A 57,671-nucleotide genomic window follows, 5' to 3' on the forward strand; every position below is an offset into this window, starting at 1 on the left:
CATGTTTTCATAGAATTCAGGATCTTCACGGTACAGCGACGGCAGCATGTTTTTCACGCGCAGGTTCAGATCGAACGCACGTTTGAAGTCGGTCAGCGCACGCAGCAGGCTCAGCGCTTTGGTTTTGTCGATACCGATGCTGAACAGGAACAGCAGGTTATACGGGCCGGTTTTCTCGACCACGATGCCATGTTCATCCAGATATTTCGCCACGATGCTGGCCGGAATACCGAAGTCGTCCATGGAGCCGTCTTTTTTCATCCCCGGCGTCAGAATGGTGACTTTAATCGGGTCGAGATACATGTGCTCGTTATCGATATTTTTGAAGCCGTGCCATGCGCTGTCTGAGCGCAGCGGCCAGCATTCTGGCGCATCGATATGCTCTGGCTGCCAGACGTCGAAGAACCAGCCTTCAGATTCGCCTTTCAGGCGTTTAATCTCTTTACGGAACTTGATGGAGCGTTCAATCGAACCGTTGATCAGACGTTTACCGGCATTGCCTTTCATCATCGCCGCGGCGGTTTCCGTGGAGGCCACGATACCGTAGTGCGGAGAAGTGGTGGTGTGCATCATGTAGGCTTCGTTGAAGGTTTCTTCGTTAACGTCACCTTTCACGTGGATCATGGAAGCCTGAGAGAACGCCGCCAGCAGTTTGTGCGTAGACTGGGTTTCATAAATCACTTTGCCTTCCACACGGTCACCGCTCATGCCGCACTTGCCTGCATAGATGGGTGAGAAGTTGGTGTAAGGCACCCACGCAGAGTCAAAGTGGATGGACTTCACATCCAGGGTTTTCTTGATGTAGTCGGTGTTATACAGCAGGCCATCGTAGGTGGAGTTGGTGATAACCGCGTGCACCGGCCAGGTGGCGTTTGGCGTTTCTTTGACGCGTTTAGCAATGGTCGCGTGCTGGAATTCGCTTTGTGGAATACCCCCGAGGATCCCGTAAGCGTTACGGGTTGGGCGGAAGTAGATTGGCGTAATGTCGCTCATCATCATCAGATGCGTCAGCGATTTGTGGCAGTTACGGTCAATCAGCACGGTGCTGCCGGCAGGCGCAGAATACATCCCGACAATCTTGTTGGCGGTTGACGTCCCGTTGGTCACCATGTAGCTGCGTTCAGCGTTGAACACGCGGGCAATGTACTCTTCCGCTTCTTTGTGCGGGCCGCTGTGGTCCAGCAGAGAACCCAGTTCAGACACGGAGATAGAGATATCGGACTTCATGGTATTTGGACCAAAGAAGTCATAGAAGATGCTGCCAACCGGGCTTTTCTGAAACGCGGTGCCGCCCATGTGGCCCGGCGTACAGAAGGTGTATTTGCCTTCACGCACGTATTTGAACAGCGATTTGGTCAGCGGCGGCAGAATGGTGTCGATGTACTCGTCGGTGTTCTGCTGAATTTTTGCTGCGATATCGTCGGCGGCCCCCAGCGCATATTCGAAGAAGCGAACCTGCATACGCAGATCGTTCAGGCTCACGTCGAGAGTGGAGTAAGTATTCGCAAATGCATACAGCGGCATGTATTCGTTGAGTTTACTTATCTCTTCGCACAGCTCGAGGTTGTATTTGTCCCAGTCGAAAATTACGCCGCACAGGCGGGCATTGTTCTCAATCAGCTTCAGCAGGTCTTCGCGATCGTTTGGGTAAACAATGCGGAAATCCAGGCGCTCCAGGGCGCGGTGCAGCTCACGAATAGGCTCTTCTTTGAAGTAGACACCCATGTGATTCATGATTGCGATAACGTTCATAGTCGTATCTCCAGGTGTAGAAGGCCCCTCCCGTCATGGTGTGACAGGTGAAGAGAGAGGCCTGAGAAAGGGGTTGGTCTTGCTTAGTGCACGCTGGCGGCGTTGTCGCCGCTGTGTTCGCGCTGGTTCATTTTGCGGCCGTAGAACATCAGGATGATCAGGCTCACGATGAAGGTGCCGGACAGCTCGAAGGAGCTTGCGCCCATCAGTGCGATAAAGCAGAACGCACAGCCGAGGATGGAACAAACCAGGCTCACCAGGTTGCGAACGTTGACGCCTTCGAAGCGGATCAGGTCAACGCAGGAGTAGAAGTAAGGCAGCATGGTCAGCAGCACGGCGATACCGGTCAGTTCACCGAACAGGTCAGAGGCTTTCCCGCCGCTGGAGTTCATGACGGTGATGAGGATCATCAGCACGGTCATTTTCACGGCTGCCAGCAGCAGGCCTTTTTTCGGAATGCCGTTGGCATCGACTTCACCGTAGATTTTCGGGAAGTTGCCGTCGTTGGCGGCACGTTGACCGGCCTGGCCAACCAGCATCATCCAGGACCCCAGTGACGTCAGGCAGGCAAACGCGGTGAAGGCGGAAACCATTGGCGCGGCCCAGCTACCCATAATGGTGGAAGCGCTGATAGCGAATGGCGCACCGGACGCGGCCATTTCAGAAGCCGGATACATACCGGAAATCACCTGTGTGGCGAGGATATAGATGACGCCTGCCAGCGCAGTACCCAGCATGGTTGCCAGCGGTACGGTACGTTTCGGGTTTTTCACCATCCCGGTGCTGACGGCGGCGGATTCGACGCCCACGAACGCCCACAGGCACAGCAGAATACTTTTGATTACCGCGTGATAATCCGTGGTCTGAGAGGTATTCCAGTTGGCGTGATAGGTGTTGATATCAAACCAGTGCCAGCCGACTACGGCGGTCACCACAACCGGGATCAGCACCAGCACCAGACCGATAGTGGTCAGGCGGCTGACCCAGGTCCCGCCGAGCATATTCACGAAGGTGAAAATCCACACGATGGCGATACAGGCGAGGCCCGCAGGCACCGGGTTATTTAACACCGGGAAGAAGGTGGAGAGATAAGAGACGGCGGTAATGCCGATGGCAAGGTTGCCAATCCAGTTTGCGTGGTAATAAAGCACGCCGGTCTGGAAACCGAACGCCGGAGATAATTCCCCCGCATAAGCAATAGGGCCACCCTGCTGCGGATTTTTGGTTGCCAGTCGGGCATATACATAAGCCAGGGACATTGCACCAATAATAGAGATAACCCAGCCCCAGATGGCAATGCCACCGATGCCGGCGAGGTTCGCAGGTAATAAAGCAATCCCGCTCCCCATCATATTACCGGCAACGACGCCGGTACAGGCAAATAGCCCGATCTTTTTGGCAGAACTCATGGTTTGTATTCTCCTGATGTTTATTTTGGAGGACCGAATCATGTTCCAGGATGACGCAATGACCCGACCGGTTGAGCTCAAGGTTAACGATCTCCACCAGAGAAGTCCTAAAGATAAAGTGAAGTAATCGCAAACATCAGACAAATGACAATATGACCTTTTCGCGTTAACACATCAGGATGACATGTTGAGGTCATGAAAAGATAAATATTACTGTTTTACAGTTATTTGCAGAGAATGTGGTGAGTTAACGATGTGTTGATTCAGGGTGTTATCATGTAAACGATAAATAACATCCATAACCTTCGTGATAAACATAATATTAACCTCATCATGCCGCCTTTTATTAGCATGATGAGGTTTGACTTAAGAATGGTTATTTTGCGGCGAGGAAATTGTCGAGATAAGGTACAACGCGAGTGACGGATGTCTGGAATACGCTGTTCTCAATCCAGTAAAGCGTATTGTCACCCGGACGTAAATTAAAGGCGGTAATATAGGCGTCGGCAGCCAGGCGGTTTTCACCCTGCATTTCGTAAACTTTACCGAGCAGCACATAATTGACCCACGACATCTCCAGCCCGATGCCGGTATTAATGGCGCTAAATGCGTCACTAATTTGTCCCTGGCTTAAATATTCGATGGTCTTAATTTGATAAAAGACCGCCATATTCTTCAGGACAGGAATATCCCCGACGCGATTAATTTCCGCCGACAGTGCGGAGAGTTGAGATTTATCCAGCGGCTGCTGGGAATGGCGCAGGATATCGACCAGCGCTTTCTCTGCCATCGCGTAGCTGAAATCCGGCGACTGTTTCAGAATATCATCCAGCAGGCCGCTGGCCTTGCTTAAGGAGTCCACATCGCCGTTCATCAGCAGCTGGTGAGCCTGGTAAAACTGCGCCAGCGACAGGCTTTGTGACGGCTGATACTGGCGCAGCATGGCCTGCATGCGTTCAGGCCAGGGCTGGGTCAGCGCCTGTGACAGGCTGCTCATCAGGTCGTTCTGAATCGTCACCTGGTTATCGCTGGTAATGAAATAGCGTTTATCGAGCATCACCGAGCTGTCGGCATTATCAACCAGCTGGACTGACATAAAACACTGCTGCGCGCGGTAGTGACGCTGGTTGACGAACTCGATGGTCAGCGTTTTCCCTGAGCTGCTCGGCTCATTCACGTTGTAGTTGGTTTTGTCGTGCACCATATAGGTGGAAAACGTGTTCAGCGAGGTGGTGATCAGGCTGCCAAGCCCTACGGCATAGGTTCTCTGCGATGCCTGGTTGTTGCAGGAATTACCATTAGCGAGGCGAACGTCGATATCGCGTGGGTTCAGCAGCAAACGGGTTTTGGTGACGGGTGGGTGCGAATTGATAGTCGACATCGCGACAAGCGCCACGCAGCTGAACAGCGCCAGCAGAAACAGGCCCCAGACCCACCAGGTTGTTACCTTGCGGCGCTTCTCCGGCAGCGACGGTGGTGGCATGGCGGGCCTGGATTCAGGCACTTGCGGCTCGGTGGTCGCAGAAAGCTGGGCTTCTCCTGACGCCGGGCGCGTTGTCGGAGGAACGGGCGCCAGCTCTTCGCCCTCTTCAGCGCACCATATTACGCTCGCGGTCAGCTTGTAGCCGCGTTTCGGCACCGTGACGATGTATTCGGGGCTGCTGTCATCGCCGTCTTTTAGCGACTTACGCAATTCGGAGATGCTCTGGGTGACGACATGGCTGGTGACGACGTTGCGCGTCCAGACGTGGTCGATAAGCTCATCCCGGCTAAGTACTTCATCGGGATGATGAGCAAAATAGATCAGAAGGTCGATAAGGCGTGGTTCAAGCGTAAGCTGACGACCCTGACGGCTAATCTGGTTAACGGCAGGCGTAACCAGCCACTCTCCAATGAGTACAACAGGTTGTTGCATAAAAAGGGGGCCCAAAAATGGCAGCGGGAAGCCGTTATCATAACACAAGACGGCGCGGCCTTTTTTGGCACGCCCTGCGGCGAGAGGGCGATTGGGCGGGAGAGGGCGTGAAAAAGTGCTTACAGAAGTGTATACGGGCCGGAAAGTTATCCGGCCCGGGAACCTTATAGCACCTTATGCGGGCCGAAGCATTCGTAGTGAATATTGTCGGCGTTGATGCCGAGCGCCACGAGCTGTTTTGCGGCGAACTGCATAAAGCCGACCGGACCACAGAGATAAAACTGCATTGCCGGATCGCTGAACTGGCCTTCCAGCGCGCTTAAATCCATCAGGCCCGCGCTGTCGTAAGCGTCCTGTTCCTGCGGCGCGTTGTACCAGACATGGGAAGCAAAGCGTGGCAGTTTTGCGCCCAGCGCCTTCACTTCATCAGCAAAGGCATGTACCGCGCCATTTTCCGCGGCGTGGAACCAGTTCACCTGCGCCGGGTGCGCACAGTTTGCCAGCGTGTCGAGCATTGCCAGCATTGGCGTCTGGCCGACGCCTGCGGAGATCAGCGTCACCGGGGTATTTGCTTCGACGGACATAAAGAAATCGCCCGCCGGGGCGGCGAGGTGCACGGTGTCACCCACGCTGGCTTCATCATGCAGCCATTCGGAGACCTGACCGCCGGCTTCGCGCTTCACGGCGATGCGATAGCTTTTGCCGTTTGGCTGACGGGTCAGCGAATACTGGCGAATTTCCTGATGAGGGAAGCCTTCCGGCTTCAGCCACACGCCGAGATACTGACCTGGCTGATAGTCGGCCACCTCGCCGTCGTCTGCCGGGACGAATTCAAAGGCGGTGATAAGCTTGCTTTGCGGCGCTTTGCTCACGATGCGGAACGCGCGGGTGCCTTTCCAGCCGCCGGTTTTAGCGGCGTTCTGCTGATAGATTTCCCCTTCGCGCTTAATGAACACGTCCGCCAGCACGCCATAGGCTTTGCCCCACGCGTCGAGGACTTCCTGGCCCGGGCTGAACATTTCATCGAGCGTTGCCAGCAAATGGCCGCCCACGATGGCGTACTGCTCAGGCTTAATCTGGAAGCTGGTGTGCTTCTGGGCAATCTTCTCCACCGCAGGCAGCAGGGCGGCAAGGTTCTCGATGTTACTGGCGTAGGCCGCAATGGCGTTGAACAGCGCTTCACGCTGGTCACCGTTGCGCTGGTTGCTCATATTGAAGATCTCTTTTAACTCAGGATTATGAGCAAACATGCGGTCGTAAAAGTGGGCGGTGAGTTTTGGGCCGGTTTCAACCAGCAGGGGAATGGTGGCTTTCACCGTAGCGATGGTTTGCGCGTCTAGCATGGGACTGTCCTTTTTCGGTTTCTTTGTCATGATTAGATATGATGCATTTTAAATGCATGTTATGAAAAAGCCCCTCACTTGTAAAGGATTCTGTGCAAGCTGAAAAATTTGCATCACAAACCTGAAAAGAAATCGCCTTACCCGGGCGGAATCTTTATTGCTCAAACCCTTGTGTGACGCCGAGGTAATCGTTTGCGTAAAAACGTTTGTCAAGACCTGTTATCGCAGAACTTATCAGTTATACTGTCCGCCGTTGTCCGAAAGGGCCCCCTTTTTTAGCGGTAAAACTACTGTTAGCTGAGTCAGGAGATGCGAATGTTAAAGCGTGAAATGAACATTGCCGATTATGATGCCGAACTGTGGCAGGCTATGGAGCAGGAAAAAGTCCGTCAGGAAGAGCACATCGAACTGATCGCCTCCGAAAACTACACCAGCCCGCGCGTGATGCAGGCTCAGGGTTCTCAGTTAACCAACAAGTACGCTGAAGGCTACCCGGGCAAACGCTATTACGGCGGCTGCGAATACGTTGACGTGGTTGAGCAGTTGGCTATCGATCGTGCTAAAGAACTGTTTGGCGCCGATTACGCTAACGTGCAGCCGCACTCTGGTTCCCAGGCGAACTTCGCGGTCTACACCGCACTGCTGCAGCCGGGCGACACCGTGCTGGGCATGAACCTGGCGCAGGGCGGTCACCTGACTCACGGCTCCCCGGTCAACTTCTCCGGCAAGCTGTACAACATCATCCCTTACGGCATCGATGAGTCTGGCAAAATTGACTACGAAGACATGGCGAAGCAGGCCAAAGAGCATAAGCCGAAGATGATCATCGGTGGCTTCTCTGCCTACTCAGGCGTGGTTGATTGGGCCAAAATGCGTGAAATCGCAGACAGCATCGGCGCGTACCTGTTTGTCGACATGGCGCACGTTGCGGGTCTGATTGCCGCAGGCGTTTACCCGAACCCGGTTCCGCACGCACACGTTGTGACCACCACCACTCACAAAACCCTGGCAGGTCCACGCGGTGGCCTGATCCTGGCGAAAGGCGGTGACGAAGAGCTGTATAAGAAGCTGAACTCCGCTGTCTTCCCAAGCGCGCAGGGCGGCCCGCTGATGCACGTTATCGCAGCGAAAGCCGTGGCGCTGAAGGAAGCTATGGAGCCTGAATTTAAGGTTTACCAGCAGCAGGTTGCTAAGAATGCGAAAGCGATGGTGGAAGTGTTCCTGAACCGCGGCTACAAAGTGGTGTCCGGCGGCACTGAAAACCACCTGTTTCTGCTGGATCTGGTCGACAAAAACCTGACCGGTAAAGAAGCCGATGCCGCGCTGGGCCGCGCCAACATTACCGTTAACAAAAACAGCGTACCGAACGATCCGAAGAGCCCGTTCGTGACCTCCGGCATCCGTATCGGTTCTCCGGCGATTACCCGTCGCGGTTTCAAAGAAGCCGAAGCGAAAGAGCTGGCGGGCTGGATGTGCGACGTGCTGGACAACATCAATGATGAAGCCAACATTGAGCGCATCAAAGGTAAAGTGCTGGATATCTGCGCCCGTTTCCCGGTTTACGCATAATTATCTGCACCCATGAAAAAGGCCGCTGATGCGGCCTTTTTTGTTGCCTGATGGCGGCGGTGCCTCATCAGCCCTACGGGTTTTGTAGGCCGGGTAAGCGTCAGCGACACCCGGCAATCCGCCATCCGGATCTCAACGCCTGTCGACCGAAATCGCCCCCGGCCCGGTAATCGCCAACAGCAAAAATGCCCCGGCAATGCTGACGTTTTTGTAGAAGTTAATCATGTTTGGCACCACCGCATCACCGCTCATATCCCAGTAATGGTGACCAATCACCGCCGTTCCCAGCGTGTAGAAAATGAAAAGCACCGCCAGCGGGCGGGTAAAGAAGCCGATGACGATAAGGATGGCGGCAGGGACTTCCATGATCACCGCAATGATGGCTGAAAGCGTTGGCACCGGCGCGCCGCTTGCCGCCATATACTGCACCGTACCGTTAAACCCCATCAGCTTCGGATAACCGAAAATAATAAACAGCGCGACAATGGCGATGCGGGAGACCAGCAGCAGAAACGAACGCGAGGAGCCAAAATCGAAATAACGCAGAGAGTTCATAGCCTTTCCGTTGTGCAGGTGGGTGTCCTTAAACCCTAATACACAATCTTTACTGCCGCCACGTTGCCGCCATTCATAATTGTTCCAGCATTTCTTCAACGTACAGATAGCCGATGCCTAACAGCTGCTGCGAACGGGTCAGCTGCCCAAAGCTGATTTGCGTTGCCATGGCCTGCGGGCTATCGCGGTGGTCGAAAGGGTTAAACCCGGTTTGCTGGACGATGGCGCTGAGCCAGCTTTCGCCAAAGGCGCAGCTGCGCCCATACAACCAGATCTGATTGATATTGAGGATATTCAGGAAATTGTAGAGGCTCAGGCCTATGGCGCTGGCCGCGTTTTCCACCCAGGTGTGAATGCGCTGGTCACCCTGCTGCCAGCCCGCAATCAGGTGCGCTGTTGTCAGTTTTTCGGGATCGGGACCGTCGCTGGTGGGCTGTGATTTGAGCCAGATACGCGCCTGCTTTTTCAGCGCGCTTAATGAGGCCACTGTTTCCAGACAGCCGTAGCGGCCGCAGTCGCAAATCGCGCCATCAGGGTTGACGATGGTGTGGCCAATCTGCCCGCTGCCGTACAGGCTGCCGCGCCAGATTTGGCCATCAATCACAAACGAAGAGCCGATGCCGTAATCCACGTTGATCACGCAAAAGTTGTGCTGCGCCGTATGATTTTGCCACTTCTCGGCCAGCGCCAGCATCACGCAGTCGTTGTCGAGACGAACCTGAACGCCAAGCTCCTCCTCCAGCAGATACTTCATCTCCAGCGGCGTTTTCCAGGGCGCCTGGGGCATGGTCTGCGACACGCCGGTTACCGGGTCGACCTGGCCGTGTACGCCAAGCGCCAGGCGAAGCGTCTGCTGAGGATAATTCCGCCGATATGCCCGGCAGTGGGCGGCAATGGCGGCAATCAGTTCCAGCGGCTGGCGAACCGCCATTTCAACCTGCTGCGCCTTGCCAACCGGCAGCAGACGGCTGTCGGCGAGCTGGCTTTCAATTCGCGTGGGGGTGATATTCATGCACAGCGTCCATGCGCCATCTGAGGGGAGGTGATAGCTGCCACTGTTCAGGCCGCGCTGGCTCAGCTTTTCGTGCGAATGTGCAATCCGCCCTTCCTGCTGAAGTTCGTCGAGGATATTGCTTACCGCCGGAATCGACAGGCCCGTCAGCTGCGCCAGGCGGGATTTGCTGAGCTGCTTCTCCCGCCACAGATGACGTAAAAAGATCTGCTTGTTGATCATCCGGACGCGGCTGTTGTTTAAGCCCTGGTCGCGCATTTCTACTTAACTCCCTTAACTGTATTGCGTGAGCATTGCGCATTTTAAGCGCAAAGCGGCGCTATAAACTTCGGTGCATCCCTCGTTTACTGCAATTCATTTAGTGGAGAGCCGAATGTACAGTGCCGTGAAAGTCTGGCAGGACACCCTCACATTGCCGACCTGGACCACCGGGGCGGAAGATCCTAATCCGATGTTTCTCGAAAACCGCGTCTATCAGGGTTCCTCCGGAGCGGTTTATCCGTATGGCGTAATCGACACGCTGACCGGCGTGAAGGAGATGCGCGAGTACCAGGCCGTATGGATGGAAAATGACTTTATCCGCATCCTGCTGCTGCCCGAGCTTGGTGGGCGTATTCATCGCGCGTATGACAAAGTGAACCAGCGTGATTTCGTCTACTACAACGAAGTGGTGAAACCGGCGCTGGTTGGGCTGCTGGGGCCGTGGATCTCCGGCGGTATTGAATTTAACTGGCCACAGCATCACCGTCCGACCACCTTTATGCCGGTAGACGTGACGATTCGGCTTGGCGAAAACGGTGAGCAAACCGTGTGGCTCGGTGAAGTCGAACCGATGCGCGGGCTGCAGGTGATGGCTGGATTTACGCTCCGTCCGGACCGCGCGCTGATCGAAATCACGGGTAAAGTGTTTAACGGCAACGCCACGCCGCGCCACTTCCTGTGGTGGGCCAACCCGGCGGTGAAGGGCGGTGACGATCATCAGAGCATTTTCCCACCGGACGTGACGGCGGTGTTTGACCACGGCAAGCGCGCCGTGTCTGCTTTCCCGATTGCGACCGGCACCTATTACAAAGTGGATTACTCGGCGGGCGTGGACATTGCGCGCTATAAAAATGTGCCGGTGCCAACCTCCTACATGGCTGAAAAGTCAGATTATGACTTCGTCGGGGCATACCACCACGGCGAACAGGGCGGGCTGCTGCACGTTGCCGATCATCACGTGTCGCCGGGGAAAAAGCAGTGGAGCTGGGGCTACGGCGATTTTGGCCAGGCCTGGGACCGCAACCTGACGGACGACAACGGCCCGTACATCGAACTGATGACCGGCGTGTTTACTGACAACCAGCCGGATTTCACCTGGCTTGCGCCGTATGAAGAAAAAGTCTTTGTACAAAACTTCCTGCCTTACAGCGGGTTAGGTCGTGTTCATAACGCCAGCGCAACGCTTGCCATCAAGCTGGAGCGAGCCGACGGAGAGCTGAATCCTGGCGTATATGCGGTTGCACCGCTGAAGGACGTCAGCGTGGTGCTGAGCGCGGAAGGTGCGCCATTGTGGGAAAAGATCATCTCACTCGAGCCAGGACGAAGCTGGCAGCAGACTTTGCCGGATATGGGCTCGCAGCGTCTGATGCTGACGGTCACCACGGCCGACGGTGTTCAGCTTCTGAGTTACGACGAACACATTGCCGGGGAAACGCCTCTGCCGGATGCTGCCACCGCGCCGTTGCAGCCGGAGGAGCTGAACAACGCCGATGAGCTCTACTACATCGGCCAGCATCTCGAACAGTACAACCACGCCAGCCGTCAGGCCGAAGATTACTACCGCCGCGCGCTCGAACTGGATCCGCAGGATACCCGCAACAACGTCGCGCTCGGGAATTTGCTGCTCAACGCTGCCGACTGGCAGGGCGCGCAACGGTGCGCAGAAGCCGCGCTGGCTCGTGCGCACAAGCTCAATAAAAATCCTCGCGATGGTGAAGCCAGCATGCTGCTTGCCACGGCGCTGGAGCGCCAGGGCGATGACAGCGGTGCCTGGGATGCGTATTACAAAGCCAGCTGGAGCGGCAACTGTCGTGATGCCGCCTTCTGGGCGCTCTCCCGTCTGGCAATGAAAAAAGGTGACTACGCCGACGCGCTGGCAAAAGTGGAACAAAGCCTGCGGTTTAACGGCAGCAACAACCTGGCAATGGGGATGAAGGCGCTGGCGCTGGCGAAGCTTGACCGAAGCGAAGAGGCGCTGGCGTGGATTGACGACCAGCTTAAGTCATACCCGCTAAGTTACCCGCTGTACTACGCCCGTTGGGCCGTTCGCCGTGAAGACATGGATGCGCAAACTTTGTGCCAGGTGACCGGGCTGCGTGGAATTAACGCCAGCTATCTGGCGGGTTGGCTGCTGTCGCTGGGGCAAAAAACGCAGGCCGCGGAGCTGCTGGTGCTGATCGACAGCCAGGAGACGATCCCGATGCTCTGGCGTGCGGCGCTGGGCGGCGATCGTGAACGCTGCCTGAAGCTCGCCCGCGACTGCTTTGCCCGTCGGGTGCGCTTCCCCAATACCCTCGATGAAGTGCAGATGCTGCAACAGCTTCAGGATGACGCCTTTGCCAGCTATCTGCTCGGCTGCTTCTGGTACAGCAAGCGCCGCTACGAGCAGGCGATTGCCTGCTGGCAGCAGACGTTACGTCAGGAGCCTGACTTCGCACCCACGCACCGCCTGCTCGGCATTTACCACTGGAATAAACAGCACGATGCCGCGGCGGCAAAACGCTGCCTGGCGCAGGCCGTGGCGCTGGAGCCGGAAAACGCCCGCTTCCTGTTTGAGCTCGATTGCCTGGCGAAGATGAATGCGGCCTCCGTTGACGATCGTCTTGCTGAGCTGGAGCCACGCCAGATCGTCGTCGCCCGGCGCGATGACCTGACGGCAGAGCTGCTGAGCCTGTGGAACAGCAGCGGAAAATGGCAGCAGGCGGCGAATATTCTGCACGACAGGGTTTTCCATCCGTGGGAAGGCGGCGAAGGCAAAGTCACCGGACAGTATCTGCTCAACCAGATGCACCGGGCGCTGGTGGCGCTTGAAGGCAATCAAAACGAGCAAGCGGCGGCGCTGTTGCAGCAGGCACTTTGCTACCCGCCTAACCTCGGCGAAGGGCGTTTACCGGGGCAAACCGATAACGACATCTGGTATCTGCTTGGCGTTTGCGCGCTGAAGCAGGGTGACAAGACCAGGGCGCAGCATTGCTTCATTCAGGCCACGCTTGGTGATTCCGATCTTGATGCCGGGCGCTACTACAACGACCAGCCGGTGGATTATCTCTTCTGGCAAGGGATGGCGATGCGTGCTCTCGGCGATGATGCGCGGGCAGCGGCGCATTTCCGCCGCTTCCATGAATGGGTCGCAGCGCAGCGCGATGCCGTACCGGAGATGGACTTCTTCGCCGTTTCCCTGCCCGATCTGCTGGCGCTGGACGGTAACCCGCAGCAGCGTCACCAGCAGCACTGCCTGTTTATTGAGGCTCTCGGCTGCTTCGGCTCGGGCGACATCCCGGCCGGCAGCAAGGTGCTGGACGCGCTGCTCGCCGTTAACCCGGCACATGACAAGGCGCATCTGCTGCGTCATGTGCTGGTGGCGGGTGTTCTGAAGTAAAACACTGACCCGGCGGGAACCGACCGCCGGGCATCTCTGACCCTGTTTTCCCGTGTGAGGAAATCAACATGCAAAATTCAGCGTTAAAAATGGGCTACGTCTGGACTATCTGTCTGGTCGCCGCCTGCGGCGGACTGTTGTTTGGCTATGACTGGGTGGTGATTGGCGGGGCGAAGCCCTTTTATGAGGCATATTTCCACATCACCGACCCGGCAGAGTCGGGCTGGGCGATGAGCTCCGCGCTGGTGGGCTGCATCTTTGGGGCGCTGATCTCCGGCTGGTGTGCGGATAAATTTGGTCGCAAGCGGCCACTGATTCTCTCGGCTCTGTTGTTCAGCATCTCGGCGTGGGGTGCCGCAATGGCGAGCAACTTTGAGGTATTCGTCATCTATCGCATCATCGGCGGCATCGGGATTGGCCTCGCCTCGGCGCTGAGCCCGCTGTATATCGCGGAAGTCAGCCCGGCAGAAAAGCGCGGTCGCTTTGTCGCCATCAACCAGCTCACCATTGTGGTGGGCGTGCTCGCGGCGCAACTGGTGAATCTGATGATTGCCGAGCCGGTTGCGGCAGGGGCGACGCAGGAGGCCATTCTGCACAGCTGGAACGGACAGACGGGCTGGCGCTGGATGTTTGGCGCAGGGCTGGTGCCTGCGGTTGCTTTCCTGGTGCTGCTGTTTGTGGTGCCGGAATCCCCTCGCTGGCTGATGAAGGCCGGAAAAGAAGCGCGTGCGCGACAAACGCTGGAGCGAATCGGTTCTTCTGATTATGCCACCCGAACCCTGAAAGAGATTGCTCAAACGCTGGTGAAAGATGCGCAGCAGGTGTCGTTCTCAACGCTGCTTCAGCCGCAGGTTCGCCCGGTGGTCATCATGGGGATGATTCTCGCGATCTTCCAGCAGTGGTGCGGGATTAACGTTATTTTCAACTATGCGCAGGAGATTTTTGCTTCTGCCGGGTTTGACATCAACGGCACGCTGAAGTCGATTGTGGCCACCGGCATAATCAACCTTGTCTTTACCCTTGCCGCGCTGCCGCTGGTGGACAAAATTGGCCGCCGCAAGCTGATGCTGCTGGGGGCAAGCGGCCTGACGCTTATCTACGTGCTGATTGCCGGAGCTTATGCGCTGGGCATTATGGGCTGGCCGGTGTTGCTGCTGGTGCTGGCGGCGATCGCCATTTATGCTCTGACGCTCGCGCCGGTGACCTGGGTGCTACTCTCTGAAATCTTCCCCAACCGCGTACGCGGGCTGGCTATGTCCGTTGGCACACTGGCGCTGTGGATCGCCTGCTTCCTGCTGACCTATACCTTCCCACTGCTGAACGCCGGGCTGGGCGCAGCGGGCAGCTTCTTGCTGTACGGCGTCATTTGCGCAATGGGCTGGATTTACATTCAGCGAGTCGTGCCGGAAACCAAAGGCGTCACTCTGGAAGCGCTCGAGGAACAGCTGGCGGCACGGCACCAGAAACATGCATCAGCCGTGAAAGAGGCGCACTGACGTGGAAACGCTGGTGCTGGAAAACGCGCATCTGCGGATGCGCGTCTCACCGCAGGGGGCTGAGGTTTTGAGCCTCGACTCATTAGTTCATTTACATCCCGTCCTACGGGCAGGTGAGGGCAATGCGCCCGGTGACTGCGGCCTGTTCCCCATGCTGCCGCTGGCGAACCGGGTGGAGCGCAACCGTTTTATGCTGCGCGGGCGCGAAATCGGGCTGCCGCAAAGCCCGGTGGATGCGCAGTTTTTTCTGCATGGCGACGGCTGGCTGGCGTTATGGGATGTGGCAGAACACGGTCGTGAACGGTGCGTACTCCGGCTGCGAAAGCGCCATGCCTGCGGCTTCGATTATCTGGCGGAAGTGGTGTACCAGCTCAGTGAAAACGCGCTTCACGTCTCGCTCGCGGTAGAACATAAAGGTGATGAGCCGATGCTTTACGGCGGTGGCGTACATCCGTTTTTTCACCTCACGCCGCAAAGCCGGGTGCAGTTTTGCGCCAGCGGATTCTGGCCGGAAGGGGAATCGCATCTGCCAGAGGCCTGGACAGATAGCCTGCCGGCGGAAGCGGATTTTGGTACGGCGTCTTATGGTACAAACGAATGGCTCAACGTTGGCTACTCCGGCTGGAACGGCAGGGCCATCGTTGAGCATCCGGAGATGACGGTGACGTTGTTGGCCAGGACAAACTGGCTGATGCTGTTTCGCATGCCGGGCGAGCCGTTTATCTGCCTTGAGCCGCAGTCGCACCCGGTTAATGCCCATAATTTACCCGGCCAGCCGGGGCTGGTGATGCTGAACAAAGAAGAAAGTTGGCGATTTTCTACGAGCATCCTCGTAAATCCACCCATTAAATGTTAGCGGGTTGTTAAAGTGACTTGCCAGCCGCGCCGTTTGTCGCCAGACTGTCGCCACCATTTGGGAGGGAATCATGGTCTTGCACTCCACGCGCTGGCTGGCGCTCAGTTACTTCACCTACTTTTTTAGCTACGGCATCTTCTTACCTTTCTGGAGCGTATGGCTGGCCGGCACGGGCCTGACGCCGGAAACCATCGGCGTGCTGCTCGGCGCGGGCCTGGTGGCGCGTTTCCTCGGTAGCCTGCTGATTGCCCCGCGCGTCAGCGATCCGTCGCGCTTAATCAGCGCCTTGCGCATTCTCGCCTTGCTCACCCTGCTGTTTATTCTCGCCTTCTGGGCGGGAACAAACGTTGCGTGGCTGATGGCGATGATGGTGGGATTCAACCTGTTCTTCTCACCGCTGGTGCCGCTCACGGATGCGCTGGCAAACACCTGGCAGAAGCAGATCACCATGGATTACGGGCGGGTCCGTCTGTGGGGATCGATTGCCTTCGTGATCGGTTCGGCGCTCACGGGCAAGCTGGTCAGCCTGTTTGACTATCACGCCATTCTGGCGCTGCTCAGCATCGGTATTGCTTCCATGCTGATCGGCATGATGATCAAGCCGTCGGTGATGCCGCAGGGCGAAGCGCGTCAACATGAGCACGCGGGCTGGCCCGCCTGGAAGCAGCTTGTGATGCAGAGCTGGCGGTTCCTGGCCTGCGTTTGCCTGCTACAGGGCGCGCATGCGGCATACTACGGCTTCAGCGCCATTTACTGGCAGGAGGCGGGCTACTCGGCTTCGGCGGTGGGGTATCTGTGGTCGCTGGGCGTGGTGGCGGAAGTGGTGATCTTTGCGGTGAGCAAGAAAGTGTTCCGCCGCTTTGGCGCGCGTGACCTGTTGCTGCTTTCCGCCTTCTGCGGGCTGCTGCGCTGGGGCATCATGGGCTGGACCACCGAACTGCCGTGGCTTATCGTCGCGCAAATTCTGCATTGCGGCACCTTCACCGTCTGCCATCTGGCGGCAATGCGCTACATCTCAGCCCGTCAGGGCAGCGAAGTGATTCGGCTGCAGGCGGTCTATTCCGCGGTAGCGATGGGCGGCAGCATCGCCATCATGACCGTCTTCGCCGGGTTCCTGTATCAGCATTTACACCAGGGCGTGTTCTGGGTGATGGCGGTTTTGGCTATTCCGGCGATGTTCGTGCGTCCGAAGGTCAGCCCTCAGCCGGGCGCTTCCAGCATCTGACAAATGTGCTGCCGCTGCCGCTCGCTGAGCGGTTCTCCGGCGTGAATCAGCGGCGGGGAAAACAGCGGCAGGGCAATGGAATAAGGTGTGATCACCAGCGCCACGCCCTTCGGTGCCCCGTCGCTCTGGAAGGCGCTTAGCGTCTGATATTTGATGTTCAGCGGCAGCAGCGTCAGTTCCCGCAGCTGCTGCTCGATTTCCTGCTCCAGCTGCGGATTGTCGCCGGTGAGCAGGACCACCTGTTTCTCCTGTAAGTCACTTTCCTGCATCAGCCAGGCGCCAAAAATTACCGCAATCAGCCCCATCTCTTCGTCAGAAATGCGTAGCCCGTAGCTGTTCTCAAACGGCACCAGCGCCTGCTGAGTGGTGCGCATCAGGCGCGGATAGAGGCGTTGTACCTCTTCGGGCAGGCTATTATCAATGCCGATGCCGTACAGGCTGCGGTTGATGGCCTGCGCGAGATGCACATAAAGCTGATCGCGCAGGCCGCGCCTGTCGTTAAAACGATGGTCAGCCAGCTGCTGGAAATGGTCGATTAGCTGATTAATGCTGCGATAGAGCCGCACCTCTTGCGTGTGGTGATCGCGCTTCGGATCCGGCACCTTCAGCAACATAAACAGCAGCGTGAGGAACAGGTGTTCATCCGGGTGGGCGTCCTGGTGAGTGCGGCGCTGCCAGTGGCGGGCAATCTCTGCCGCCACCTGATACTCTGCGCTCGACTGCGCCCATCTGCGCTGCCCATCGTTAAACTCCGGTGGCCGCTGCGGATGCTGTTGCAGCAGGCAATATTGCAGGTAGAGGCTTAAAAAGGCCGCATCGCGGGCGTCGAGGGGGCGCTGCAGGCTTCGCCCGCAGCGGTTGACCAGCGCCCGCAGGTTGGTATCGTCGTACAGAATGCGCGAGATGCCGGATTGTTTAAGCTGCATTTTAAGCAATGGGGTAAACTGCTCGCGGATAAAACCGGGGCAAAGCCGCAGCGCCCGGCGCAGCCAGTGGATCAGGCATAAGCGCTGGTCAAGTGTGGTGCCCTCAATCCGATAGCTGCCGTCTGCAAGCGTCACGATGTTCAGTCGGTGATAGCGCTGGATGACGTGATGGATGTCGGCGACGTCCTGGCGGGCCGCCTCATCATCCACGTTATTCACCCGGCTTATGGCCTCTGGCGTCACGGTCTGCCCTGGCAGATACAGCATCAGCAGGATCTGGCAGCGGCGCTGTGGACTGGAAAGCACAGATGGCGGTTCTTGAACGGTCATCATCTGTCAGGTTCCAGTAAGTTTTTTTGATAAGAATAGCTAAAGGATCGGGGCATGAAAGCCAGACGGCGCGCCTTTGCGCAAGGATTGCGGGAGTCGGTCACAGAATTTTTCACGGAGTTTGCGATGACAAGAGTGAAACAGAGCATGATTCTGGCCGTTGGCGCGCTTTTATCGTGGCAAGTGGCGGCACATCCGCACAGTTTTATCAGCATGCAAAGCCAGCTGGTCACGAAAGAGGGGAAGCTCACCGCCATTAACATGCGCTGGACGATGGACGAAATCACCTCCGCCGATCTGCTGTACGACGCAGGTAACGCAAAGCCGGGCAGCGAGGTCTGGAAAAAACTGGCGGCGGAAGTGATGGCCAACGTGCTGGGGCAGCATTACTTCACCGAGTTTTGGCACGGCAAGCAAAAGGTGAAGTTTGAGAACCTCCCGACGGCGTACGGCCTTGCCCGCGAAGGGCACAAAGCGGTGCTGACCTTTACGCTGCCGCTGGCCGAGCCTCAGCCGCTTGCCGGACAGACCTACCAGTTTTCCACTTTCGACCCGACCTATTTTGTCGACATGCATTACGACAAAGATGCTTACGTTTCGCTCCCGGCGGATGCGCCAAAAGGCTGTAAGCTCAATGTGCATACGCCAAAGCCAAACGAGGATTTGACCGCCTATGCGCTCTCTCTCGATAAGGCCGATGCCCCGCCCGAGGATATGGATCTCGGTAAACAGTTTGCACAACAGGTCACGATCTCATGTCCGTAATTTCCACAGGTTCTGCTCGTTCACGCCGCCGCTGGCTCCAGCTTTGGCCGCTTGCCGCGTTTCTGCTGCTGGCGCTGGCGGGTGGCGTATGGCTGTGGCATGCCTGGCCGCAGATATTACTGAAAAGCGTTATCTGGCAGCGGGAGCTGAATCAGCAGATGAGTGGCTTGCTACAGGCGGTGGCGGAAAATCCCCGCAAAGCGGGCGGTTCGCTGCTGGCTTTCAGCTTCGTCTACGGCGTGCTGCATGCGCTGGGCCCGGGCCACGGCAAAGTGGTGATTACCACCTGGCTGGCGACGCATCCATCGAAGCTGAAATCGAGCATTGCCCTGACGCTTGCGGCCTCACTGCTACAGGGGCTGGTGGCGATTGGTCTGGTGACGATCGTGCTTTCGCTGCTGGCGCTGCCCGCCCGGCAACTGCATCTCAGCAGCTTCTGGCTGGAAAAGGGCAGCTATGCGCTGGTCGGTGTTCTGGGCCTGCTGCTCTGCTGGCGGGCGCTGAAAAAAATGCGCCAGATTTTACGTAAACCCAAATTCACCGCTTTCACGCCGCATCATCACCATCACGCCAGCTGCGGCTGCGGGCATCAGCACCTGCCTGATCCGCAACAGATGGAGAGCGGCAGCGACTGGCGCGCGCGGCTGGTGATTGTGCTGTCGATGGGGATGCGGCCCTGTTCTGGCGCTATTATGGTGCTGCTGTTCAGTAAGGTGATTGGCGTGTTCGGTTGGGGAGTGGTGTCTGCGCTCGCTATGGCGGTAGGAACGTCGATCACGATTTCTTCGCTTGCGTTGCTGGTACACAGTTTTCGTCAACTGGCGGTGCGCCTAAGTAAAAATCAGGCTCCGGTACTTTGGCGGCAGATTGGCTGGACGACGCTGGCCTTTGCGGGCGGAGTCGTTTTGGTGGTTGCTGCAGTGGTGATGTGGATCAGTGCAGTGCCGGTGGGGAGAGGATTGCGGCCTTTCTGAATTGCCGGATGGCGCGGACGCTTATCCGGCCTACAAATTCTGCTGTAGGCCCGGTAAGCTTGCGCCACCGGGCGGTACAACGGAATTAACGCTTCAGCGCATCGCTCAGCTCGTCGCGCATGTTCGCCAGCATCGCTTTAACGACGCGTGGGTTACCTGCCACGATGTTACCGGTGGTCATGTAGTTGTGGCCGCCGGTGAAATCACACACCAGAGCGCCTGCTTCACGGGCAATCAGTTCACCTGCGGCGAAATCCCATGGCTTCAGGCCCAGTTCGAAGTAACCGTCAACGCGGCCTGCGGCCACATAGGCCAGGTCCAGCGCGGCGGAACCGCTGCGGCGGAAGTCGGCGCATTCGGTAAACAGTTTGCCAAGGATGTTCATGTAAGCAGGAGCGTGCTGCTTGGCCTTGAACGGGAAGCCGGTCGCCAGAATGGTGCCGTCCAGATCGCGGGCGTTGGTGCCGCGCAGACGGAAGCCGTTCAGCTGTGCGCCCTGGCCGCGAGTCGCGGTGAACAGTTCGTTACGCATTGGATCGTAAACCACGGCCACTTCAGTACGGCCTTTAATGCGTACGGCGATGGAAACGGAGAAATGAGGGAGGCGCTTAACGAAGTTGGTGGTGCCATCCAGTGGATCGATAACCCATTGCACATCCTGATCTTCGCCTGCATGTTCACCGGACTCTTCGGTGATAATGGTGTGCTGCGGGTAAGATTTGCGGATAACTTCGATAATCATCGCTTCGGCGGCTTTATCGACGTTGGTCACGAAATCATTGCTGCCTTTCTGGCTGGTTTCTACGGAATCAGGCATCTCGTAGTGTTTGGCAATCACATTACCCGCCTTGCGCGCTGCACGCACGGCGATAGTCAACATTGGATGTTGCATCGGTCACTCTCACTGGATGTTAAAGAACGGGAAAAACGGCGCATATCATAGCAGCGAATTCGGAATCTGTCTCAGCTTTATGATAATATGCGGCGAATAATCTTTAGCCGAAGAATGACAATGCTGCAAAATATCCGAATCGTACTGGTCGAAACCTCCCACACCGGCAATATGGGCTCCGTGGCTCGCGCCATGAAAACCATGGGCTTAACCAATCTCTGGCTGGTGAATCCGCTGGTCAAGCCTGACTCTCAGGCGATCGCGCTCGCCGCAGGCGCAAGCGACGTGATTGGCAACGCGCAAATCGTCGATACGCTGGATGAAGCACTCGCAGGTTGTAGCCTTGTCGTTGGTACCAGCGCGCGTTCCCGCACGCTGCCGTGGCCGATGCTCGATCCGCGCGAATGCGGGTTGAAAAGCGTCGCAGAAGGTCAGCAGGCGCCGGTGGCGCTGGTGTTTGGTCGCGAACGCGTGGGCCTGACCAACGATGAATTGCAGAAGTGCCATTATCACGTCGCGATTGCCGCTAACCCGGAATACAGCTCCCTGAACCTGGCAATGGCGGTGCAGGTTATCGCCTACGAAGTGCGGATGGCCTGGCTTGCCACGCAGGAAAAGGGCGAAACCACCGATCAAAAAGAAGATGAAGTCGCTTATCCGCTGGTGGATGATTTAGAGCGCTTCTATGGTCACCTTGAGCAAACGCTGCTGTCGACAGGCTTTATCCGCGCCGGGCACCCGGGGCAGGTGATGAATAAGCTGCGCCGCATGTTTACCCGCGCGCGTCCTGAAACCCAGGAGCTGAACATCCTGCGCGGGATTCTGGCGTCGATTGAGCAGTTAAAGAAAGAGAAGTGATTCGACATTGCCGGGTGGCGGCTGTGCCTTACCCGGCCTACGACGAGCTGAACCGTAGGCCCGCGCAAGCGAAGCGCCGCCGGGCAAATAAAAACGGCACAGAACGTTAAATACCTGACTAAAACAGTCAAGTAAATAGTTGACCATTTTAGTCGGGAATGTCAGACTTGGCCCTGCTATGCAATACCTACATTTTAATAACAACCCCGGGCAGGGGCGAGTTTGAGGTTAAGTAAGACATGAGACTGACATCTAAAGGGCGTTATGCCGTGACCGCGATGCTTGACGTTGCGCTCAACTCCGAAGCGGGCCCGGTTCCGTTGGCTGATATTTCTGAACGTCAGGGAATTTCACTTTCCTATCTGGAACAGCTGTTCTCCCGCCTGCGTAAGAATGGACTGGTGTCCAGCGTACGTGGTCCTGGCGGTGGTTATCTGCTGGGTAAAGAAGCCGGTAGCATCGCCGTTGGCGAAGTGATCAGCGCCGTAGACGAATCCGTTGACGCAACCCGCTGTCAGGGGAAAGGCGGCTGCCAGGGCGGCGATAAATGCCTGACCCACGCGCTGTGGCGTGACCTGAGCGATCGTCTGACCGGTTTCCTGAATAACATCACCTTGGGTGAGCTGGTAAACAACCAGGAAGTGCTGGACGTCTCTGACCGTCAGCACACGCACGAATCCCATCGCAATACCCGCGCGCAAGACGCAATCGACGTCAAGTTACGCGCTTAATATAAAAGATTTCAGAATCAGGCCGGGGTGTGCTCGCGCACCCCGTCAACACGGTCGTACATCCAGCCGGTTGCCTGATTCATTGCATTGAAGCGATGTACGGAGTTTATAGAGCAATGAAATTACCGATTTATCTCGACTACTCCGCAACCACGCCGGTGGACCCGCGTGTTGCCGAGAAAATGATGCAGTGTCTGACCCTGGACGGAAACTTTGGTAACCCGGCTTCCCGTTCTCACCGTTTCGGCTGGCATGCTGAAGAGGCGGTAGATATCGCCCGTAATCAGATTGCTGAGCTGGTGGGCGCTGACCCACGCGAAATCGTCTTTACCTCTGGTGCAACCGAATCCGATAACCTGGCGATCAAGGGTGCGGCCAACTTCTATCAGAAAAAAGGCAAGCACATCATCACCAGCAAAACCGAGCATAAAGCCGTGCTGGATACCTGCCGTCAGCTGGAGCGTGAAGGGTTCGAAGTGACCTACCTTGCGCCGCAGGCCAACGGCATTATCGACCTGAAAGCGCTCGAAGCGGCGATGCGTGACGACACTATTCTCGTGTCCATCATGCACGTGAACAACGAAATCGGCGTGGTGCAGGATATCGCGACCATCGGCGAAATGTGCCGTGCGCGCGGGATCATCTATCACGTGGACGCAACCCAGAGCGTCGGCAAACTGCCTATCGATCTCAGCCAACTGAAGGTGGACCTGATGTCCTTCTCCGGCCATAAAATCTATGGTCCGAAAGGGATTGGTGCGCTGTACGTGCGTCGTAAACCGCGTATTCGTATCGAAGCGCAGATGCACGGCGGCGGTCACGAGCGCGGCATGCGTTCTGGTACGCTGCCCGTGCACCAGATCGTGGGCATGGGCGAAGCTTACCGCATTGCAAAAGAAGAGATGGAAACCGAGATGGCGCGCCTGCGCACGCTGCGTAACCGTCTCTGGGACGGCGTGAAAGATATGGAAGAAGTGTATCTGAACGGCGATCTCGAGCAGGGCGCGCCAAACATCCTCAACGTCAGCTTTAACTACGTTGAAGGCGAGTCGCTGATTATGGCGCTGAAAGACCTGGCGGTTTCTTCCGGTTCTGCCTGTACGTCTGCAAGCCTTGAGCCATCCTACGTGCTGCGCGCGCTGGGTATGACTGACGAGCTGGCACACAGCTCTATCCGTTTCTCTTTAGGTCGTTTTACTACCGAAGAAGAGATTGACTACACCATCAAGCTGGTTCGTAACTCCATCGGCCGTCTGCGCGACCTTTCTCCGCTGTGGGAAATGTTCAAACAGGGCGTGGATCTGAACAGCATTGAATGGTCACATCACTAATCGGTACCCAATAAGGAGAATTCATCATGGCTTACAGCGAAAAAGTTATCGATCATTACGAGAATCCACGCAACGTCGGTTCGTTTGACAACGGCGACGACAGCGTCGGCAGCGGCATGGTCGGCGCACCGGCCTGCGGCGACGTGATGAAGTTGCAGATTAAAGTCAACAATGAAGGTATCATTGAAGACGCTCGCTTCAAGACCTACGGCTGCGGTTCCGCTATCGCGTCCAGCTCGCTTGTGACCGAGTGGGTGAAGGGGAAATCCCTGGACGAAGCGCAGGCTATCAAGAACACCGATATCGCCGAGGAACTCGAACTGCCACCGGTGAAAATTCACTGCTCTATCCTGGCAGAAGACGCGATCAAAGCCGCCATTGCGGACTACAAAAGCAAACGTGAAGCAAAATAAGAGGTAGGTTTTTATGTCCATTACCCTTAGCGACAGCGCTGCCGCGCGAGTCAGCACCTTCCTGGCGAACCGGGGCAAAGGCTTCGGGCTGCGTCTGGGCGTGCGGACTTCCGGTTGCTCTGGCATGGCCTACGTGCTGGAGTTTGTCGATGCACCCGACGCGGAAGACACCGTGTTCGAAGACAAAGGCGTGAAGGTTGTGGTCGATGGCAAAAGCCTGCAGTTCCTCAACGGCACCGAGCTGGACTTCGTCAAAGAAGGCCTCAACGAAGGGTTTAAATTTACTAACCCGAACGTTAAAGACGAGTGCGGTTGCGGCGAAAGCTTCCACGTTTAATCACGCGTAAGATAACCCCACGGTGGCCCGTCTGCCTGTGGGGTTTGCTTTTTCAGAGACAGCTATGGATTACTTCACGCTCTTCGGCCTGCCTGCTTCGTATCACCTTGATAGCCAGCAGCTCGCCACGCGCTTTCAGGACTTACAGCGCAAACATCATCCGGATAACTTCGCCAGCCACTCTTCAGCCGATCAGCTCGCTGCGGTTCAGCAATCCGCCACCATCAACCAGGCCTGGCAGACGCTGCGCCACCCGCTGACCCGCGCGGAATACCTGCTCTCGCTGCACGGTTTCGACCTTGCCAGCGAACAGCACACCGTGCGCGATACGGCGTTTTTGATGGAACAGCTTGAGCTGCGCGAAGAGCTCGATGAGATTGAGCGTGCCAAAGATAGCGATCGTCTGGACAAGTTTATGCAGCGTGTAAAAGGAATGTTCGACACGCGCCATCAGCAGATGGTCACAGAATTAGATAATGAAACGTGGGACGCGGCGGCGGATACCGTGCGTAAACTGCGTTTTCTCGATAAACTGCGCAGCTCAGCAGAACAACTCGAAGAAAAGCTGCTCGATTTTTGATTCCGGAAGCGAAACATGGCCTTATTACAAATCAGTGAGCCTGGCCTGAGCGCCGCGCCGCACCAGCGTCGTCTGGCGGCGGGCATCGACTTAGGCACCACTAACTCTCTGGTGGCGACCGTGCGTAGCGGCCAGGCCGAAACGCTGGCCGATCATCAGGGCCGTCATCTGTTACCCTCCGTGGTGCATTACCAGACTGAAGGGCATGAAGTGGGCTTTGAGGCCCGCGCCAATGCCGCACAGGATCCGGTCAACACCATCAGCTCCGTTAAGCGCCTGATGGGCCGCTCCCTCGCCGACGTGCAGGCGCGCTACCCGCATCTGCCGTACCAGCTCCAGGCCAGTGAAAATGGCCTGCCGATGCTGGCAACGAACGGTGGTCTGCTTAACCCGATTCGCATCTCTGCCGATATCCTCAAAGCGCTTGCCGCCCGCGCGACCGAAGCGCTTGCCGGTGAGCTTGATGGCGTAGTCATCACGGTTCCCGCATACTTTGACGATGCGCAGCGCCAGGGCACCAAAGACGCTGCGCGTCTCGCTGGCCTGCACGTGCTGCGCCTGCTCAATGAACCGACCGCCGCGGCGATTGCCTATGGTCTGGACTCCGGGCAGGAAGGCGTGATTGCCGTCTACGATCTCGGCGGTGGCACTTTTGATATCTCCATTCTGCGCCTGAGCCGTGGCGTGTTTGAAGTGCTGGCTACCGGCGGTGATTCCGCACTCGGCGGCGACGACTTCGATCACCTGCTGGCCGACTATATTCGCGAACAGGCTGGTGTGGCCGATCGCTCCGACAACCGTCTTCAGCGTGAACTGCTTGACGCCGCTATCGCTGCCAAAATTGCGCTCAGCGATGCCGACAGCGTCAGGGTGAACGTTGCAGGCTGGCAGGGCGAAATCACGCGTGAACAGTTCAATGAGCTGATTGCCGCGCTGGTGAAACGCACGCTGCTGGCGTGCCGTCGCGCGCTGAAAGATGCGGGTGTGGAAGCCGAAGAAGTCAAAGACGTGGTGATGGTGGGCGGTTCTACCCGCGTGCCGCTGGTGCGTGAACGTGTGGGTGAATTCTTTGGCCGCACGCCGCTGACCTCCATCGATCCGGATAAAGTTGTCGCCATTGGCGCGGCGATTCAGGCCGATATTCTGGTTGGCAACAAGCCGGACAGCGAAATGCTGCTGCTGGACGTCATCCCGCTGTCGCTCGGCCTCGAAACCATGGGCGGCCTGGTGGAGAAGGTGATTCCGCGCAACACCACCATTCCGGTGGCGCGAGCTCAGGAGTTCACCACCTTCAAAGACGGCCAGACCGCAATGTCCATCCACGTGATGCAGGGCGAGCGCGAGCTGGTCCAGGACTGCCGTTCGCTGGCACGTTTCGCGCTGCGCGGTCTTCCGGCGCTGCCTGCGGGCGGGGCGCACATTCGCGTGACCTTCCAGGTGGATGCGGACGGCCTGCTGAGCGTTACGGCGATGGAGAAATCCACCGGCGTGGAGGCCTCCATTCAGGTGAAGCCCTCCTACGGCCTGAGCGATAGCGAAATCGCCACCATGATCAAAGATTCGATGAGCTTCGCCGAAAGCGACGTTCAGGCGCGCATGCTGGCGGAGCAGAAAGTGGAAGCCGCACGCGTGATGGAAAGCCTGAACAGCGCGCTGGCGGCCGATGCCCATCTTCTCAGTACCGAAGAACGCAAAGCGATTGATGACGGCGTGGCTGCCCTGCAGGCCGCTGCCGTGGGCAGTGATGCCGACGCCATTAAAGAAGCCATTAAAAATATCGACACACAAACCCAGGAATTTGCCGCACGCCGCATGGACCAGTCGGTCCGTAAAGCGCTGAAAGGCCAGTCCGTGGACGAGGTTTAATATGCCAAAGATTGTTTTTCTGCCACATCAGGATCTCTGTCCCGATGGCGCAGTTCTGGAAGCGAAGAGCGGTGAAACCATTCTTGACGTTGCCCTGCGCAACGGCATCGAGATTGAACACGCCTGTGAGAAATCCTGCGCCTGCACCACCTGCCACTGCGTCGTGCGCGAAGGGTTCGACTCCTTACAGGAGAGTACCGAAGACGAAGACGACATGCTCGACAAAGCCTGGGGTCTGGAGCCGGAAAGTCGCCTGAGCTGCCAGGCGCGCGTTGCCGACGAAGATCTGGTCGTCGAAATGCCGCGTTACACCATCAACCACGCACGCGAGCACTGATATGGCGCTGAAATGGACCGACAGCCGTGAAATCGGCGAAGCTTTATACGATGCCTTCCCGGACACCGATCCGAAGACGGTTCGCTTCACAGATATGCATCAGTGGATTTGCGAACTGGAGGATTTTGAGGATGATCCCAACGCATCCAATGAAAAAATTCTCGAGGCGATTCTGTTAGTCTGGCTGGACGAAGCAGAATAGTTAACTTAACGGGCTGCCTCTGGCGGCCCGTTTGCTCAATAAGGATAAAGACCATGACCGAAGCGATGAAGATTACGCTTTCCACTCAGCCTGCCGATGCGCGCTGGGGTGAGAAGGCCACCTACAGCATTAACAACGATGGCATTACCCTGCATCTGAACGGCAAGGACGATCTGGGCCTGATCCAGCGCGCGGCGCGTAAAATTGACGGCATGGGCATTAAGCATGTTGCGCTGGCGGGTGACGGCTGGAACACCGATCGCAGCTGGTCTTTCTGGGCGGGCTACAAAGGGCCGAAGGGCAGCCGTCAGGTTGAATGGGCTGGCGAAGATGAAGAGCTGAAAAACCGCCTGGCGATTATCGACTGGGTGCGTGACACCATCAACGCCTCGGCCGAAGAGCTCGGTCCGGAGCAGCTCGCCGCACGTGCGGTCGATCTGCTGTGCCGCTTTGGCTGCGACAACGTGCATTACCGCATCACCAAAGGCGAAGATCTGCGCGAGCAAAACTACATGGGGCTTCACACCGTAGGCCGTGGCTCCGAACGCCCGCCGGTACTGCTGGCGCTGGACTACAACCCAACGGGCGATGAAAACGCTCCGGTGTATGCCTGCCTCGTGGGTAAAGGCATCACCTTTGATTCCGGCGGCTACAGCATCAAGCAGAGCGCGTTCATGGACTCGATGAAGTCCGACATGGGCGGTGCTGCACTGGTCACTGGCGCGCTGGCGTTTGCCATTACCCGCGGCCTGAACAAGCGCGTGAAGCTCTATCTGTGCTGCGCGGATAATATGGTCAGCGGCAATGCCTTCAAGCTGGGCGATATCATTCGCTACCGCAACGGCAAAAACGTAGAAGTGATGAACACCGATGCTGAAGGCCGTCTGGTGCTGGCCGATGGCCTGATTGACGCCTGCGCACAGAAGCCTGAGCTGATTATCGATGCGGCGACGCTGACCGGAGCGGCGAAAACGGCGCTGGGCAATGATTACCACGCGCTGTTCAGCTTCGACGACAAACTGGCGGCCCGCCTGATGGCGAGCGCGGCGGAAGAAAACGAGCCGTTCTGGCGTCTGCCGCTGGCGGAATTCCACCGCAATCAGCTGCCGTCTAACTTTGCTGAGCTGAACAACACCGCCAGCGCCGCGTACCCGGCGGGTGCCAGCACTGCGGCAGGTTTCCTGTCTCACTTTGTGGAGAATTATCACGAAGGCTGGCTGCACATTGACTGCTCCGCAACCTACCGCAAATCCGCCGTTGAGCAGTGGGCAGCAGGCGCGACCGGCCTGGGCGTGCGTACTATCGCTAATCTGTTGACGGCGTAGGCCGGATAAGCGCAGCGCCATCCGGCAAATGAATGGCGGGGGCGCTTCGCTTGCCCGCCCTACACGAATACTCTCATCTTGTGATATCTATGTCCGAAACCAAAAACGAACTCGAAACTTTACTGGAACAGGCGGCAACCGAACCCGCTCACCGTCCGGCTTTCTTCCGTGCGCTGCTTGATGCGACGGTATGGGTGCCGGGCACGGCGGCGGAAGGTGAGCAGGTTGTCGAAGACAGCGCGCTGGATTTACAACACTGGGAGAAAGATGATGGCACTTCGGTGATCCCGTTCTTTACCTCCCCGGAAGCTTTACAGCAGGCCGTTGAGGATGAACAGGCGTTCGTCGCAATGCCGGTGCGCACGCTGTTTGAAATGACGCTCGGTGAAACGCTTTTTCTGAACGCCAAACTGCCAACCGGAAAAGAGTTCACACCGCGTGAAATCAGCCATCTGATTGGCGAGGAAGGCAACCCGCTCAGCGCGCAAACGGTGCTGGAGGGGGGCGCGTCGCTGCTGCTTTCCGAAGTGACCGAGCCGCCGGCGCAGATGGTGGATTCGCTGACCACGCTGTTCAAAACCCTCAAAACCGTCAAGCGCGCGTTTCTGTGCTCCATTAAGGAAGGTGCAGACGAGCAGCCTAATCTGCTGATCGGTATTGAAGCGGAAGGGGACATTGAGAACATCATTCAGGCGGCAGGCAGCGTGGCGACCGATACGCTACCGGGCGACGAGCCGATTGACATTTGTCAGGTGATGGAAGGCGAGAAGGGCATCAGCCACTTTATGCTGGCACACATCACGCCGTTCTATGAGAAACGCTGGGGCAGCTTCCTGCGCGACTTTAAGCAGAACCGGATTATCTGACTTTGGTGTGATTGCCGGGTGGCGCTGACGCTAACCCGGCCTACGGTTTTGTAGGCACGATAAGCGCAGCGCATCGGGCAATGCCGTTTTGCTGTTTACCTTGGTTCTACCGGCAAATCATCCCGCGCACCCCATTCGCTCCAGGAACCGTCGTACAGCGTTACATCCGGCGCATCCAGCGTTGCCAAAGCAAGCATAACGACCGCGGCCGTCACGCCGGATCCGCAGCTGGCGATAATGGGCTTGTTGATGTCCACGCCCTGGTGCTCGAAAATATCCTCCAGCTCGTCCGTGGTTTTTAGCTCACCGTTAATCACCAGATCGCCCCACGGCACGTTTTTCGCGCCGGGAATATGGCCCCGCTTCAGGCCCGGACGGGGCTCATCGGCCTGGGCCTGAAAGCGTGGTGCCGGGCGGGCGTCAACCAGTTGCACGGAGCCTTCGTGGCTCGCCACCAGCACGTCGGTCAGACGTTTGATTTTTTCAGGCGCAAACTTCACTTCGAAATCGCCCTCCGACAGCTTCACGTCGCCTGTTTCCAGCAGCAGTTCGTCGCGCTGCCAGTCTGCGAGGCCGCCCGCCAGAATCGACACGTTTTCCACACCGAAGGTGCGCAGCATCCACCAGGCCCGCGGGGCGGAGAACAAATTGCCCTCGTCATACACCACCAGATGCTTGTCGCTGTCGACGCCCAGTTCACGCATGGCAACGGCGAAAGCTTCCGGACGCGGCATCATGTGGGGCAGGGGGCTGCTGTGATCGGACAGGGCTTCAATATCGAAAAACACCGCGCCGGGTAAATGCCCTGCGCGATACTCGGCGGCAAGATCGCGATGCTCCTGACCCGGAGGGGCCATGCGGGCATCAATAAGCTGAATCTGCGGATCGTTGATGTGCTCTGCCAGCCAGTCGGCGGCAACAAAATAAGAGGTGGTCATGGCGTTCTCCATTCTACCGGGAAGGGGCAATTGTCGGCTGTTTCGCCGGGGCCGACAAGCGAGCGCGTCTCAGAAAAGACGCAAAATATAAGAATTTATATGCTGTTGGTAAAAGGTCAGTTTAAGCATAATACTGTGTTGACGAAAATTTGAGGCTTTTGGGCCAGGGGTTAATGGATGAAACCGTATCGAATTGCTGCGCTGACGCTGGCGCTGATGACCGCACTTTCGCTGGCGGGCTGCGATAATAATGATAAAGCGCAAACCGTAAAGCCCGCCGCTTCCGCTGACAGCACGCAGGCCAAACCCGCGCCTGTTGCCCCTGATGAGGCCACGCTTGATAAGCTGGCTGCGCAAAGCAAGGGCAAGCCTCTGACCCTGATTGACGCTTCGGAAGTGCAGCTCGACGGTGCCGCCACGCTGGTGTTGACTTTCTCCGTACCGCTAAACCCGGCCCAGGACTTCTCCAGCCACGTGCATCTTGTCGACAAGAAAAGCGGCAAAGTGGACGGGGCCTGGGAGCTGGCACCCAATCTGAAAGAGCTGCGGATGCGTCATCTGGAGCCGAAGCGCAATCTGATTCTGACCATCGATCCGGATTTGATGGCGGTCAACAAAGCCACCTTCGATAAAACCTACGAACAGAAAATAGATACCCGAGACATCGCGCCAAGCGTCGGCTTCGCCAGCCGCGGTTCTCTGCTGCCGGGGAAAGTGGTCGCCGGTCTGCCGGTGATGGCGCTGAACGTGAGCAACGTCGACGTGAACTTCTTCCGCATTAAGCCTGAGTCGTTGGCCTCGTTTGTCAGCCAGTGGGAGTACCGCAGTTCGCTGAGCAACTGGGAATCCGACGAGCTGCTGAAAATGGCGGATCTGGTCTACACCGGGCGCTTTGACCTCAATCCGGAGCGCAATACGCGTGAAAAACTGCTCCTGCCGTTAAGCGATATCAAACCGCTACAGCAGGCGGGCGTGTACGTGGCGGTGATGAATCAGGCCGGGCATTACACCTACAGCAACGCAGCCACCTTGTTCACCCTGAGCGACATCGGGGTGTCGGCACACCGCTACCACAATCGTCTCGATGTCTTTACCCAGAGCCTGGAAAATGGCGCTGCGCAAAGCGGCATTGATGTGCAGTTGCTGAATGATAAAGGCCAGACGCTCGCCCAGGCGAACAGCGATGCGCAGGGGCATGTCACATTGCAGACGGATAAAGAGGCCGCTCTGCTGCTGGCGCGTAAAGACGGGCAAACCACGCTGCTGGACCTTAAGCTTCCGGCGCTGGATTTAGCTGAATTCGACATCGCTGGCGCGCCGGGCTATAGCAAGCAGTTCTTTATGTTTGGCCCACGCGATCTCTATCGTCCGGGTGAAACGGTGATAGTGAACGGCCTGCTGCGCGACAGCGACGGCAAGCCGCTGCCGGATCAGCCCGTTAAGCTCGAAGTGGTTCAGCCGGATGGGCAGGTCGTTCGTACGGTGATGAGCAAAGCGGTGAATGGCCTGTATCAGTTCAGCTGGGCGCTGGATGCTGGCGCCGCCACCGGCATGTGGCATATCCGCGCCAGCGCAGGTGATAACCAGAAGCGCGAGTGGGATTTCCACGTTGAAGACTTTATGCCAGAGCGTATGGCGCTGAACCTGACGCCGCAAAAAGCGCCAATTGCCGCCGATGAAAACGTCAGCTTTGGCGTAACGGGATACTATCTGTACGGTGCACCGGCGAACGGCAATGTGCTACAGGGCAAGCTGTTCCTGCGCCCGCTCCGCGATGCGGTGGCTGCCCTGCCTGGCTTTGAGTTTGGTGATATCGCCGAAGATAATCTTTCCCGCACCCTGGATGAAGTGCAGATTAAACTCGATGCGCAGGGGCGTGGAGAGGTCTCCACGGACACCCAGTGGCAGGAAACGCATTCGCCGCTACAGGTGATTTTGCAGGCAAGCCTGCTGGAGTCGGGCGGTCGTCCGGTGACGCGTCGGGCTGAGCAGGCCATCTGGCCTGCCGATACGCTGCCGGGGATCCGCCCGGAATTTGCCAGCAAAGCCGTTTACGATTACCGGACGGACACCACTACCAATCAGCCGATGGTGGATGAAAACAGTAATGCCGGGTTTGATATCGTTTATGCCAATGCCCAGGGTGAGAAAAAAGCCGTGTCTGGTTTGCAGGTGCGCCTGATTCGCGAGCGCCGCGACTATTACTGGAACTGGTCAGACAGCGAAGGCTGGCAGTCGCAGTTCGATCAAAAAGATCTGGTAGAAGGCGAGCAATCGCTCGATCTGAAAGCGGATGAAACCGGCAAAGTGAGCTTCCCGGTGGACTGGGGCTCCTATCGTCTGGAAGTCAAAGCGCCGGATAACACCGTCAGCAGCGTGCGCTTCTGGGCGGGCTACAGCTGGCAGGACAATAGCGACGGCACGGGCGCAGCGCGTCCGGATCGTGTGACCATGAAGCTCGACAAACCGGCTTACAAACCCGGCGACACCATCAAACTGCACATCTCCGCACCAGCCGCAGGCAAAGGCTATGCGATGGTCGAATCCAGCGAAGGGCCGCTGTGGTGGCAGGAAATTGACGTTCCGGCCGACGGCATGGATCTTTCGATTCCAGTCGAACAGAAATGGAATCGTCACGATCTCTATCTCAGCACGCTGGTAGTTCGCCCCGGTGATAAATCCAAATCTGCCACGCCAAAACGTGCGGTGGGTCTGCTGCATTTACCGCTTGGTGATGAAAACCGTCGGCTGACGCTGGCGCTGGACACGCCGCAGAAAATGCGGCCGAATCAGCCTCTACAGGTGAAAATTAAAGCTACGGCGAAAGACGGTGTGGTACCAAAACAGGTAAACGTACTGGTGTCAGCCGTCGACAGCGGCGTGCTGAACATTACCGATTACGCCACGCCGGATCCGTGGAACGCCTTCTTCGGCCAGAAACGCTATGGTGCAGATATCTACGATATCTATGGTCAGGTGATCGAAGGGCAGGGGCGTCTGGCAAACCTTCGCTTCGGTGGCGACGGTGACGAGCTGAAGCGCGGCGGAAAACCGCCGGTTAATCACGTGACGATTGTGGCGCAGCAGGCCCAGCCGGTCACGCTTGACGATAACGGCGAAGGCACCGTCTCGCTACCGATCGGTGATTTCAATGGTGAACTGCGCGTTATGGCTCAGGCCTGGACCGCGGACGACTTCGGCAGCAGCGACAGCAAAGTGGTCGTTGCCGCGCCGGTAATTGCGGAACTCAACACCCCACGCTTCCTCGCGAGCGGTGACAGCAGTCGCCTGACGTTCGACGTGACGAACCTGACCGACAAACCACAGACTTTGAACGTGCAGTTTGCTGCCAGCGGCCTGCTGCAGCTCCAGGGCGCACAGCCGCAGCCGATCAATCTTGAACCCGGTGCGCGCATGACCTTATTTATTCCTGTCAGCGCGCAGGATGGCTTCGGCGAGGGGGCGGTTCAGGCGACCGTCAGCGGCCTGACGCTGCCGGGGGAAACCTTCGCCCCTCTGCAAAAAGCATGGAAGATTGGCGTGCGTCCGGCCTTCCCGGCGCAGACCGTTAACTCGGGCATTGCTCTGCAACCCGGCGAGAGCTGGAGTGCACCCGCTTCTCATCTTCAGGGCTTTATCCCGCAAACGCTGCAAAGCCAGCTGCTGTTCAGCGGCAAGCCGCCGCTAAACCTGGCGCGCTATATCCGCGAACTGAAGGCCTATCCGTACGGCTGCCTCGAGCAGACAACCAGCGGCCTGTTCCCGCAGCTCTACACAAATGCAGTGCAGCTGAAGACGCTGGGCATTGCGGGCGACAGCGATGATAAGCGCCGCGCAGCGGTCGATCTGGGTATTGCCCGCCTGCTGCAAATGCAGCGTGACGACGGCGGCTTTGCGCTTTGGGATAAAGAAGGCGCGGAAGAGTACTGGCTCACGGCCTACGTGATGGACTTCCTGACCCGCGCCAGCGAGCAGGGCTATAGCGTGCCTGCCGATGCGTTAACTCGGGGCAACAATCGCCTGCTGCGCTACCTGCAGGAGCCGGGCCTGATGACTATTCGCTACACGGATGACAGCCAGGCAAGTCGTTTCGCCGTGCAGTCCTATACCGCACTGGTGCTGGCTCGCCAGCAAAAAGCGCCTCTGGGGGCATTGCGCGAAATCTGGGAGCGTCACGCTCAGGCGAAAGCGGGTCTGCCGCTGATGCAGCTGGGCCTGGCGCTGAAAGCAATGGGCGATGCGGCACGCGGGGATGAAGCTATCGCGCTGGCGCAAAATACGCCACGTCAGGATAAAAACAGCTGGATGGCCGATTACGGCAGCGCGCTTCGCGATAACGCCCTGATGCTGAGCCTGCTCGAAGAAAACAAACTGCTGCCGGACGTGCAGAACACGCTGCTGAACGAACTTTCCCAACAGGCATTTGGCGAGCGCTGGCTCTCGACGCAGGAGATGAATGCGCTGTTCCTCGCGGCGAAAGGCTTGCAGGATCTGCCGGGCAGCTGGCAGGCGCAAACTTCGCTGCAGGCAGAACCGCTGAGTAGCGATAAAGCGCTGTCACGCAACCTGACGACTGACCAACTGAGCGCGTTAAGCGTGAAAAATACCGGCACCCAGCCGCTGTGGCTGCGTCTGGACAGCAGCGGATACCCGGAATATGCGCCGCAGCCTTCCAGCAACGTGTTGCAGATTGAGCGTCAGTTCCTGGGCACGGACGGGCAGCTGAAGTCGCTCTCTTCCCTGCGCAGCGGCGATCTGGTGCTTGTGCATCTGCAAATCAAGGCAACGCAAAACGTGCCGGATGCGCTGGTGGTCGATCTGTTGCCTGCGGGTCTGGAGCTGGAGAACCAGAATCTGGCTAACAGCAGCGCCAGCCTGCAGGACAACGGTGGCGAGGTGCAGAACCTGCTCAACCAGATGCAGCAGGCCGATATTCAGCACATCGAATTCCGCGACGATCGCTTTGTCGCGGCGGTGGCGGTGAATGAAGGACAGCCGGTCACGCTGGTGTATTTGGCGCGCGCGGTGACGCCGGGTACGTACGATGTACCGGTGTCGCAGGTGGAATCTATGTACGTTCCACAATGGCGCGCCACCGGCACAACCGACGGACCGCTGATTATCACGCCATAACATGACATTGACCCGTCTGAAAAAATCCCGCGGGCTTTGGCTTGCGGGATTTCTTGTTTTAGCCTGGCTGGCGCTACTTGCCGCCGATCGCCTCTGGCCTCTGCCGCTTAAGGAAGTCACGCCTGCCCGCGTCGTGGTTGCCGAAGACGGTACCCCGCTGTGGCGTTTTGCTGATGCCGAAGGGATCTGGCGCTATCCCGTCACCATTGAAGACGTTTCCCCTCGCTATTTACAGGCGCTGATTCAGTACGAAGATCGCTGGTTCTGGGATCATCCCGGCGTCAATCCGCTGTCGGTAATGCGTGCCGCCTTGCAGGATCTTCGCGCCGGGCGTGTGATCTCCGGCGGCAGCACGCTCACTATGCAGGTGGCACGTTTGCTGGATCCTCATCCCCGTACGTTTGGCGGTAAAATCCGCCAGCTCTGGCGGGCAATTCAGCTGGAATGGCACCTCGATAAGCGGCAGATACTGACGCTCTATCTCAACCGCGCGCCGTTTGGTGGCACGTTACAGGGCATTGGTGCAGCCAGCTGGGCCTATCTTGGCAAACCGCCGCAGCAGCTCAGTTATTCAGAAGCCGCTTTGTTAGCCGTTTTGCCTCAGGCTCCGAGCCGTTTGCGCCCGGATCGCTGGCCCGAACGAGCCCAGGCCGCGCGCGACAAAGTGCTTACGCGAATGCTGACGCAGAAGGTCTGGTCAGCAGAAGTGGTGAAGGAAGCCCGTCAGGAGCCGGTATGGCTTTTTCCACGGCAGATGCCGCAGCTGGCTCCGCTGTTCTCACGCCGCGTGCTGGCGAGCAGCCGCAGCGAAAAAGTCGTCACCACGCTTGATGCGTCGCTGCAGCGGCAGTTGGAAGAGCTGGCCCTGAACTGGAAATCTCGTCTTCCGCCACGAAGCTCTTTGGCGATGATCGTCGTCGATCACACCAATATGAAGGTACGCGGCTGGGTTGGTTCGGCCGATATCAGCGACGACAGCCGCTTTGGTCATGTCGATATGGTCAGCGCAGTGCGATCGCCTGGCTCGGTGCTGAAACCGTTTATCTATGGCCTGGCGATGGATGATGGTCTGATCCATCCTGCTTCGCTGTTACAGGATGTTCCACGTCGCTTCAGCGATTATCGGCCGGGAAACTTCGATAGCGGTTTCCACGGCCCGGTCAGCATGAGCGATGCGCTGGTGCGCTCCCTTAATTTACCCGCCGTACAGGTGCTGGAAGCCTACGGGCCGAAGCAGTTTGCCGCCCGCCTGCGCAACGCCGGGCTACCGCTTATTCTCCCGAGAGGTGCAGAGCCTAATTTATCGCTGATCCTCGGCGGGGCAGGCGCTCGCCTGGCGGATATTGCCGCCGCGTACAGCGCGTTTGCACGCCACGGGCAGGCCGGACGCCTGCGTTTGCTGGCGAGCGATCCGCTGATTGAGCGACCGCTACTTTCTCCGGGTTCGGCGTGGATTATTCGTCGGATTCTGGCCGGAGAAGATCAGCCGTTGCCAGATGGCTCACTGCCTGCGGTGGTGCCGCTGGCATGGAAAACGGGCACCAGCTACGGCTATCGTGATGCCTGGGCCGTGGGCATTAATGCACGTTACGTCATTGGCATCTGGACGGGACGACCGGACGGTACCCCGGTCGTCGGGCAGTTTGGTTTTATCAGCGCCGTTCCGCTGCTGAATCAGGTCAGCAATATGCTGCTTTCTCGCGTCAGCCAGGCTAAAAATGGATTGCCTGCCGATCCGCGCCCGGCTTCGGTCAGTGCTGGCTCGATTTGCTGGCCGGGCGGTCAGTCTCTGGCGGTGGGTGACAGCAACTGCCGTCGTCGCTTATCGACCTGGCTGCTCGACAACAGCCAGCCGCCGACGCTGCTGTTGCCCGATCAGGATGGTTTGCGGGGCATTCGCTTCCCTGTGTGGCTGGATGCGCAGGGGCAACGCGTGGCGGCAGATTGTCCGGGGGCGAGCCAGACAACGCTGGATGTCTGGCCGCTGCCGCTTGAACCCTGGCTGCCGCCGGGGGAACGCCGCGCAGCCCGCTTGCCGGTGGCATCAAAAACCTGTCCGCCAATGCATCAGCAGGATCTGATCCCGCTGACGTTAACCGGCGTGCGGGAAGGAACAATCATTAAGCGCTTACCGGGTGAAAAGCAAGCCTCACTGGCCCTGCAAACCCAGGGCGGAGAAGGGCGGCGCTGGTGGTTTGTGAACGGTGAGCCAACGGACAATAGTGGGCCGAATGTCACGCTTATGCTGGAGCAAGCAGGGGAATATCAGCTGGTGGTGATGGATGAGGCTGGACAGGCTGTGACGGCAAGCTTTACCCTACAATAATGCATTTTCAGTGGCTTAGCGATGCGTGTTGCTAAAAGTCGTCTTATTTTAACAAAATGTTACCTTCATCCATATGCAGGGGCATTATTGCTCATTATAATGCGCGCCAGGTCATACAGTCGTATGCACAACAACAGAACAAAACAGAGGTTATCATGGCTATTGAACGTACTTTTTCCATCATCAAGCCAAACGCGGTGGCAAAAAACGTTATTGGCAGCATCTTTGCGCGCTTTGAAGCAGCAGGGTTCAAAATTGTCGGTACCAAAATGCTGCACCTGACCGTTGAGCAGGCTCGCGGCTTCTATGCGGAACACGACGGCAAGCCTTTCTTCGACGGTCTGGTTGAGTTCATGACCTCCGGCCCAATCGTCGTTTCCGTGCTTGAAAGCGAAAATGCGGTACAGCGTCACCGCGATCTGCTGGGCGCAACTAACCCGGCGAACGCACTGGCTGGCACTCTGCGTGCTGACTACGCGGACAGCTTCACCGAAAACGGCACTCATGGCTCCGACTCCGTTGAGTCCGCTAAGCGTGAAATCGCTTACTTCTTCGCAGAAGGCGAAGTTTGCGCGCGTACCCGTTAATCGGGCATTACACTTTATTTCGCTGATGTCGCGTGCAAACGTGGCATCCGTGCGCCAGAATTTGTACAATGCAACGCCCCCGGAAGAGCAGACCGCTCGCCGGGGCGTTTCTTTTTTCAACCCTCCAGGGGCCACAACGTGTAATAACGAGGCCGGAAAATATTATGTCTGAATTAGTTAACACCACCGAAGTCATCACGCCTGTCGTTCCGAATAAAAATGGCAAAATTAACCTGCTGGATCTGAACCGTCAGCAAATGCGCGAATTCTTTAAAGACATGGGCGAAAAGCCGTTCCGCGCAGACCAGGTGATGAAATGGCTGTATCACTATTGCTGCGATGACTTTGATGAGATGACGGACATCAATAAAGTCCTGCGCACGAAGCTCAAAGAAGTGGCTGAAATCCGCGCACCGGAAGTGGTGGAAGAGCAGCGTTCTTCGGACGGCACCATCAAGTGGGCTATTGCCGTGGGCGATCAGCGCGTCGAAACCGTGTATATCCCGGAAGACGATCGCGCCACGCTGTGCGTATCTTCCCAGGTTGGTTGTGCGCTGGAGTGTAAATTCTGCTCTACGGCGCAGCAGGGCTTTAACCGTAACCTGCGCGTTTCAGAAATTATTGGCCAGGTCTGGCGTGCGGCGAAAATCATCGGCGCGCAGAAAAAGACCGGCGTACGCCCGATCACCAACGTGGTGATGATGGGTATGGGTGAGCCGCTGCTCAACCTGACCAACGTTGTTCCGGCGATGGAAATTATGCTCGACGATTTCGGTTTCGGCCTGTCCAAACGCCGCGTGACCCTTTCCACGTCTGGCGTTGTGCCTGCGCTGGACAAGCTTGGCGACGTGATTGACGTTGCGCTGGCCATCTCCCTGCATGCGCCAAACGATGAAATCCGTGACGAAATTGTGCCGATCAACAAAAAGTACAATATCGAAACGTTCCTCGCCGCCGTGCGTCGCTATCTGGAAAAATCTAACGCCAATCAGGGCCGTGTGACCATTGAGTATGTGATGCTCGACCACATTAACGACGGTACCGAGCATGCGCATCAGCTGGCTGAGCTGCTGAAAGACACGCCATGTAAGATAAACCTGATCCCGTGGAACCCGTTCCCTGGGGCACCGTATGGTCGCAGCTCCAATAGCCGTATTGACCGTTTCTCCAAAGTGCTGATGGGCTATGGTTTTACCACTATCGTGCGTAAAACCCGTGGTGACGACATCGATGCCGCCTGCGGCCAGCTTGCGGGCGACGTTATCGACCGTACAAAACGTACGATGCGTAAACGCATGCAGGGTGAACCGATCGCGGTGAAAGCTGTCTGACAGACCAGACGCCGCGCGCGTTTTTCGGCGTGGCGTCTAAAATGTACAGTGAATAACCGAAACGCACTGATCCAGTTAATAATTACGGTGCGTTTCCGCCCGGATTGAGGCAGTATGTAGCGGGGCAACAACGGGTTAGCCTTGGGGACTAAAAAGGTTAGCCGGGCGTGTTTACAGTGCTCGTCTGTTGATGGGCAATCGGATGTTTCGCGGTGCGGTATCTACCGCCACCAGAACCTTAAATTTACGTACCAGCAAGCTGTAGCGAATGAATACTGAAGCCACCCAAGATCCACAAACAGCACAAAGCACGGGAGCGCGTCTGCGTTATGCCCGTGAACAACTCGGACTCAGCCAGCAAGCCGTCGCTGAACGCTTATGCCTGAAGGTTTCCACGGTTCGTGATATTGAAGACGATAAGGCGCCTGCCGATCTTGCTTCAACGTTCCTGCGTGGCTATATCCGTTCCTACGCCCGCCTTGTTCATATTCCTGAAGAAGAGCTTTTACCTATTCTTGCCAAAGAAGTGCCGGTTCGCGCCGCGAAGGTGACAATGGGCCAGAACATGTCTTTGGGCAAACGTCGTAAGAAGCGTGACGGCTGGCTGATGAGTTTTACCTGGTTGGTTCTGTTTGTGGTGATTGGCCTGACGGGCGCATGGTGGTGGCAGAACCACAAAGCGCAGCAGGAAGAGATCACGACGATGGCGGATCAGTCCAGCGCCGAGCTGAATGCCAACGACAGCAGCAACAGTCAGTCTGTTCCGCTGGATACAAGCAGCTCACAGAGCCAGTCTCCGGATGCAACGGCGGATAATTCATCATCTGCTCCGGCGGCAGATGCGAACGCGCCAGCCGCACCGGCCCAGACAGCCCCGGCGCAAACGGCTCCGGCTACCGCACCAGACGCACAAAACAATGCCGTTGTTTCGCCTTCTCAGGCAAACGTCGACAATAACGCCACTGCAGCAGCAACGCCTGCGGCCCCGCTGCCAACCGATCAGGCAGGCGTCACCCCTTCGGCCAATCCGAACGCGCTGGTGATGAACTTCAACGCAGATTGCTGGCTGGAAGTCACTGATTCAACCGGCAAAAAGCTGTTCAGCGGACTGCAGCGTAAAGATGGCTCCCTCAATTTAGAAGGCCAGGCGCCGTACAAGCTGAAAATTGGTGCTCCGTCTGCTGTCCAGATTCAGTTCCAGGGTAAACCTGTCGACCTCAGCCGTTTTATCAGAACAAACCAGGTTGCGCGTCTGACCCTGAATGCCGAACAATCACCGGCCCAGGCTCAGTAACAGACGCGTAACGCGGGAGATTTTTCATGCATAACCAGGCTCCGATTCAACGTAGAAAATCCACGCGTATTTACGTTGGGAACGTGCCAATCGGCGATGGGGCTCCTATCGCCGTTCAGTCGATGACCAATACGCGCACCACCGATGTGGAAGCCACGGTCAATCAGATCAAAGCTCTTGAGCGCGTCGGCGCGGATATCGTCCGCGTATCGGTACCCACCATGGACGCTGCCGAAGCCTTTAAGCTCATCAAGCAGCAGGTCAGCGTGCCGCTGGTGGCTGACATCCACTTCGATTACCGCATCGCGCTGAAAGTCGCCGAGTATGGCGTAGACTGTCTGCGCATCAATCCGGGCAACATCGGTAACGAAGAGCGTATTCGCATGGTTGTCGACTGCGCCCGCGACAAAAACATCCCTATCCGCATCGGCGTGAACGCCGGCTCGCTGGAAAAAGATCTGCAGGAAAAGTACGGTGAGCCAACGCCACAGGCGCTGCTCGAATCCGCTATGCGTCATGTCGATCATCTCGATCGTCTGAACTTCGATCAGTTTAAGGTCAGCGTGAAAGCGTCTGACGTGTTCCTTGCCGTTGAATCCTATCGCCTGCTGGCGAAGCAGATCGATCAACCCCTGCATCTGGGGATCACCGAAGCGGGCGGCGCTCGTGCGGGATCGGTTAAATCGGCGATCGGCCTCGGCCTGCTGCTTTCCGAAGGGATCGGCGACACGCTGCGTATTTCGCTGGCGGCAGATCCTGTGGAAGAGATCAAAGTGGGCTTCGATATTCTCAAGTCGCTGCGTATTCGTTCCCGCGGGATCAACTTCATTGCCTGCCCGACCTGCTCGCGTCAGGAGTTTGACGTGATCGGTACGGTGAATGCGCTGGAGCAGCGCCTGGAAGATATCATCACTCCAATGGATGTTTCTATCATCGGCTGCGTGGTGAACGGTCCGGGCGAAGCGCTGGTCTCCACGCTCGGCGTCACCGGTGGCAACAAGAAAAGCGGCCTGTACGAAGACGGCGTGCGTAAAGACCGCCTCGACAACGACGACATGATTAGCCAGCTCGAAGCGCGCATTCGCGCCAAGGCCAGCATTCTGGATGAAGCGCGTCGGATTGACGTTCAGGAAGTGGACGCAAAATAACGACTTGGGAAGCAGCCCGCTTCCCGTGTATGATTGAACCCGCGGCGCTACCTAAGCGTCTGGGTTCATTTTTGTATCTATAAAGAGAAAAAACGTGGCAAAAAACATTCAAGCCATCCGCGGCATGAACGATTACCTGCCGGGCGAAACCGCTCTGTGGCAGCGCATTGAAGGCACGCTGAAGCAGGTGCTCGGCAGCTACGGTTACAGCGAAATCCGTTTGCCGATTGTAGAGCAGACCCCGTTATTTAAACGCGCGATCGGCGAAGTGACCGACGTCGTTGAAAAAGAGATGTATACCTTTGAGGACCGTAACGGCGACAGCCTGACGCTGCGTCCTGAAGGCACTGCGGGCTGCGTACGCGCCGGCATTGAGCATGGTCTGCTGTACAATCAGGAACAGCGTTTGTGGTACATCGGCCCGATGTTCCGTCACGAGCGTCCGCAGAAAGGGCGCTATCGCCAGTTCCATCAGTTGGGTTGTGAAGTCTTTGGCCTGCAGGGGCCGGACATCGACGCCGAGCTCATTCTGCTGACCGCGCGCTGGTGGCGTGCGCTGGGCATTTCCGAACACGTTCGCCTTGAGCTGAACTCCATCGGCTCGCTGGAAGCCCGCGCTAACTATCGTGAAGCGCTGGTGGCATATCTTGAGCAGTTCAAAGATAAGCTCGACGAAGACTGTAAGCGCCGCATGTACACCAACCCGCTGCGCGTGCTGGATTCTAAAAATCCGGACGTGCAGGCGCTGCTCGATAACGCACCCGCCCTCGGTGACTATCTTGACGAGGAATCTCGCGAGCATTTCTCTGGTCTGTGCGCCCTGCTGGACGACGCCGGAATTGCCTACACGGTCAACCAGCGCCTGGTGCGCGGCCTTGACTACTATAATCGTACCGTTTTCGAATGGGTGACCAGCAGCCTCGGCTCTCAGGGCACCGTTTGTGCGGGCGGCCGTTACGATGGCTTAGTCGAACAGCTTGGTGGGCGTCCAACGCCTTCCGTCGGCTTCGCGATGGGGCTTGAGCGTTTAGTTTTACTGGTTCAGGCCGTTAATCCGGAATTTAAAGCCGATCCTGTTGTCGATATATACCTGGTCGCTTCAGGCACCGGTACTCAGTCCGCCGCGCTGCGTCTGGCTGAAGCACTGCGTGACCAGCTGCCGGCCATCAAACTGATGACCAACCACGGCGGCGGAAACTTTAAGAAACAGTTTGCCCGTGCCGATAAGTGGGGCGCTCGCGTCGCGCTGGTGCTGGGGGAGTCTGAAGTGACTGACCGCAATGTGGTGGTGAAAGATTTGCGCTCTGGTGAGCAGACGACTGTAACGCAGGACAGCGTTGCCGCGCATTTGCGCACACTGCTGGGCTAATCGCCCAGGATTATTATTCAGGAGAAGAACTGCGTGGAAGTCTACAGTAACGAAAACGATCAGGTCGACGCACTCAAAAGTTTCTTTGCTGAAAACGGCAAAGCGCTGGCGGTCGGCGTCATCCTTGGGATTGGTGCGCTGGTAGGCTGGCGCTACTGGACGTCCCATCAGGAAGACACCTCGCGTGAAAGCTCACAGGCTTATCAAAATGCGGTGACCAGCCTGAAAGCAGGCAAGCCTGAAACCTATGCTGCGGCAGAAAAAATCGCGGCCAATGAAAAGAACGCCTACGGCGCTTTTGCGGCACTTGAGCTGGCTCAGCAGTTTGTTGATGCCAACGAACTCGACAAAGCCGAAAAACAGCTGCAGCTGGGCCTGGCGGCAGCCTCTGATGACAACCTGAAATCGGTTATCAACATGCGTCTGGCCCGCGTTCAGCTGCAAATGAAACAGCCTGATGCCGCACTGAAAACCCTCGAAGGTATCAAAGGGGAAGGCTGGACAGCGATCGTCGCCGACTTGCGCGGTGAGATCCTGTTGAGCAAAGGCGATAAGCAAGGGGCTCGCGCCGCCTGGGAAGCAGGCGTAAAAAGTGATGCTTCACCAGCGCTCAGCGAAATGATGCGCATGAAAATGAATAATTTGTCCATCTGAGAGGGACCCGATGCAATTGCGTAAATTACTTTTGCCAGGACTGCTGTCTGTTACGTTATTGAGCGGTTGTTCACTGTTTAACAGCGAAGAAGACGTTGTCAAAATGTCCCCGCTGCCAACGGTTGAAAATCAGTTTACCCCGTCTACCTCCTGGAGCACTTCCGTAGGTGACGGTATTGGTGATTTCTATTCCAACCTGCACCCGGCGATGGCCGATAGCGTGGTGTACGCAGCGGACCGTAAAGGCACCGTGAAGGCGCTGCACGCGGAAAGCGGGAAAGAAGTCTGGTCTGTCAATCTGGCAGAGAAAGATGGCTGGTTCTCCCGTGCTCCGGCGCTGCTGTCCGGCGGTCTGACGGTGAGCGGCGGCCACGTTTATGTTGGCTCTGAAAAAGCGCAGGTTTATGCCCTGAATACCAGCGATGGTACCGTGGCATGGCAGACCCGCGTTGCCGGTGAAGCATTGTCTCGCCCGGTTGTTAGCGACGGCATGGTATTGATTCACACCAGCAACGGTCAGCTGCAGGCGCTGAACGAAAGCGACGGTGCCATCAAATGGACCGTTAACCTCGATATGCCAGCGCTTTCTCTGCGCGGTGAATCTGCACCCGCAACCGCGTTTGGCGCAGCCATCGTTGGCGGCGACAACGGTCGCGTGAACGCCGTGCTGATGCAGCAGGGTCAGCTCATCTGGCAGCAGCGTATTTCTCAGGCCACCGGGCCGACGGAAATCGATCGCCTGAGCGACGTTGACACCACTCCGGTGATTGTTAACGGCGTCGTGTATGCCCTGGCGTACAACGGCAACCTGACCGCGCTGGATCTGCGCAGCGGCCAGATCATGTGGAAGCGTGAACTTGGCTCGGTGAACGATTTTGTGGTCGACGGCAACCGTATCTATCTGGTTGATCAGAACGATCGCGTGCTGGCGTTAAGCACCGATGGCGGCGTGACGCTGTGGACGCAGAGCGATCTGCTGCACCGTCTGCTGACTTCGCCCGTGCTGTACAATGGTAGCCTGGTCGTTGGCGATAGCGAAGGGTATATGCACTGGATGAATCCGCAGGATGGCCGCTTCGTTGCTCAGCAAAAAGTGGACAGTTCCGGATTCCTGACCGATCCTGTGGTGGCCGAAGGCCAACTGCTGATTCAGGCGAAAGACGGTACGCTGTACTCCATTACGCGTTAAGTCTGTTCGCAGTCTGCATTGCAAACGGCTCCTGTCTAAGCAGGGGCCGTTTTACTGTTTTTAGATTTTAAGAGGCATTTATCATGGTACCTGTGGTCGCGCTTGTCGGGCGCCCTAACGTTGGAAAATCCACGCTGTTTAACCGTCTGACGCGCACGCGAGATGCGCTGGTCGCGGATTTCCCGGGTCTGACTCGTGACCGTAAGTACGGTCGTGCTGAAGTGGAAGGCCGCGAGTTTATCTGTATCGATACCGGCGGTATCGACGGCACGGAAGAGGGCGTGGAAACGCGTATGGCGGAACAGTCGCTGCTGGCGATTGAAGAAGCTGACGTGGTGCTGTTTATGGTTGATGCGCGCGCCGGGCTGATGCCTGCGGATGTGGCTATTGCTAAGCATCTGCGCTCGCGTGATAAAGCCACCTTCCTCGTTGCTAACAAAACGGACGGTATCGACCCGGATCAGGCGATGGCTGACTTCTGGTCTTTGGGCCTTGGCGATATTCATCCGATTGCCGCTTCTCATGGCCGCGGTGTGACCAGCCTGCTGGAACTCGCGCTGCTGCCGTACATGGACGAAATCTCCCCCGCTGAAGAAGTGGACGAAGACGCCGAGTACTGGGCGCAGTTTGAAGCAAATGAAAACGGCGAGGAAGCTGAGGAGCCCGAAGAGGCTTTCAATCCGCAGGATCTGCCGATTAAGCTGGCTATCGTTGGCCGTCCGAACGTGGGTAAGTCAACGCTAACTAACCGTATTCTTGGCGAAGACCGCGTCGTGGTCTACGACATGCCTGGCACCACGCGCGACAGCATCTATATCCCGATGGAGCGCGATGAGCGCGAATACGTGCTCATCGACACCGCCGGTGTGCGCAAGCGCGGCAAAATCACCGATACCGTTGAGAAATTCTCGGTAATCAAAACGTTGCAGGCTATCGAAGACGCTAACGTGGTGATGCTGGTTATTGATGCTCGTGAAGGCATTTCCGATCAGGATCTCTCGCTGCTCGGCTTTATCCTCAATAGTGGGCGCTCACTGGTGATCGTGGTCAACAAATGGGATGGCCTGAGCAACGACGTAAGAGAGCAGGTTAAAGAGACCCTCGATTTCCGTCTGGGCTTTATCGACTTTGCGCGTGTGCACTTCATTTCTGCTCTGCACGGTAGCGGCGTCGGCAACCTGTTCGAATCCGTCCGCGAAGCGTATGACAGCTCTACCAAACGTCAGAGCACCGCGATGTTAACCCGCATCATGAATATGGCGCAGGACGATCATCAGCCGCCGCTGGTTCGCGGTCGTCGCGTGAAGCTGAAGTATGCGCACGCCGGTGGCTATAACCCGCCGATTGTGGTGATTCACGGTAACCAGGTGAAAGACCTGCCGGATTCCTACAAGCGCTACCTGATGAACTACTTCCGCAAATCCCTGGACGTGATGGGCACGCCTATCCGTATCCAGTTCAAGGAAGGGGATAACCCGTTTGCGAACAAGCGCAACACCCTGACGCCAAACCAGATGCGTAAGCGTAAGCGCCTGATCAAGCACATCAAGAAAAGCAAGTAATCGCCGGTTCTGTACTGGCGTGGTACCTGCACTAACCCGCCTTATGGCGGGTTTTTTTGTCTTCGGGGTTGATGATGAAATTTGGATTTATTGGTCTTGGGGCGGTGATCGAAACCGCATACCTGCCTGCACTAAAACGGCTCAACGTACCGCTTGAGCATTGTTACGGTTTCGATGTGGATGTATCCCGCGCGCCGGACGGGATTCAGCGCTGCGAATCGCTGGATGCGTTACTGGCAATGAAGCATGAAATGGTGCTTATCACAACGTCTTCCCTGTGGCATTTGCCCGTGCTGGAGCAGGTGCTCCGCTCAGAGGTGCCGCGTATTGTGGTAGAGAAACCTGTCGCGGCGACGCTGGAGCAGCTCGCTCACCTTCAGGCGCTGCTGGCTGAGCCCGAAAATGCCACGCGTATTCTTGCACTCGATCACTGGATGGCGCGAGACGGCGTGGCACAACTTGTGCGTGGCGAAATTGAAAATGACTGGCAGCCAGAAGCGGGTGCTGCATTGGTTTCACCATTAATCGCCTCGCTTGCCGATATTGTTAAAATCGAGGGCTACTTACTGGAGCCCAGCGGATTTAACGATAAAGGCGAACCCGTTGCGCTGAATTTCGCCACCGGCGAGCCGGACACGCGCACGCTCAAACACCCGGACGGCGTTATAGTCGATATTGGCACTCATGTGCTGGCGATGATGCATGAGACGCTGGCAGTACTCGGTGCAGATAATCAGTTAGCGCTTACTTTAGTTGAGGCCAAAGACCGCCTGGGTCATCCGATTGCGAAAGGAGACATTGCGACTGCCGAAGGGAGCGCCCATCTGCGAGGGCAACTTAGCGGCATTCCTCTGGAAATATGGCTGAACAAATATGCCGGGCCCGCCGGCGGGCAAAAAGGTATTCGCCTGTATCTGCGTGACGGTACCGTTTTGAGCCAGGATCGGCTCGGTGCGGGTGAAGTACTGGAAATCTTGCAAAGTGAAAACGTTCATCGCTGGACGCTTAACGGCGCTGTTTATGAGCGTTGCCTGGCACGCTGCATCCTGGGTGAAAACAGCCTGTTTGTGCGTGCTCCCGAGCAGGTTAGCCACTTCACTCAGCGGCGCATTGCTGAAGTCACAGCTCTGCTGCAGCTACAGCAGCAACTGCGCGGCCCGCATTAACCGTTGTGGTAAAATAATCGCAAACTATCAGGAGGTCACAATGGCGCTGAATTGTCCGGTTTGTCATGGCGCGCTGGAGCAGCAGAGCGGCCAGGGGCACTGCGCATACTGCCAGCAGGATTTCGCCCTGCAGGCACTCTGCCCGGAATGCCATAAGCCGTTAGAAGTGCTGAAAGCCTGCGGCGCGGTGGATTATTTCTGCCAGAACGGCCATGGGCTGATTTCGAAAAAGCGCGTGGAGTTTAAGCTGGTTTAAGCCGTTGTGCGTTTTGCCGGATGCGGCGCTAGCGCCTTATCCGGCCTACGACACTGCGCTTACCGGGCCGACGAAACTATCCTGAATTTTTTGTAGGCCGGGCAAACGAAGTGCCGCCCGGCAACGTTATGGTGCTTTGCGCGCCCGCGTTTTCTTCACCGCAGTCACTTTTGTCACTTCGCTTTCCACCACACCATCTTCCAGGCGGGTCGTGAGTTTATCTCCGGCGGTCAGCTGTTTCGTTTTCTTCACCAGCTTGCCGTCTGCTGCGGTGGTTACGCTGTAGCCGCGCGCTAGCGTCGAGAGAGGACTTACCGCTTCCAGATGCGTCACCGCATTCCCAAAACGTTCGCGCGTGGTGCTTAACTGTGTGCGAAGCGTCTGCGCCAGCCGGTATTCCAGCTGCTGAATACGCGTCTGCGCACGATAAATACGAGGCTGAGGATTTTGCTGGTTCAGGCGCTGAGTGAGCCGTTGCTGGCGCTGAGACGTTTTCTTCAGCTGATTGTCGAGGGCAAAGCTCATCCTCTGGCGCAGCCTGTCGAGCACGGTTTGCTGGCGCGCCAGACGTAGCTGCGGATGCTGTTGCTGCAGACGATGATGCAGCAGGCTAAAGCGGCGATTACGGCCCGCGATGAAGTAATCCATCGCCATTTCCAGCCTCTGCTGTGCCGATTGCACCTGACGCAATAATTCCAGCTGATTACGGCTGACCATTTCGGCGGCAGCGGAGGGCGTTGGTGCCCGTAAATCGGCGACGAAATCCGCAATGGTTACGTCGGTTTCATGGCCGACGGCGCTGACGACCGGAATGCGGCTGGCGAAAATTGCCCGCGCCACGCGCTCGTCGTTAAAGCTCCATAAATCTTCCAGCGAGCCGCCGCCGCGGCCAACGATCAGCACATCGCACTCTTCCCTCTGATTTGCCAGCTCAATGGCGCGAACAATCTGTCCCGGCGCATCTTCACCCTGTACAGAAGTGGGATAAATCACCACCGGCAGCGATGGATCGCGGCGTTTCAGCACATGCAGAACGTCATGCAGCGCGGCTCCGGTTTTTGAAGTGATCACACCGACACGGTGCGCAGGAGAGGGAAGATGTTGTTTGAACTGCTGATCGAATAACCCTTCGGCCGACAGCTTTGCCTTCAGCTGATCGTATTTTTGCTGCAGCAACCCTTCGCCGGCAGGCTGCATGCTTTCGACGATGATCTGGTAGTCGCCGCGCGGCTCATACAGCGTGATGTTGGCGCGGACCAAAACCTGCTGGCCATGCTGTGGGCGAAACGTCACGCGACGATTGCTGTTGCGGAACATCGCACAGCGCACCTGGGCGTTGTCGTCTTTGAGCGTAAAATACCAGTGGCCGGAGGAGGGCTGAGAAAAGTTGGAGATTTCGCCGCTGATCCACACTTGCCCCATCTCCTGCTCAAGCAGCAGACGCACCGTCTGATTCAGGCGGCTGACGGTAAAAACTGAGGGGGATTGAGAGGGTAACATGTGAGCGAGATCAAATTCTAAATCAGCAGGTTATTCAGTCGATAGTAACTTGCTCAGAGGCCAGCGCAAGTATTATTTGCAAAAAAGTGTGGATGCAACCGATTACGCTCTGTATAATGCCACGGCAATATTTATTAACCTCCAGGTAGAGATATTGCCCATGCTACGTATCGCCAAAGAAGCCCTGACGTTTGACGACGTCCTCCTCGTTCCCGCTCACTCCACCGTTTTGCCGAATACTGCCGATCTCAGCACTCAGCTGACCAAGTCCATTCGTCTTAACATTCCTATGCTCTCTGCGGCAATGGACACCGTGACTGAAGCGCGTCTGGCCATCGCCCTGGCCCAGGAAGGCGGCATCGGCTTTATCCATAAGAACATGTCCATTGAGCGCCAGGCGGAAGAAGTTCGCCGCGTGAAGAAGCATGAATCCGGCGTCGTGTCTGACCCACAGACCGTGCTGCCAACGACTACGCTTGCTGAAGTCAAAGAGCTGACCGCACGTAACGGCTTTGCCGGTTACCCGGTTGTGACGGAAAGCAACGAGCTGGTCGGCATCATCACCGGTCGCGATGTGCGCTTCGTGACCGACCTGAACCAGCCTGTCAGCGTTTACATGACGCCGAAAGAGCGCCTCGTCACCGTGCGTGAAGGCGAAACCCGTGAAGTTGTGTTCGCTAAAATGCATGAAAAGCGCGTTGAGAAAGCGCTGGTTGTGGATGCGAACTTCCACCTGCGCGGCATGATTACCGTAAAAGATTTCCAGAAAGCAGAACGTAAGCCTAACGCCTGTAAAGATGAGCAGGGGCGTCTGCGCGTCGGTGCGGCAGTAGGCGCCGGTGCCGGTAACGAAGAGCGCGTTGATGCGCTGGTTGCGGCAGGCGTGGACGTGCTGCTGATTGACTCCTCTCACGGTCACTCTGAAGGCGTTCTGCAACGTATTCGTGATACCCGTGCGAAATACCCTGACCTGCAGATCATCGGCGGTAACGTGGCGACTGGAGCAGGCGCTCGCGCGCTGGCTGACGCAGGCTGTAGCGCAGTTAAAGTGGGTATCGGTCCTGGCTCTATCTGTACTACCCGTATCGTTACCGGCGTGGGCGTGCCGCAGATCACTGCTGTATCTGACGCGGTTGAAGCGCTGGAAGGTACCGGTATCCCGGTTATCGCTGACGGCGGTATCCGCTTCTCTGGCGACATTGCCAAAGCGATCGCCGCAGGTGCTGCCGCCGTTATGGTTGGCTCTATGCTCGCTGGTACCGAAGAATCCCCGGGTGAAATCGAACTCTACCAGGGCCGTTCTTACAAATCATACCGCGGTATGGGTTCCCTGGGCGCGATGTCCAAAGGCTCCTCTGACCGTTACTTCCAGACCGATAACGCTGCTGACAAACTGGTGCCGGAAGGTATCGAAGGTCGCGTTGCCTATAAAGGCCGTCTGAAAGAGATTATTCACCAGCAGATGGGCGGCCTGCGCTCCTGTATGGGCCTGACCGGCTGTGGTACCATCGACGCGCTGCGTACCAAAGCTGAATTCGTCCGCATCAGCGGCGCGGGCATTCAGGAGAGCCACGTTCACGACGTGACTATCACTAAAGAATCCCCGAACTACCGTCTGGGTTCTTAATCGTTTCCGCGCCCGGCTTATGCCGGGCGCTTTGATTTTGTTTCACTTGCCCTGGAATTACCGTCAATGACCGACAACATTCATAAGCATCGCATTCTTATCCTCGATTTCGGTTCTCAGTACACTCAGCTGGTAGCGCGTCGCGTACGTGAGCTCGGCGTTTACTGCGAACTGTGGGCCTGGGACGTTACCGAAGCACAAATTCGTGAGTTCAATCCGAGCGGTATCATCCTCTCCGGCGGCCCGGAAAGCACCACTGAAGACAACAGCCCACGTGCGCCAGAGTACGTATTTAACGCAGGCGTTCCGGTGTTCGGCGTTTGCTATGGTATGCAGACTATGGCGATGCAGCTCGGCGGCCACGTTGAGTCCTCCAACGAGCGCGAGTTTGGTTACGCGCAGGTTGAAGTTGTGAACGACAGCGCGCTGATCCACGGTATCGAAGATTCCCTGACCGCCGAAGGCAAACCGCTGCTGGACGTATGGATGAGCCACGGCGATAAAGTCACCGCTATTCCGGCTGATTTCGTCACCGTTGCCAGCACCGAAACCTGTCCGTTCGCGATTATGGCGAATGAAGAAAAACGCTTCTACGGCGTGCAGTTCCATCCGGAAGTGACCCACACCCGCCAGGGCCTGCGTATGCTGGAGCGCTTCGTGCGCGACATCTGCCAGTGCGAAGCGCTGTGGACCCCCGCTAAGATTATCGACGACGCTGTCGCACGTATTCGCGAGCAGGTTGGTGATGACAAAGTCATCCTCGGCCTTTCCGGTGGCGTAGATTCTTCCGTTACCGCGATGCTGCTGCACCGCGCTATCGGCAAAAATCTGACCTGCGTGTTTGTCGACAACGGCCTGCTGCGCCTGAACGAAGCTCAGCAGGTAATGGACATGTTTGGCGACCACTTTGGTCTGAACATCGTGCACGTTGAAGGTGAAAAGCGCTTCCTGGATGCGCTGGCTGGTGAAAACGATCCTGAAGCCAAACGCAAAATCATCGGTCGCGTGTTCGTGGAAGTCTTCGACGAAGAAGCACTGAAGCTGGAAGACGTGAAGTGGCTGGCTCAAGGTACCATCTACCCGGACGTTATCGAGTCGGCGGCTTCTGCAACCGGTAAAGCGCACGTCATCAAATCTCACCACAACGTGGGCGGCCTGCCGAAAGAGATGAAGATGGGCCTCGTAGAGCCGCTGCGTGAGCTGTTCAAAGACGAAGTGCGTAAAATTGGTCTGGAGCTGGGCCTGCCGTACGACATGCTCTATCGTCATCCGTTCCCGGGGCCAGGTCTGGGCGTGCGCGTGCTGGGCGAAGTGAAGAAAGAGTACTGCGACCTGCTGCGCCGTGCCGATGCTATCTTCATCGAAGAGCTGCACAAAGCCGATCTTTACAACAAAGTGAGCCAGGCGTTCACCGTGTTCCTGCCGGTACGTTCCGTGGGCGTAATGGGCGATGGCCGTAAGTACGACTGGGTTGTTTCCCTGCGTGCGGTAGAAACCATCGACTTTATGACTGCGCACTGGGCGCATCTGCCATATGACTTCCTGGGCCGCGTCTCCAACCGCATTATCAACGAAGTGAACGGTATTTCCCGCGTGGTGTATGACATCAGCGGTAAGCCGCCAGCAACGATTGAGTGGGAATAAGCCCGTCGCCAGAGTGCTGCGTTAAGACCCTGAAGCTCGCCTGACGGCGGGCTTTTTTATTGCGTGCTGAAAAATATGCCCTGCGGGCGTGGCTATCTACAGCGTTGCTTGCGTTAAGGCTCTTCGGGCTATGGCTCCGGCGTGTTGGCGGCAGTCTTGCGCGCATACTGGCGAGGGGACAAGCCCGCGTATCGCGTGAACGCTACGCTAAAGCTACTTCCCGAGCCATAGCCCACCTGGGCGGCAATCTGCTCAATGGCAGGTTCCTGCGTGCGCAGCAGCTGTTTTGCCAGCGCCATGCGCCATGCCAGCAGATATTCCATTGGCCTTTGTCCAACAATACGACTGAAGCGCTCAAAAAAGGCCGAACGTGACAGCGAAGCGGCTGAAGCCAGTTCGGCAACGGTCCACGGGTGTTCAGGACGCTCATGAAGCGCGCGAAGCGCGGCCGCAAGTCGAATATCGCTCAGGCCCCGGAGCAGACCCGGCGCGGCTGCAGTGTCCGTTCCGCAGCGGAGAGCTTCAATCAGCAGCACTTCCAGCAGTCGCTCCAGTACCAGCTCTTTTGCCGACCGTTGCTGGCGCGACTCCTCGCCGATGAGCTGTATCAGAGTGGCAAGCCGGGGGCTGTCACGTACAAGTAGCGCTTCCGGCAGAAGAGAAACGAGCAGGGCGGCATCCGGCGCAGCGAAGCTGCAGTGGCCGATGACCATGCGCGCATCGACCGGGTCGTGCTGGCATCCGACGCGAAAGTGTCCTTCGCTGATCCGTACGGGCAGCGTTGCGGGCATCTCCGCAGGAGCGTCAGGGCTGCTACTAATCAGCTCCCGCATTGCCGGTGCAAGTACAAAATCACCCGCGTGGAGATCGAATTGCTGCACTCCGCCGAAGTTTATGCGGCAGCTTCCCTCAAGGATTGCGCAATAGAAGGGTTCTCCGGTGGCTTCCCGGTGAGTTCGCCACGTGCCGCCACACTCCACCAGCTTTGAAAAACGAGCGGCAGGTTGCAGCAGAGTGACGATTTGCGCCAGCGGATCGGTGGTGATCATTTCAGGACTTTGGCTAAAGTAAAGGGGACTATGGATTATAGTCAGTCCATATTGCCGTCGCTACTATGGAATCGTTCATTTTTAGTGGAGACGATTATGCCTACAGTAATGATTACCGGCTGTTCAACCGGCTTTGGTCTGGAAACCGCCCGCCTTTTTCTGAGAAAAGGCTGGCAGGTGGTTGCAACGATGCGGACGCCTGATGCGAGCATGCTTCCGGTTTCGGATCGGCTGAGTCTGCTCAGACTCGACGTTACCGATCCTGCCAGCATTGCGCAGGCCGTGAAGGCCGCCGGTCCCGTAGATGTTCTGGTCAATAACGCCGGGCTTGGTGCGGCGTCGCCAATTGAGCTTACGGCCCCCGAGACAGTACAGACCCTGTTTCAGACCAATACGGTGGGGACGCTGGCGATGATCCAGGCCGTCGTGCCTCAGATGCGGCAGCGCCGGGCCGGCGTTATTATTAACGTGACGTCTACGGTCACGCTCAAAACGATGCCGATTGTTGGTGTCTACCGGGCCAGCAAGGCGGCCGTAAACGCCCTGACTGAATCGCTGGCGGTTGAAATAGCGCCCTTTGGCATGCGAGCACATATCGTTTTGCCCGGTCGCTCGCCGGAAACAAACTTTAGCGCGAACGCTCGTTCGCACCTGCATGGCACAGACAATCCGGACTATGAGCCTCTGTTCCAGCAGTTTATCGCCAGCGTGCAGGATGAGAGTGGCCCTGTGACCCACGCTGTGGACGTTGCCGAAGCGGTATGGCGTGCGGCAACCGATCCTTCTGCTCCGTTACGTATTCCCGCAGGGGCGGATGCAGAGCAGTGGATGGCCGAAGCCGGGCGTTAGCCTGGCGGATTACGCCGGGGTTAAGAGTTCGTTGGTTATGCCTGAATGAGCCTGAACCTGTATAGAAACACTCCCCGGATTGTCGTCGGGGAGTTTTAAATAATGCCGCCTTTGCGCCTGACGGCTAAGTTCAGGCTACCCTGTCTGCGCTCTCGCCTTCCTCTTCCTGCGCTTCATTTGGGGTATCCACCATCACTTCCTGAATGACCTCTTCATCCAGCGTCGGGTTGAGTACAGCGGCCAGCGGTGAGGAGGTCAGGCTGTCGGGCATGACCACGTGAGGCAGGGGAGCATCGACGATAATTTCGGGCTGACGCTTTCTGATCCAGCTGATCGCCCCAATAGTTACCCCGCAAAGCGTGAAGCAGAAATAGAGCACGTTTCCGCCGAAAGGCTGCATCACCGCACCGGTGACGAGTGGACCTACGCAGGCACCTATGCCGAATGCCATTAACAGACAGGCGGTGAGCGAGACGCGCCGCTGCGGATCAACGTAGTCGTTAGCAATGGCCACGCCGAGTGGATAAAGCGAAAACATCGCCATGCTTGAGACAAAGGCTATTCCCAGTAGCCACCAGAAGCTTAAATGCGGCAGGACGGAGAGCGGCAAAGACGCCAGCGCGAAAAGCACCGCCGTGTAAAACAGCAGGCGCTGACGGTCATAGCGGTCAGACAGCCAGCTCAAAGGGAATTGTGAAACCATCCCTGCGAAAATAGTTACGCCCATAAAGAGCCCTGTCTGTTGGGTAGTCAGCCCTTTTGAAATGGCAAACACCGGCGCGAGGCCATAAAACGCGCCCGCGGCCATGCCCATTACCAGCGTTGCAGCCAGCAGCTTCGGTATAGCTTTAAAGAAATAGCCCAGCTCCATCGGGGCTGGCGACATTGGCTGGGCGGTGGTGCGGGTGGTAAGCGCAATTGGCACCAGACAAAGAGCGAAGCAAAGTGCCACGATCAGCAGCATCGAAGGGCTGGTTCCGGCGGCCGCCATCAGGATAATCTGCCCGCCGCACAGGCCAAGGTAGGTCGCCACCATATACAGGCCGAAAATGGTGCCGCGCTGAGACGGCTCCGCGCGATCGTTGAGCCAGCTTTCCAGCACCATGTACTGGCACATCATGCAAAGGCCAATTACCAGGCGCAGGAAAATCCATAAGGGAATAAAGTCGCTGAGGCCGTGGCCCACGACCGAGGCGGTGATGATCCCTGCGCAGGAGACGTAAGCGCGAATATGTCCGACGCGGGCAATGAGGTTGTGTCCGACCTTGCCGCCAATCACCAGCCCCAGATAGTTTGCGGCGGTGATCGCCCCGATGATCGTCCCGTTCACCTCGTCATGGGCGAGGCGTAGCGAGATGTAAGTCGTCAGCAGGCCGGAGCCGAGCAGCATCAGTAGCGTGGTGGTGTACAGCGGCAGAAAAGCGTTGAGCACGTTCTTCATACGGATCCCTGTATTGGCATGTCATTACGGGTTCAAACCATCGTGCTTGGTTTTTCCGCAGGATGCAAATTCAGGAACGGACAATGAGAGGCGTTTGGCAGGGTTAGTTTTGCCCGGTACGCACCTGAGGCTCAGTGACCTGGCTTGACTGCTGCGCGGCTTTTTTATCCTGGTGGTGATACCAGGCGCCCACAGAAGAATAGATGAAGCGGCCAACGAAAAAGAGGAAGCTGATAAGAATAATGATCCGGGTCATGCGGCTGTTGAACTGGTGTCGTTTGCGCATAGGAGTTGCCTGGCTCACTGAAGGGTCCTTTAAAAATGCCCGATTCGGGCGATGGGCCTATTAAGGCACAGCGGGGCAGCAGGGTCAATTAACAATTGGGTAAAAATTGTGCAAATCCGGTGCCGGGTAGCACAACTGGGGCGTGAGAATATCGCCTGAAGTAGGATTTTTCCGGCTGGCTCCTTTTGTTGATTTAAGTCAAATCGCTTGCGCTGCCGCTAACTATAATCTCTTGCCTCGATCCGTACTGTGGATTTGTCGGGATCGCCCATCAGGTTGGATGCCTGTCTGACTCTGCCCCATCGGGAATGGGAACTGCCCTTGAGCATCTATGCACCTTACTGAACTCTACAAAAAAACTCGTGATAAATGGTGGGGACTCCCACTTATTCTGCCTCTTATCCTGCTACCAGTCGCCCGAAGTGCGAACACCTTCACCCGGATCGATGGCGGGATTGTTTCGCTTTACTATTTGCCGCTGGCGTTGCTTCTGACGCTGATGCTTTTCTTTGGCTGGGACGCGCTGCCCGGCATTGTGCTGGGTATCTGGTTTATCATCGCTCAGGGCATGTCGGTGCCTGAACGTGTCGTCATCGTCTTCCATTTTTTAATTCCGGTGATCCTGAGCTGGGGCGGCTATCGGGTGTTTGTCCCGCACCGACATTCCATCACCTACGGCAGTACGCGGCTGATGCCGCAGCGCCTCTTTTGGCAGGTCTTTTTCCCCGCCACGGTGTTTCAATTACTGCTATTGGCCTGCGTCTTTTTTGACATTCTTCCTGCCAGTATTTCGCTGGCAGGTGCTGGTCCGCTGACG

At 57.2% G+C, this 57,671-nt stretch carries 47 protein-coding genes (2 of these 47 running past the window's edge); 34 read left to right on the top strand and 13 right to left on the bottom strand.

Translation table 11 applies throughout. The features are described 5' to 3' along the window. The 4 genes from cadA to hmpA all read right to left on the bottom strand — a co-directional run. Positions 1-1,752: the 5' portion of a lysine decarboxylase CadA gene (gene cadA / locus RTU33_RS02220; RefSeq protein WP_312624991.1), read on the bottom strand. It extends 390 nt beyond the left edge of the window; the window shows 1,752 of its 2,142 coding nt (coding positions 1-1,752); its start codon is at positions 1,750-1,752; its stop codon lies beyond the left edge, outside the window. A gap of 83 nt (positions 1,753-1,835) precedes the next feature. After that, positions 1,836-3,161 (bottom strand): cadaverine/lysine antiporter, encoded by a 1,326-nt coding sequence (gene cadB / locus RTU33_RS02225; RefSeq protein WP_312624992.1) that lies wholly within the window; start codon positions 3,159-3,161, stop codon positions 1,836-1,838. 376 nt (positions 3,162-3,537) lie between these two features. Next, positions 3,538-5,076: a lysine decarboxylation/transport transcriptional activator CadC gene (cadC, locus tag RTU33_RS02230; protein WP_312624994.1), complete on the bottom strand. Its 1,539-nt coding sequence runs from the start codon at positions 5,074-5,076 to the stop codon at positions 3,538-3,540. A 164-nt stretch (positions 5,077-5,240) separates the two neighbouring features. Further along, on the bottom strand, positions 5,241-6,419 hold the full coding sequence (gene hmpA, locus RTU33_RS02235; protein WP_312624996.1) for an NO-inducible flavohemoprotein: 1,179 nt from the start codon (positions 6,417-6,419) through the stop codon (positions 5,241-5,243). Positions 6,420-6,734: 315 nt separating this feature from the next. On the opposite strand from hmpA, the gene glyA reads away from it, so the two are divergent. Further along, positions 6,735-7,988 (top strand): serine hydroxymethyltransferase, encoded by a 1,254-nt coding sequence (gene glyA, locus RTU33_RS02240; protein WP_312624997.1) that lies wholly within the window; start codon positions 6,735-6,737, stop codon positions 7,986-7,988. A 132-nt stretch (positions 7,989-8,120) separates the two neighbouring features. Here the strand turns inward: glyA and RTU33_RS02245 are convergent, their stop codons facing one another. Both RTU33_RS02245 and RTU33_RS02250 read right to left on the bottom strand, forming a co-directional pair. Further along, entirely contained in the window at positions 8,121-8,543 is a 423-nt protein-coding gene (locus RTU33_RS02245) for a DoxX family protein (RefSeq protein WP_312624999.1), read from the bottom strand. A gap of 73 nt (positions 8,544-8,616) precedes the next feature. Next, positions 8,617-9,813, bottom strand: coding sequence for an ROK family transcriptional regulator (locus RTU33_RS02250; protein WP_312625000.1), 1,197 nt, complete (start codon positions 9,811-9,813; stop codon positions 8,617-8,619). A gap of 115 nt (positions 9,814-9,928) precedes the next feature. On the opposite strand from RTU33_RS02250, the gene RTU33_RS02255 reads away from it, so the two are divergent. The 4 genes from RTU33_RS02255 (at position 9,929) to RTU33_RS02270 (ending at position 16,772) form a co-directional block, all read left to right on the top strand. Beyond that, on the top strand, positions 9,929-13,195 hold the full coding sequence (locus tag RTU33_RS02255) for a DUF5107 domain-containing protein (RefSeq protein ID WP_312625001.1): 3,267 nt from the start codon (positions 9,929-9,931) through the stop codon (positions 13,193-13,195). Positions 13,196-13,263: 68 nt separating this feature from the next. After that, a complete protein-coding gene (locus tag RTU33_RS02260; protein ID WP_312625002.1) occupies positions 13,264-14,691 on the top strand; it encodes a sugar porter family MFS transporter in 1,428 nt (475 codons plus the stop codon). A 1-nt stretch (position 14,692) separates the two neighbouring features. Then, the gene (locus tag RTU33_RS02265; protein WP_312625003.1) at positions 14,693-15,547 is read left to right on the top strand and encodes an aldose 1-epimerase; all 855 of its coding nucleotides are present in this window, start codon (positions 14,693-14,695) and stop codon (positions 15,545-15,547) included. 70 nt (positions 15,548-15,617) lie between these two features. Further along, positions 15,618-16,772, top strand: coding sequence for a 3-phenylpropionate MFS transporter (locus RTU33_RS02270; protein ID WP_312625005.1), 1,155 nt, complete (start codon positions 15,618-15,620; stop codon positions 16,770-16,772). On the opposite strand, the gene csiE is transcribed toward RTU33_RS02270, so the two are convergent. Then, positions 16,748-18,031: a stationary phase inducible protein CsiE gene (csiE, locus tag RTU33_RS02275; RefSeq protein WP_312625006.1), complete on the bottom strand. Its 1,284-nt coding sequence runs from the start codon at positions 18,029-18,031 to the stop codon at positions 16,748-16,750. The two genes, RTU33_RS02270 and csiE, sit on opposite strands and share 25 nt — an antisense overlap. A 123-nt stretch (positions 18,032-18,154) precedes the next feature. On the opposite strand from csiE, the gene RTU33_RS02280 reads away from it, so the two are divergent. Next, positions 18,155-18,793: a DUF1007 family protein gene (locus RTU33_RS02280; RefSeq protein ID WP_312625007.1), complete on the top strand. Its 639-nt coding sequence runs from the start codon at positions 18,155-18,157 to the stop codon at positions 18,791-18,793. After that, positions 18,784-19,767: a nickel/cobalt transporter gene (locus RTU33_RS02285; RefSeq protein ID WP_312625008.1), complete on the top strand. Its 984-nt coding sequence runs from the start codon at positions 18,784-18,786 to the stop codon at positions 19,765-19,767. Before RTU33_RS02280 ends, RTU33_RS02285 begins: the two co-directional genes overlap by 10 nt. Before the next feature lie 85 nt (positions 19,768-19,852). Here the strand turns inward: RTU33_RS02285 and suhB are convergent, their stop codons facing one another. Further along, entirely contained in the window at positions 19,853-20,659 is an 807-nt protein-coding gene (gene suhB, locus RTU33_RS02290; RefSeq protein WP_312625009.1) for an inositol-1-monophosphatase, read from the bottom strand. A 120-nt stretch (positions 20,660-20,779) separates the two neighbouring features. Between suhB and trmJ the strand changes: the two genes are divergently transcribed. The 11 genes from trmJ to sseB all read left to right on the top strand — a co-directional run bounded on the left by trmJ (position 20,780) and on the right by sseB (position 29,505). Beyond that, a complete protein-coding gene (gene trmJ / locus RTU33_RS02295) occupies positions 20,780-21,517 on the top strand; it encodes a tRNA (cytosine(32)/uridine(32)-2'-O)-methyltransferase TrmJ (protein ID WP_312625011.1) in 738 nt (245 codons plus the stop codon). Positions 21,518-21,756: 239 nt separating this feature from the next. Next, positions 21,757-22,248 (top strand): Fe-S cluster assembly transcriptional regulator IscR, encoded by a 492-nt coding sequence (gene iscR / locus RTU33_RS02300; protein WP_312625012.1) that lies wholly within the window; start codon positions 21,757-21,759, stop codon positions 22,246-22,248. 116 nt (positions 22,249-22,364) lie between these two features. Further along, positions 22,365-23,579, top strand: a complete 1,215-nt coding sequence (gene iscS, locus RTU33_RS02305) for a cysteine desulfurase (RefSeq protein ID WP_312625013.1) — start codon at positions 22,365-22,367, stop codon at positions 23,577-23,579. A 26-nt stretch (positions 23,580-23,605) separates the two neighbouring features. Then, positions 23,606-23,992, top strand: coding sequence for a Fe-S cluster assembly scaffold IscU (gene iscU / locus RTU33_RS02310; protein WP_312625014.1), 387 nt, complete (start codon positions 23,606-23,608; stop codon positions 23,990-23,992). A 13-nt stretch (positions 23,993-24,005) separates the two neighbouring features. After that, the gene (iscA, locus tag RTU33_RS02315; RefSeq protein ID WP_312625016.1) at positions 24,006-24,329 is read left to right on the top strand and encodes an iron-sulfur cluster assembly protein IscA; all 324 of its coding nucleotides are present in this window, start codon (positions 24,006-24,008) and stop codon (positions 24,327-24,329) included. Between the two features lie 64 nt (positions 24,330-24,393). Continuing rightward, positions 24,394-24,909 carry a co-chaperone HscB gene (gene hscB, locus RTU33_RS02320; protein WP_312625018.1) on the top strand — a complete coding sequence of 172 codons (516 nt, stop codon included), beginning with the start codon at positions 24,394-24,396 and terminating at the stop codon, positions 24,907-24,909. Between the two features lie 15 nt (positions 24,910-24,924). Beyond that, complete coding sequence (gene hscA, locus RTU33_RS02325) at positions 24,925-26,775, top strand: Fe-S protein assembly chaperone HscA (protein WP_312625019.1); 1,851 nt, start codon at positions 24,925-24,927, stop codon at positions 26,773-26,775. Between the two features lies 1 nt (position 26,776). Then, the gene (gene fdx / locus RTU33_RS02330; protein ID WP_097163279.1) at positions 26,777-27,112 is read left to right on the top strand and encodes an ISC system 2Fe-2S type ferredoxin; all 336 of its coding nucleotides are present in this window, start codon (positions 26,777-26,779) and stop codon (positions 27,110-27,112) included. A gap of 1 nt (position 27,113) precedes the next feature. After that, the gene (gene iscX, locus RTU33_RS02335; protein ID WP_312625021.1) at positions 27,114-27,314 is read left to right on the top strand and encodes a Fe-S cluster assembly protein IscX; all 201 of its coding nucleotides are present in this window, start codon (positions 27,114-27,116) and stop codon (positions 27,312-27,314) included. Between the two features lie 53 nt (positions 27,315-27,367). Beyond that, positions 27,368-28,639: an aminopeptidase PepB gene (gene pepB, locus RTU33_RS02340; RefSeq protein WP_312625022.1), complete on the top strand. Its 1,272-nt coding sequence runs from the start codon at positions 27,368-27,370 to the stop codon at positions 28,637-28,639. A gap of 89 nt (positions 28,640-28,728) precedes the next feature. After that, positions 28,729-29,505 carry an enhanced serine sensitivity protein SseB gene (sseB, locus tag RTU33_RS02345; protein ID WP_312625023.1) on the top strand — a complete coding sequence of 259 codons (777 nt, stop codon included), beginning with the start codon at positions 28,729-28,731 and terminating at the stop codon, positions 29,503-29,505. A gap of 95 nt (positions 29,506-29,600) precedes the next feature. Here the strand turns inward: sseB and sseA are convergent, their stop codons facing one another. Continuing rightward, on the bottom strand, positions 29,601-30,443 hold the full coding sequence (sseA, locus tag RTU33_RS02350) for a 3-mercaptopyruvate sulfurtransferase (RefSeq protein ID WP_312625024.1): 843 nt from the start codon (positions 30,441-30,443) through the stop codon (positions 29,601-29,603). 177 nt (positions 30,444-30,620) lie between these two features. Between sseA and RTU33_RS02355 the strand changes: the two genes are divergently transcribed. From RTU33_RS02355 to RTU33_RS02410, 12 genes are all read left to right on the top strand, one after another. Further along, the gene (locus tag RTU33_RS02355) at positions 30,621-35,576 is read left to right on the top strand and encodes an alpha-2-macroglobulin (protein WP_312625025.1); all 4,956 of its coding nucleotides are present in this window, start codon (positions 30,621-30,623) and stop codon (positions 35,574-35,576) included. A 1-nt stretch (position 35,577) separates the two neighbouring features. After that, positions 35,578-37,902, top strand: coding sequence for a peptidoglycan glycosyltransferase PbpC (gene pbpC, locus RTU33_RS02360; protein ID WP_312625026.1), 2,325 nt, complete (start codon positions 35,578-35,580; stop codon positions 37,900-37,902). 155 nt (positions 37,903-38,057) lie between these two features. Then, the gene (ndk, locus tag RTU33_RS02365) at positions 38,058-38,489 is read left to right on the top strand and encodes a nucleoside-diphosphate kinase (protein ID WP_312625027.1); all 432 of its coding nucleotides are present in this window, start codon (positions 38,058-38,060) and stop codon (positions 38,487-38,489) included. Positions 38,490-38,653: 164 nt separating this feature from the next. Continuing rightward, on the top strand, positions 38,654-39,820 hold the full coding sequence (locus RTU33_RS02370) for a bifunctional tRNA (adenosine(37)-C2)-methyltransferase TrmG/ribosomal RNA large subunit methyltransferase RlmN (RefSeq protein WP_312625028.1): 1,167 nt from the start codon (positions 38,654-38,656) through the stop codon (positions 39,818-39,820). Between the two features lie 268 nt (positions 39,821-40,088). After that, on the top strand, positions 40,089-41,114 hold the full coding sequence (gene rodZ, locus RTU33_RS02375; RefSeq protein WP_312625029.1) for a cytoskeleton protein RodZ: 1,026 nt from the start codon (positions 40,089-40,091) through the stop codon (positions 41,112-41,114). Between the two features lie 26 nt (positions 41,115-41,140). Beyond that, positions 41,141-42,262, top strand: coding sequence for a flavodoxin-dependent (E)-4-hydroxy-3-methylbut-2-enyl-diphosphate synthase (ispG, locus tag RTU33_RS02380; protein WP_312625030.1), 1,122 nt, complete (start codon positions 41,141-41,143; stop codon positions 42,260-42,262). Positions 42,263-42,356: 94 nt separating this feature from the next. Continuing rightward, on the top strand, positions 42,357-43,631 hold the full coding sequence (gene hisS, locus RTU33_RS02385; protein ID WP_312625032.1) for a histidine--tRNA ligase: 1,275 nt from the start codon (positions 42,357-42,359) through the stop codon (positions 43,629-43,631). A gap of 33 nt (positions 43,632-43,664) precedes the next feature. Then, on the top strand, positions 43,665-44,285 hold the full coding sequence (locus RTU33_RS02390; RefSeq protein WP_312625034.1) for a YfgM family protein: 621 nt from the start codon (positions 43,665-43,667) through the stop codon (positions 44,283-44,285). A 10-nt stretch (positions 44,286-44,295) separates the two neighbouring features. Beyond that, complete coding sequence (gene bamB / locus RTU33_RS02395) at positions 44,296-45,474, top strand: outer membrane protein assembly factor BamB (protein WP_312625035.1); 1,179 nt, start codon at positions 44,296-44,298, stop codon at positions 45,472-45,474. A gap of 83 nt (positions 45,475-45,557) precedes the next feature. Beyond that, on the top strand, positions 45,558-47,036 hold the full coding sequence (gene der / locus RTU33_RS02400; RefSeq protein ID WP_312625037.1) for a ribosome biogenesis GTPase Der: 1,479 nt from the start codon (positions 45,558-45,560) through the stop codon (positions 47,034-47,036). Between the two features lie 74 nt (positions 47,037-47,110). Next, positions 47,111-48,202: a Gfo/Idh/MocA family oxidoreductase gene (locus RTU33_RS02405; protein WP_312625284.1), complete on the top strand. Its 1,092-nt coding sequence runs from the start codon at positions 47,111-47,113 to the stop codon at positions 48,200-48,202. A gap of 40 nt (positions 48,203-48,242) precedes the next feature. Beyond that, entirely contained in the window at positions 48,243-48,458 is a 216-nt protein-coding gene (locus RTU33_RS02410) for a zinc ribbon domain-containing protein (RefSeq protein WP_312625039.1), read from the top strand. A gap of 126 nt (positions 48,459-48,584) precedes the next feature. On the opposite strand, the gene xseA is transcribed toward RTU33_RS02410, so the two are convergent. Next, the gene (gene xseA, locus RTU33_RS02415) at positions 48,585-49,958 is read right to left on the bottom strand and encodes an exodeoxyribonuclease VII large subunit (protein WP_312625041.1); all 1,374 of its coding nucleotides are present in this window, start codon (positions 49,956-49,958) and stop codon (positions 48,585-48,587) included. A 160-nt stretch (positions 49,959-50,118) separates the two neighbouring features. Between xseA and guaB the strand changes: the two genes are divergently transcribed. After that, positions 50,119-51,585, top strand: a complete 1,467-nt coding sequence (gene guaB / locus RTU33_RS02420) for an IMP dehydrogenase (RefSeq protein WP_312625042.1) — start codon at positions 50,119-50,121, stop codon at positions 51,583-51,585. Between the two features lie 66 nt (positions 51,586-51,651). Then, entirely contained in the window at positions 51,652-53,229 is a 1,578-nt protein-coding gene (gene guaA, locus RTU33_RS02425; RefSeq protein ID WP_312625043.1) for a glutamine-hydrolyzing GMP synthase, read from the top strand. A 128-nt stretch (positions 53,230-53,357) separates the two neighbouring features. Here guaA and RTU33_RS02430 read toward each other — a convergent pair whose 3' ends face one another. After that, entirely contained in the window at positions 53,358-54,278 is a 921-nt protein-coding gene (locus RTU33_RS02430) for an AraC family transcriptional regulator (protein WP_312625044.1), read from the bottom strand. A 96-nt stretch (positions 54,279-54,374) separates the two neighbouring features. Here RTU33_RS02430 and RTU33_RS02435 point away from each other — a divergent pair, with 96 nt between their 5' ends. After that, a complete protein-coding gene (locus tag RTU33_RS02435; RefSeq protein ID WP_312625045.1) occupies positions 54,375-55,127 on the top strand; it encodes an SDR family oxidoreductase in 753 nt (250 codons plus the stop codon). Between the two features lie 130 nt (positions 55,128-55,257). On the opposite strand, the gene RTU33_RS02440 is transcribed toward RTU33_RS02435, so the two are convergent. Next, complete coding sequence (locus tag RTU33_RS02440) at positions 55,258-56,568, bottom strand: MFS transporter (protein WP_312625046.1); 1,311 nt, start codon at positions 56,566-56,568, stop codon at positions 55,258-55,260. A 103-nt stretch (positions 56,569-56,671) separates the two neighbouring features. Next, positions 56,672-56,854 (bottom strand): YfgG family protein, encoded by a 183-nt coding sequence (locus RTU33_RS02445; protein WP_409438217.1) that lies wholly within the window; start codon positions 56,852-56,854, stop codon positions 56,672-56,674. Between the two features lie 331 nt (positions 56,855-57,185). Between RTU33_RS02445 and RTU33_RS02450 the strand changes: the two genes are divergently transcribed. Beyond that, on the top strand, positions 57,186-57,671 hold the 5' end (the start) of the coding sequence (locus tag RTU33_RS02450) for an EAL domain-containing protein (protein WP_312625048.1). It continues 1,740 nt past the right edge of the window; only the first 486 of its 2,226 coding nucleotides appear in the window; its start codon is at positions 57,186-57,188; the stop codon falls past the right edge of the window.

This window comes from Scandinavium sp., assembly GCF_032012665.1.
Classification (GTDB): domain Bacteria; phylum Pseudomonadota; class Gammaproteobacteria; order Enterobacterales; family Enterobacteriaceae; genus Scandinavium.

What these genes read in the sequence shown, in the direction of transcription:
- cadB (WP_312624992.1), bottom strand. Translation starts at nt 3,161, where the DNA reads ATGAGTTCTGCCAAAAAGATCGGGCTATTTGCCTGTACCGGCGTCGTT.
- cadC (WP_312624994.1), bottom strand. Translation starts at nt 5,076, where the DNA reads ATGCAACAACCTGTTGTACTCATTGGAGAGTGGCTGGTTACGCCTGCC.
- hmpA (WP_312624996.1), bottom strand. Translation starts at nt 6,419, where the DNA reads ATGCTAGACGCGCAAACCATCGCTACGGTGAAAGCCACCATTCCCCTG.
- glyA (WP_312624997.1), top strand. Translation starts at nt 6,735, where the DNA reads ATGTTAAAGCGTGAAATGAACATTGCCGATTATGATGCCGAACTGTGG.
- RTU33_RS02245 (WP_312624999.1), bottom strand. Translation starts at nt 8,543, where the DNA reads ATGAACTCTCTGCGTTATTTCGATTTTGGCTCCTCGCGTTCGTTTCTG.
- RTU33_RS02250 (WP_312625000.1), bottom strand. Translation starts at nt 9,813, where the DNA reads ATGCGCGACCAGGGCTTAAACAACAGCCGCGTCCGGATGATCAACAAG.
- RTU33_RS02255 (WP_312625001.1), top strand. Translation starts at nt 9,929, where the DNA reads ATGTACAGTGCCGTGAAAGTCTGGCAGGACACCCTCACATTGCCGACC.
- RTU33_RS02260 (WP_312625002.1), top strand. Translation starts at nt 13,264, where the DNA reads ATGCAAAATTCAGCGTTAAAAATGGGCTACGTCTGGACTATCTGTCTG.
- RTU33_RS02270 (WP_312625005.1), top strand. Translation starts at nt 15,618, where the DNA reads ATGGTCTTGCACTCCACGCGCTGGCTGGCGCTCAGTTACTTCACCTAC.
- csiE (WP_312625006.1), bottom strand. Translation starts at nt 18,031, where the DNA reads ATGATGACCGTTCAAGAACCGCCATCTGTGCTTTCCAGTCCACAGCGC.
- RTU33_RS02280 (WP_312625007.1), top strand. Translation starts at nt 18,155, where the DNA reads ATGACAAGAGTGAAACAGAGCATGATTCTGGCCGTTGGCGCGCTTTTA.
- RTU33_RS02285 (WP_312625008.1), top strand. Translation starts at nt 18,784, where the DNA reads ATGTCCGTAATTTCCACAGGTTCTGCTCGTTCACGCCGCCGCTGGCTC.
- suhB (WP_312625009.1), bottom strand. Translation starts at nt 20,659, where the DNA reads ATGCAACATCCAATGTTGACTATCGCCGTGCGTGCAGCGCGCAAGGCG.
- trmJ (WP_312625011.1), top strand. Translation starts at nt 20,780, where the DNA reads ATGCTGCAAAATATCCGAATCGTACTGGTCGAAACCTCCCACACCGGC.
- iscR (WP_312625012.1), top strand. Translation starts at nt 21,757, where the DNA reads ATGAGACTGACATCTAAAGGGCGTTATGCCGTGACCGCGATGCTTGAC.
- iscS (WP_312625013.1), top strand. Translation starts at nt 22,365, where the DNA reads ATGAAATTACCGATTTATCTCGACTACTCCGCAACCACGCCGGTGGAC.
- iscU (WP_312625014.1), top strand. Translation starts at nt 23,606, where the DNA reads ATGGCTTACAGCGAAAAAGTTATCGATCATTACGAGAATCCACGCAAC.
- iscA (WP_312625016.1), top strand. Translation starts at nt 24,006, where the DNA reads ATGTCCATTACCCTTAGCGACAGCGCTGCCGCGCGAGTCAGCACCTTC.
- hscB (WP_312625018.1), top strand. Translation starts at nt 24,394, where the DNA reads ATGGATTACTTCACGCTCTTCGGCCTGCCTGCTTCGTATCACCTTGAT.
- hscA (WP_312625019.1), top strand. Translation starts at nt 24,925, where the DNA reads ATGGCCTTATTACAAATCAGTGAGCCTGGCCTGAGCGCCGCGCCGCAC.
- fdx (WP_097163279.1), top strand. Translation starts at nt 26,777, where the DNA reads ATGCCAAAGATTGTTTTTCTGCCACATCAGGATCTCTGTCCCGATGGC.
- iscX (WP_312625021.1), top strand. Translation starts at nt 27,114, where the DNA reads ATGGCGCTGAAATGGACCGACAGCCGTGAAATCGGCGAAGCTTTATAC.
- pepB (WP_312625022.1), top strand. Translation starts at nt 27,368, where the DNA reads ATGACCGAAGCGATGAAGATTACGCTTTCCACTCAGCCTGCCGATGCG.
- sseB (WP_312625023.1), top strand. Translation starts at nt 28,729, where the DNA reads ATGTCCGAAACCAAAAACGAACTCGAAACTTTACTGGAACAGGCGGCA.
- sseA (WP_312625024.1), bottom strand. Translation starts at nt 30,443, where the DNA reads ATGACCACCTCTTATTTTGTTGCCGCCGACTGGCTGGCAGAGCACATC.
- RTU33_RS02355 (WP_312625025.1), top strand. Translation starts at nt 30,621, where the DNA reads ATGAAACCGTATCGAATTGCTGCGCTGACGCTGGCGCTGATGACCGCA.
- pbpC (WP_312625026.1), top strand. Translation starts at nt 35,578, where the DNA reads ATGACATTGACCCGTCTGAAAAAATCCCGCGGGCTTTGGCTTGCGGGA.
- ndk (WP_312625027.1), top strand. Translation starts at nt 38,058, where the DNA reads ATGGCTATTGAACGTACTTTTTCCATCATCAAGCCAAACGCGGTGGCA.
- RTU33_RS02370 (WP_312625028.1), top strand. Translation starts at nt 38,654, where the DNA reads ATGTCTGAATTAGTTAACACCACCGAAGTCATCACGCCTGTCGTTCCG.
- rodZ (WP_312625029.1), top strand. Translation starts at nt 40,089, where the DNA reads ATGAATACTGAAGCCACCCAAGATCCACAAACAGCACAAAGCACGGGA.
- ispG (WP_312625030.1), top strand. Translation starts at nt 41,141, where the DNA reads ATGCATAACCAGGCTCCGATTCAACGTAGAAAATCCACGCGTATTTAC.
- bamB (WP_312625035.1), top strand. Translation starts at nt 44,296, where the DNA reads ATGCAATTGCGTAAATTACTTTTGCCAGGACTGCTGTCTGTTACGTTA.
- der (WP_312625037.1), top strand. Translation starts at nt 45,558, where the DNA reads ATGGTACCTGTGGTCGCGCTTGTCGGGCGCCCTAACGTTGGAAAATCC.
- RTU33_RS02405 (WP_312625284.1), top strand. Translation starts at nt 47,111, where the DNA reads ATGAAATTTGGATTTATTGGTCTTGGGGCGGTGATCGAAACCGCATAC.
- RTU33_RS02410 (WP_312625039.1), top strand. Translation starts at nt 48,243, where the DNA reads ATGGCGCTGAATTGTCCGGTTTGTCATGGCGCGCTGGAGCAGCAGAGC.
- xseA (WP_312625041.1), bottom strand. Translation starts at nt 49,958, where the DNA reads ATGTTACCCTCTCAATCCCCCTCAGTTTTTACCGTCAGCCGCCTGAAT.
- guaB (WP_312625042.1), top strand. Translation starts at nt 50,119, where the DNA reads ATGCTACGTATCGCCAAAGAAGCCCTGACGTTTGACGACGTCCTCCTC.
- guaA (WP_312625043.1), top strand. Translation starts at nt 51,652, where the DNA reads ATGACCGACAACATTCATAAGCATCGCATTCTTATCCTCGATTTCGGT.
- RTU33_RS02430 (WP_312625044.1), bottom strand. Translation starts at nt 54,278, where the DNA reads ATGATCACCACCGATCCGCTGGCGCAAATCGTCACTCTGCTGCAACCT.
- RTU33_RS02435 (WP_312625045.1), top strand. Translation starts at nt 54,375, where the DNA reads ATGCCTACAGTAATGATTACCGGCTGTTCAACCGGCTTTGGTCTGGAA.
- RTU33_RS02440 (WP_312625046.1), bottom strand. Translation starts at nt 56,568, where the DNA reads ATGAAGAACGTGCTCAACGCTTTTCTGCCGCTGTACACCACCACGCTA.
- RTU33_RS02445 (WP_409438217.1), bottom strand. Translation starts at nt 56,854, where the DNA reads ATGCGCAAACGACACCAGTTCAACAGCCGCATGACCCGGATCATTATT.